The organism is Streptomyces sp. NPDC087901 (assembly GCF_044742205.1).
GTDB lineage: Bacteria > Actinomycetota > Actinomycetes > Streptomycetales > Streptomycetaceae > Streptomyces.
Genome location: NZ_JBIUUC010000011.1, coordinates 57,532 through 115,202, shown reverse-complemented (window position 1 = coordinate 115,202; position 57,671 = coordinate 57,532). Strand labels below are relative to the sequence as shown.

The 57,671-nt window shown below is 69.7% G+C and carries 43 protein-coding genes and 1 pseudogene (2 of these 44 only partly in view); 10 read left to right on the top strand and 34 right to left on the bottom strand.

Annotation, left to right across the window (positions count from 1 at the left end; translation table 11 throughout):
* From ACIOEW_RS29100 to ACIOEW_RS29065, 8 genes are all read right to left on the bottom strand, one after another.
* Nucleotides 1–953, bottom strand: the 5' portion of a protein-coding gene (locus ACIOEW_RS29100; protein ID WP_362549439.1) for an RNA polymerase sigma factor. It extends 589 nt beyond the left edge of the window; only the first 953 of its 1,542 coding nucleotides appear in the window; the start codon lies at nucleotides 951–953; its stop codon lies off the left edge, out of view.
* 323 nt (nucleotides 954–1,276) lie between these two features.
* Nucleotides 1,277–2,137 (bottom strand): FadR/GntR family transcriptional regulator, encoded by an 861-nt coding sequence (locus tag ACIOEW_RS29095; protein WP_362549537.1) that lies wholly within the window; start codon nucleotides 2,135–2,137, stop codon nucleotides 1,277–1,279.
* Nucleotides 2,138–2,318: 181 nt separating this feature from the next.
* Nucleotides 2,319–4,163: an ATP-binding cassette domain-containing protein gene (locus ACIOEW_RS29090; protein ID WP_401967223.1), complete on the bottom strand. Its 1,845-nt coding sequence runs from the start codon at nucleotides 4,161–4,163 to the stop codon at nucleotides 2,319–2,321.
* 316 nt (nucleotides 4,164–4,479) lie between these two features.
* Complete coding sequence (locus tag ACIOEW_RS29085) at nucleotides 4,480–5,244, bottom strand: NUDIX domain-containing protein (protein WP_401967221.1); 765 nt, start codon at nucleotides 5,242–5,244, stop codon at nucleotides 4,480–4,482.
* A gap of 115 nt (nucleotides 5,245–5,359) precedes the next feature.
* On the bottom strand, nucleotides 5,360–6,661 hold the full coding sequence (locus ACIOEW_RS29080) for a DUF4192 domain-containing protein (protein ID WP_401967218.1): 1,302 nt from the start codon (nucleotides 6,659–6,661) through the stop codon (nucleotides 5,360–5,362).
* 352 nt (nucleotides 6,662–7,013) lie between these two features.
* The gene (locus tag ACIOEW_RS29075) at nucleotides 7,014–7,820 is read right to left on the bottom strand and encodes an SDR family oxidoreductase (RefSeq protein WP_401967217.1); all 807 of its coding nucleotides are present in this window, start codon (nucleotides 7,818–7,820) and stop codon (nucleotides 7,014–7,016) included.
* Between the two features lie 223 nt (nucleotides 7,821–8,043).
* On the bottom strand, nucleotides 8,044–8,670 hold the full coding sequence (locus ACIOEW_RS29070) for a TetR/AcrR family transcriptional regulator (protein ID WP_401967215.1): 627 nt from the start codon (nucleotides 8,668–8,670) through the stop codon (nucleotides 8,044–8,046).
* 174 nt (nucleotides 8,671–8,844) lie between these two features.
* A complete protein-coding gene (locus ACIOEW_RS29065; RefSeq protein WP_401967212.1) occupies nucleotides 8,845–11,004 on the bottom strand; it encodes a RecQ family ATP-dependent DNA helicase in 2,160 nt (719 codons plus the stop codon).
* 586 nt (nucleotides 11,005–11,590) lie between these two features.
* Here ACIOEW_RS29065 and ACIOEW_RS29060 point away from each other — a divergent pair.
* Nucleotides 11,591–12,220 carry a hypothetical protein gene (locus ACIOEW_RS29060; protein WP_362549424.1) on the top strand — a complete coding sequence of 210 codons (630 nt, stop codon included), beginning with the start codon at nucleotides 11,591–11,593 and terminating at the stop codon, nucleotides 12,218–12,220.
* 184 nt (nucleotides 12,221–12,404) lie between these two features.
* On the opposite strand, the gene ACIOEW_RS29055 is transcribed toward ACIOEW_RS29060, so the two are convergent.
* Both ACIOEW_RS29055 and ACIOEW_RS29050 read right to left on the bottom strand, forming a co-directional pair.
* Nucleotides 12,405–13,025 carry a hypothetical protein gene (locus ACIOEW_RS29055; protein ID WP_401967210.1) on the bottom strand — a complete coding sequence of 207 codons (621 nt, stop codon included), beginning with the start codon at nucleotides 13,023–13,025 and terminating at the stop codon, nucleotides 12,405–12,407.
* Nucleotides 13,026–13,085: 60 nt separating this feature from the next.
* Nucleotides 13,086–13,796 carry a ribonuclease HII gene (locus tag ACIOEW_RS29050; RefSeq protein ID WP_401967208.1) on the bottom strand — a complete coding sequence of 237 codons (711 nt, stop codon included), beginning with the start codon at nucleotides 13,794–13,796 and terminating at the stop codon, nucleotides 13,086–13,088.
* A gap of 365 nt (nucleotides 13,797–14,161) precedes the next feature.
* On the opposite strand from ACIOEW_RS29050, the gene ACIOEW_RS29045 reads away from it, so the two are divergent.
* Nucleotides 14,162–15,034 (top strand): oxygenase MpaB family protein, encoded by an 873-nt coding sequence (locus ACIOEW_RS29045; protein ID WP_401967207.1) that lies wholly within the window; start codon nucleotides 14,162–14,164, stop codon nucleotides 15,032–15,034.
* Nucleotides 15,035–15,205: 171 nt separating this feature from the next.
* Here ACIOEW_RS29045 and ACIOEW_RS29040 read toward each other — a convergent pair whose 3' ends face one another.
* The 4 genes and pseudogenes from ACIOEW_RS29040 to ACIOEW_RS29025 all read right to left on the bottom strand — a co-directional run bounded on the left by ACIOEW_RS29040 (nucleotide 15,206) and on the right by ACIOEW_RS29025 (nucleotide 20,252).
* The gene (locus ACIOEW_RS29040; RefSeq protein WP_362549412.1) at nucleotides 15,206–15,709 is read right to left on the bottom strand and encodes a hypothetical protein; all 504 of its coding nucleotides are present in this window, start codon (nucleotides 15,707–15,709) and stop codon (nucleotides 15,206–15,208) included.
* Between the two features lie 26 nt (nucleotides 15,710–15,735).
* Nucleotides 15,736–16,872 carry a hemopexin repeat-containing protein gene (locus ACIOEW_RS29035; protein ID WP_401967206.1) on the bottom strand — a complete coding sequence of 379 codons (1,137 nt, stop codon included), beginning with the start codon at nucleotides 16,870–16,872 and terminating at the stop codon, nucleotides 15,736–15,738.
* A 40-nt stretch (nucleotides 16,873–16,912) separates the two neighbouring features.
* A pseudogene (locus ACIOEW_RS29030) lies at nucleotides 16,913–17,179 on the bottom strand (peptidoglycan-binding protein); the annotation flags it as partial.
* Between the two features lie 1,231 nt (nucleotides 17,180–18,410).
* Nucleotides 18,411–20,252 carry a hypothetical protein gene (locus ACIOEW_RS29025; RefSeq protein ID WP_401967204.1) on the bottom strand — a complete coding sequence of 614 codons (1,842 nt, stop codon included), beginning with the start codon at nucleotides 20,250–20,252 and terminating at the stop codon, nucleotides 18,411–18,413.
* A 196-nt stretch (nucleotides 20,253–20,448) separates the two neighbouring features.
* On the opposite strand from ACIOEW_RS29025, the gene ACIOEW_RS29020 reads away from it, so the two are divergent.
* Entirely contained in the window at nucleotides 20,449–21,171 is a 723-nt protein-coding gene (locus ACIOEW_RS29020; RefSeq protein ID WP_362549403.1) for a peptidoglycan-binding protein, read from the top strand.
* Nucleotides 21,172–21,226: 55 nt separating this feature from the next.
* Here the strand turns inward: ACIOEW_RS29020 and ACIOEW_RS29015 are convergent, their stop codons facing one another.
* From ACIOEW_RS29015 to ACIOEW_RS28995, 5 genes are all read right to left on the bottom strand, one after another.
* A complete protein-coding gene (locus tag ACIOEW_RS29015) occupies nucleotides 21,227–22,192 on the bottom strand; it encodes a hypothetical protein (protein ID WP_362549400.1) in 966 nt (321 codons plus the stop codon).
* A 182-nt stretch (nucleotides 22,193–22,374) separates the two neighbouring features.
* Nucleotides 22,375–23,061, bottom strand: a complete 687-nt coding sequence (locus ACIOEW_RS29010; RefSeq protein WP_362549397.1) for a peptidoglycan DD-metalloendopeptidase family protein — start codon at nucleotides 23,059–23,061, stop codon at nucleotides 22,375–22,377.
* A gap of 51 nt (nucleotides 23,062–23,112) precedes the next feature.
* Entirely contained in the window at nucleotides 23,113–23,796 is a 684-nt protein-coding gene (locus tag ACIOEW_RS29005; RefSeq protein ID WP_401967202.1) for a hypothetical protein, read from the bottom strand.
* A gap of 40 nt (nucleotides 23,797–23,836) precedes the next feature.
* Nucleotides 23,837–24,316 (bottom strand): hypothetical protein, encoded by a 480-nt coding sequence (locus ACIOEW_RS29000; RefSeq protein ID WP_401967200.1) that lies wholly within the window; start codon nucleotides 24,314–24,316, stop codon nucleotides 23,837–23,839.
* Between the two features lie 161 nt (nucleotides 24,317–24,477).
* Complete coding sequence (locus ACIOEW_RS28995; protein WP_401967198.1) at nucleotides 24,478–25,191, bottom strand: BTAD domain-containing putative transcriptional regulator; 714 nt, start codon at nucleotides 25,189–25,191, stop codon at nucleotides 24,478–24,480.
* Nucleotides 25,192–25,902: 711 nt separating this feature from the next.
* Here ACIOEW_RS28995 and ACIOEW_RS28990 point away from each other — a divergent pair.
* A complete protein-coding gene (locus ACIOEW_RS28990; protein ID WP_401967196.1) occupies nucleotides 25,903–27,555 on the top strand; it encodes a hypothetical protein in 1,653 nt (550 codons plus the stop codon).
* A gap of 213 nt (nucleotides 27,556–27,768) precedes the next feature.
* Here ACIOEW_RS28990 and ACIOEW_RS28985 read toward each other — a convergent pair whose 3' ends face one another.
* Nucleotides 27,769–28,395 carry a TetR/AcrR family transcriptional regulator gene (locus ACIOEW_RS28985; protein ID WP_401967194.1) on the bottom strand — a complete coding sequence of 209 codons (627 nt, stop codon included), beginning with the start codon at nucleotides 28,393–28,395 and terminating at the stop codon, nucleotides 27,769–27,771.
* A 252-nt stretch (nucleotides 28,396–28,647) separates the two neighbouring features.
* Here ACIOEW_RS28985 and ACIOEW_RS28980 point away from each other — a divergent pair, with 252 nt between their 5' ends.
* Nucleotides 28,648–30,201 (top strand): MFS transporter, encoded by a 1,554-nt coding sequence (locus tag ACIOEW_RS28980; RefSeq protein WP_401967191.1) that lies wholly within the window; start codon nucleotides 28,648–28,650, stop codon nucleotides 30,199–30,201.
* A gap of 148 nt (nucleotides 30,202–30,349) precedes the next feature.
* Here the strand turns inward: ACIOEW_RS28980 and ACIOEW_RS28975 are convergent, their stop codons facing one another.
* The 4 genes from ACIOEW_RS28975 to ACIOEW_RS28960 form a co-directional block, all read right to left on the bottom strand.
* A complete protein-coding gene (locus ACIOEW_RS28975) occupies nucleotides 30,350–32,257 on the bottom strand; it encodes a DUF4153 domain-containing protein (RefSeq protein WP_401967188.1) in 1,908 nt (635 codons plus the stop codon).
* 190 nt (nucleotides 32,258–32,447) lie between these two features.
* Nucleotides 32,448–33,344 carry an ADP-ribosylglycohydrolase family protein gene (locus ACIOEW_RS28970; RefSeq protein ID WP_362549372.1) on the bottom strand — a complete coding sequence of 299 codons (897 nt, stop codon included), beginning with the start codon at nucleotides 33,342–33,344 and terminating at the stop codon, nucleotides 32,448–32,450.
* A 10-nt stretch (nucleotides 33,345–33,354) separates the two neighbouring features.
* Nucleotides 33,355–34,014, bottom strand: coding sequence for a histidine phosphatase family protein (locus ACIOEW_RS28965; RefSeq protein WP_401967186.1), 660 nt, complete (start codon nucleotides 34,012–34,014; stop codon nucleotides 33,355–33,357).
* A gap of 92 nt (nucleotides 34,015–34,106) precedes the next feature.
* Nucleotides 34,107–34,712 (bottom strand): YdbC family protein, encoded by a 606-nt coding sequence (locus tag ACIOEW_RS28960; RefSeq protein ID WP_401967183.1) that lies wholly within the window; start codon nucleotides 34,710–34,712, stop codon nucleotides 34,107–34,109.
* A gap of 90 nt (nucleotides 34,713–34,802) precedes the next feature.
* Here ACIOEW_RS28960 and ACIOEW_RS28955 point away from each other — a divergent pair, with 90 nt between their 5' ends.
* Nucleotides 34,803–35,759, top strand: coding sequence for a DUF1152 domain-containing protein (locus tag ACIOEW_RS28955; protein WP_401967180.1), 957 nt, complete (start codon nucleotides 34,803–34,805; stop codon nucleotides 35,757–35,759).
* Nucleotides 35,760–35,885: 126 nt separating this feature from the next.
* Complete coding sequence (locus tag ACIOEW_RS28950; RefSeq protein WP_362549361.1) at nucleotides 35,886–36,422, top strand: TerD family protein; 537 nt, start codon at nucleotides 35,886–35,888, stop codon at nucleotides 36,420–36,422.
* 104 nt (nucleotides 36,423–36,526) lie between these two features.
* Here ACIOEW_RS28950 and ACIOEW_RS28945 read toward each other — a convergent pair whose 3' ends face one another.
* Both ACIOEW_RS28945 and nrdR read right to left on the bottom strand, forming a co-directional pair.
* Complete coding sequence (locus ACIOEW_RS28945; RefSeq protein WP_362549358.1) at nucleotides 36,527–39,430, bottom strand: vitamin B12-dependent ribonucleotide reductase; 2,904 nt, start codon at nucleotides 39,428–39,430, stop codon at nucleotides 36,527–36,529.
* A 158-nt stretch (nucleotides 39,431–39,588) separates the two neighbouring features.
* Entirely contained in the window at nucleotides 39,589–40,101 is a 513-nt protein-coding gene (nrdR, locus tag ACIOEW_RS28940; RefSeq protein ID WP_148021323.1) for a transcriptional regulator NrdR, read from the bottom strand.
* 554 nt (nucleotides 40,102–40,655) lie between these two features.
* Here nrdR and lexA point away from each other — a divergent pair.
* Nucleotides 40,656–41,450: a transcriptional repressor LexA gene (lexA, locus tag ACIOEW_RS28935; RefSeq protein WP_219573501.1), complete on the top strand. Its 795-nt coding sequence runs from the start codon at nucleotides 40,656–40,658 to the stop codon at nucleotides 41,448–41,450.
* Between the two features lie 87 nt (nucleotides 41,451–41,537).
* On the opposite strand, the gene ACIOEW_RS28930 is transcribed toward lexA, so the two are convergent.
* From ACIOEW_RS28930 to ACIOEW_RS28910, 5 genes are all read right to left on the bottom strand, one after another.
* Nucleotides 41,538–43,508 carry an ATP-dependent DNA helicase gene (locus ACIOEW_RS28930; protein ID WP_401967175.1) on the bottom strand — a complete coding sequence of 657 codons (1,971 nt, stop codon included), beginning with the start codon at nucleotides 43,506–43,508 and terminating at the stop codon, nucleotides 41,538–41,540.
* A 50-nt stretch (nucleotides 43,509–43,558) separates the two neighbouring features.
* Nucleotides 43,559–45,580 (bottom strand): IucA/IucC family protein, encoded by a 2,022-nt coding sequence (locus ACIOEW_RS28925; protein WP_401967172.1) that lies wholly within the window; start codon nucleotides 45,578–45,580, stop codon nucleotides 43,559–43,561.
* Nucleotides 45,581–45,640: 60 nt separating this feature from the next.
* Nucleotides 45,641–46,366 carry a GNAT family N-acetyltransferase gene (locus ACIOEW_RS28920; RefSeq protein ID WP_401967169.1) on the bottom strand — a complete coding sequence of 242 codons (726 nt, stop codon included), beginning with the start codon at nucleotides 46,364–46,366 and terminating at the stop codon, nucleotides 45,641–45,643.
* A gap of 85 nt (nucleotides 46,367–46,451) precedes the next feature.
* Entirely contained in the window at nucleotides 46,452–48,380 is a 1,929-nt protein-coding gene (locus ACIOEW_RS28915; RefSeq protein ID WP_401967166.1) for an IucA/IucC family protein, read from the bottom strand.
* A gap of 29 nt (nucleotides 48,381–48,409) precedes the next feature.
* Nucleotides 48,410–49,789 carry a diaminobutyrate--2-oxoglutarate transaminase family protein gene (locus tag ACIOEW_RS28910; RefSeq protein ID WP_362549342.1) on the bottom strand — a complete coding sequence of 460 codons (1,380 nt, stop codon included), beginning with the start codon at nucleotides 49,787–49,789 and terminating at the stop codon, nucleotides 48,410–48,412.
* Between the two features lie 362 nt (nucleotides 49,790–50,151).
* Between ACIOEW_RS28910 and ACIOEW_RS28905 the strand changes: the two genes are divergently transcribed.
* Nucleotides 50,152–51,381, top strand: a complete 1,230-nt coding sequence (locus ACIOEW_RS28905) for a hypothetical protein (RefSeq protein ID WP_362549339.1) — start codon at nucleotides 50,152–50,154, stop codon at nucleotides 51,379–51,381.
* 275 nt (nucleotides 51,382–51,656) lie between these two features.
* Complete coding sequence (locus tag ACIOEW_RS28900; protein WP_401967162.1) at nucleotides 51,657–52,829, top strand: trypsin-like serine peptidase; 1,173 nt, start codon at nucleotides 51,657–51,659, stop codon at nucleotides 52,827–52,829.
* A gap of 72 nt (nucleotides 52,830–52,901) precedes the next feature.
* Here ACIOEW_RS28900 and hflX read toward each other — a convergent pair whose 3' ends face one another.
* The 3 genes from hflX to ACIOEW_RS28885 all read right to left on the bottom strand — a co-directional run.
* On the bottom strand, nucleotides 52,902–54,425 hold the full coding sequence (gene hflX, locus ACIOEW_RS28895; protein WP_362549333.1) for a GTPase HflX: 1,524 nt from the start codon (nucleotides 54,423–54,425) through the stop codon (nucleotides 52,902–52,904).
* A 142-nt stretch (nucleotides 54,426–54,567) separates the two neighbouring features.
* Entirely contained in the window at nucleotides 54,568–56,022 is a 1,455-nt protein-coding gene (locus tag ACIOEW_RS28890; RefSeq protein WP_401967159.1) for a M1 family metallopeptidase, read from the bottom strand.
* Nucleotides 56,023–56,117: 95 nt separating this feature from the next.
* Nucleotides 56,118–57,671: the 3' portion of an HD domain-containing protein gene (locus tag ACIOEW_RS28885; RefSeq protein WP_362549327.1), read on the bottom strand. It continues 576 nt past the right edge of the window; the window shows 1,554 of its 2,130 coding nt (coding positions 577–2,130); the start codon falls outside the window, past its right edge; the stop codon is at nucleotides 56,118–56,120.

Below are 57,671 nucleotides of genomic sequence, written 5' to 3'. Positions count from 1 at the left end.
TCGACCGCACGGATCAGACCGAGGTTGCCCTCCTGGATCAGGTCCAGGAAGAGCATGCCGCGGCCGGTGTAACGCTTGGCCAGCGAGACCACGAGACGGAGGTTGGCCTCCAGCAGGTGGTTCTTGGCGCGGCGGCCGTCCTCGGCAATGATCTCCAGCTCGCGCTTGAGCTTGGGGGCGAGCTTGTCGGAATTCGCCAGCTTGTCCTCGGCGAACAGGCCCGCCTCGATGCGCTTGGCGAGCTCGACCTCCTGCTCGGCGTTGAGGAGCGGGACCTTGCCGATCTGCTTCAGGTAGTCCTTGACCGGGTCGGCCGTGGCGCCGGCGACGGCGACCTGCTGCGCAGGCGCGTCGTCCTCGTCGTCATCGGAAAGGACGAAGCCCTTGTTCTCGCCCTCGCCCTCCTCTTCCTCACCCTTGCCGGCCTTGACTTCCTCTGCGGCGTCGTCGCCGTCGAGGATCTCGTCGTCCTGCTTGCCGGCCTTCTTCGACGCGGTCTTCTTCGCCGCCGTCTTCTTCACGGCGGTCTTCTTGGCAGCCGTCTTCTTGGCAGCCGTCTTCTTCGCAGGCGCGGCAGCGTCATCGGCCACCGCGTCCACGGTCTCGGCCGACGGGGCGGCAGTGGCCGCGACGGTCCGTGTCACGGTCGTCTTGGCCGCGACGGTCTTGGTGGCGGTGCGCTTGACCGGGCTCTTCGCTGCGACGCTCTTGCGGGCGCGCTTGGACGGCTCCGCGGCACTGACCATCAGCGTCACACCCTCTTCCTCGAGGATCTGGTTGAGGCTGCGCAGAACGTTCTTCCACTGGGTTGGCGGAATCTGGTCAGCCTCGAAGGCCCGACGCACGTCATCGCCGGCGATCTGCCCATCAGCCTTTCCCCGCTCGATGAGCGCCATGACAGATTCGGACTCGGCGATCTCCGGCGGGAGCGTACGGGATGTGCTGGCCGACACGAACAACCTCTCGGAACGATGGAAACGGCTTCCGGCCCGGCCCTGAGAGGGCTGGAACCGACGACCGTCGGGCTGGGTATGTACCGACGGCGCGGGCTAGGCCTCAGAACTGCACAGCGCCCTCAATGGCTGCTGTATTCCTTCCGCGGCGGTCACCTCTTAAGTCATCGCGCTGTTTCGAGGAGTGTTACGCCCAATCCGCGTGGCCCGAGTCACACCTCATTTACGGCGAACCAGACCAGAGGTGACATCCCTCCACAATTGTGCCGCCGGACCGCAGGGGTCCGACGACACATGGTTCGTACACCCTGACCGCGCCGCGGTCAGTGCTCGCGCGGCGCCGGCACCACTCGATCGGGGTGGACCACGAGCAGCTGCCGCATGGCCGCCTCGGCGCCCGCGGAGTCACCTGTCGCCAAGGCTTCGACGATGCGCGCGTGGTGGCCGAGAGACGCCTCGTTGGGCCGGTCACAACCGGTGACGGGACCGCCCGAGACCTGAAGAGCGGCGGAAACGATGCCGGAAAGGTGTTCCAGCATGCGGTTGCCCGCGGCCTGGATGAGCAGGGAGTGGAATTCCGCATCGGCGCGCGCACAGGTGATCGCGTCACCCTGCCCCAGGGCGTGCCCCATGATCTCGACCATGTCACCGAGCCGCTGCTGAAGATCCTCACGCCCGTGACCGGCCGCCAGCCGGGCGGCCAGAGGTTCGATCGTCCACCGGAGCTCGCCCAGCTCACGACGCTGGTCGTCGCGCTGCGGGCCGAACGCGCGCCATTCGATGATGTCGGGATCGAGCAGATTCCAGTCACTGACCGGCCGGACCCGGGTGCCCACATTGGGCCGGGCACTGACCAGGCCCTTGGCCTCCAGCACACGCAGCGACTCCCGGACAACGGTGCGGGAGACCTCGAATCGCTGACCGATCTCCTCCGGAACCAGGGGCCGGTCGGCACCGAGGTCACCGGAAACGATCATCTGACCCAGCTGCTGAACAAGTTGGCCGTGCAGGCCGCGGCCCCGGCTGGCCGATCCCCGTCGGCTCATACGGCCGAGCTCGGTATCAGGGCCGCCCCAGGGCCGGACGGCGGCACGTTCGCCGGCCGGCGCCTCCGCATAGGTGTAACGGTCGAGTTCGCCCGGGCCGGCGACGCCGGTGTCGGCGGTGCGGGCGGCGGTCATCATGGTGTGCGCAAGGGTACTCACGCATCCTTTGTCGGCGCGACTCAGCCACCCCTTGAGGTCTTTGGTGAAAAGCACACGAAAGGGTGATCGGCACCCGCCTCACAATTGACGCCTTATTGGTATAAAAGGTGCATTTCCAATGGAGTTGTGGTTCCCGGTACGCCCTGAATCACTTCGGCGATCACCAACGTGCTCTGCTGCGGAGGCTCATGAACAGATACGCGCAGACAAGGACCGACAACGACAGGGTCAGCGCGGTTCCCACGGGGTGTGCCACGACCCTCACCACGGCCAGCACCCACCGGTCCACCTCGTGCGGCCACCGCAGCCATGAAAGTTCCCCGAGCCGGCCCGGAAGTCCGCTCATCGAACGGGCGGTCGGCACCTTCGGAATCGCCTGGATGAGCGGAACCATCAGCACGGGAACGGCAAGTACCGCGGCGACACCGGCCGCCGTCACACGGAAGATCCCGGCAGCCAGCAACCCGGCCCAGGCGCATCCGACTGTCAGGCCCGACCAACTCACGGCCAGTGGGACCACATTCGGAGGAACCCGGACCAAGTCCCCGCCGTACACGAGGCGGAGGGATTCGGCCGAGGCCAGCACGGCGAGCAGCGCCAGCAACAGCGCGACGCCCGCCGACACCGCCAGTTTGGCGAGTAGCAGCCCGAGCCGACGGGGGACGGTTCCGCGGCCGGCGGCAAGTGCGGGGTAGCGGAACTCGTCGCCGAAGGAGAGGGCGCCGAGCAGCCCGGCACCCAGGGCGGCGGGAGGCAGCGGCAACAACGGAGGCCAGGCGGCCAGTACGTTCGGCAGCGGGGTACGGCCGTTGCGGGCGAGCAGGACGGACAACGCGACCGAGGCGACGAGAGCGACGACGACGATCAGCGTCGTGGTCCTGACGCCGAAGAGGCGGCGCAGCTCATATCGGACCGGGCGGAGCGGGCCACGGGCCGGTCGGCGCCTGATCGGCGGCGGCAGGTGCGCCGCCGCGTTCGCGGCCGGGCGCGCGTCGGGCTCGGGAACGTCGGCAGCGACGAGGGGAGCGGGGCCGGCTCCCACTGCGGCGCCCGGACCGTCACGGAGGGGCCGGGACGAGACGACGGAGCCAGCGGGGCCGGGGCCGTCGCCGGGCCCGCTGTCGCCCGGCCCGGTGTCGCCGACCTCGTCTGCGAGCTGATGAACGGGAAGCCCGTGGCGGAACGCCGCGTCCCCGATCTCCGCGCAGCTGCTGCCGTAGACGGAGATGCGGCTGCTGCTCGCCTCGGTGACGACTTCGACGGAGCGCCGGCCGGCTCGCGCCTCGCGGGTGACGATCACAGCAAGGCGGGCGGCATGCGGGGAACGGACCGCGACGCGAGGACGCAGACGGGTGCGGGAGAAGTCTGTGACGGACTGATCGGCGACAAGACGTCCGGCGTCGACGGTCACCACATGGCCGGCCGACCGAGCGGCCTCCTTGGGATCCTGCGTGGTGTACAGAACCGTGCCGCCCCGATCCGCATGGGCCCTGAGCATCCCGTGCAGCCAGTCGGCCTCCCGTGTGGTGAGCCCTTTCACGGGGTCGTCGAGGATCAGCGCGTGCGGGTCGCCGAGCAGCGCGGAGGCGAGTGCCAGCCTGCGGTCCATACCCGGGGAGAGCATGCCGATGCGCTGGTCCCCCAGCTCGGCGAGACCGACGGCGTCGAGCAGGGCATCGGCCCGGGACGCGGGCACTCCGGCAGCGGCGCAGAGCATGCGGAGCTGTCCCCGGGCGGTGCGGGCGGGGTGCCCCGGCACGTTCCCGAGCAGTACGCCCACTTCCCGGGCCGGATGGGCCACGCGATGCAGCGGCCTGCCCCGGAAGTAGGTGATCCCGCGTCCCGGCTCGATTTCGAGCATCAGCCGCAGGGCCGAGGTCTTGCCGGAACCGGGTGGGCCCAGCAGTGCGGTGACACAGCCGGATCCCGCTTCGAACGTGAGGTCGTCCACGGCGGGCGGAAGTCCGCGGTGGGGGGCGCTGGTGAGTCCGATGGCCTGGAGCATCGCTTCTCTCGCAGGAGGTGAGGTCGCTCGACGGAGGAAGGTACGCAGCAAGATAACCCGACATATCAGACTTTTTGCGCACCACTGGGTTCACGGCGTTCCGGCGGACCCGCACGGCCCGAGTGAACCCGCACTACCCACGCCCCGGCGCCCCGGCGCGGTCTCGCGGCCCGCACGGTCTCGGCCCGGCGATCCGGCGATCCGGCGATCCGGCGATCCGGCGATCCGGCGGGAAAGTACGTCAAGGTCCCCCTCGGGCGCCAGGCCTCACGGGGCAGACATCAGGGGGCAGACTTCAGGGGTCAGACTTCAGGGGTCAGACTTCAGGCCGCAGCATCGGCGGATTCAGCACCGTGGCCGAACCCGACCGGAACAGTTGGGCAGGACGGCCCCCCTGCCTGGTGGTCGTGCCGCCGGCGGGCACCAGGAAGCCCGGCGTACCCGTCACCTTGCGATGGAAGTTCCTCGGATCGAGCACCACCCCCCACACCGCCTCGTACACCCTGCGCAGCTCGCCGACGGTGAACGCGGGCGGGCAGAACGCGGTGGCCAGCGAGGAGTACTCGATCTTGGAACGGGCCCGCTCCACGCCGTCGGCGAGAATCCGGGCGTGGTCGAAGGCCAGAGGCGCCTGACGCTCGCCGTCCCTCCCGTAGGCCCCCTCCGGCCCGAGCAGGTCCTCGACGGGTGCCCAGCGCGCGCTGTTCGCATCACCGCCCGCCCGCGGGGCGGGCAGATCAGGGGCCAGCGCGAGATGGGCGACGCTGACGACCCTCATACGAGGGTCGCGGGCGGGGTCCCCGTACGTGGCGAGCTGTTCGAGATGAGCTCCGTTGCCGACCGCGGGGGTAGCCGGATCGTGCGCACACAGTCCGGTCTCCTCGACGAGTTCGCGCGCCGCCGCGGCGCCGAGATCCTCATCGGCCCTGACGAAACCGCCGGGCAGTGCCCATCTGCCCTGGAACGGCGTCTCGCCTCGGCGTACCACCAGGGCACAGAGCGCGTGACGGCGCACCGTGAGCACGACCAGGTCGACGGTGACAGCGAAGGGCGGGAAGGTCGACGGGTCGTAGGGCGGCATGCCGTGATCATAGTCGTCTGCCTGACGATAAACACTCCCTTCGTGATGCTCGTCGTCGGTCACGGCACCCGGCTGGACCGACGGTGCGGTGCCGGGATCCGGCACCGCACCGCAGTCATCGCCCGGTCCTGGTCCCGCGACGGCCCTCGGCGCGTGGCTGTCCGCCGCGGCGCCGGCCGGACGCGGTGCCGGGCCGGGCGGAACCGGTCCGGGCCCGGCGCCGGCCCGCCGTCTGGACTCGTACCGAACGGGCCCCCGCGACCCGTCCCGTACCGTGACCGCGCCGCACCGTCCGGGTGCTGCGCTCACCGCGCAGGCAGCGTCGCAGCGTCTCCGGATCAAGACCCTGGTTGCAGGCCTCGTGCAGCAACTGGGCAAAGGTGTATCCAGGATCCAGCCGCAGAGCGAGGCCCAGCGCCACCCTGGCCGACGGCTCGTCACCGGTCGACCACGAGACCCAGCCCGCCAGGGTGAGCGGAGCCGCCGCATGCTCCTCGTACGGCGCGACGCAACGGCGCGCGAGCGCCCGCCACAGTCTCAGCGCGGACTCCGCCTCGGGCCCTTCCATCCACTCCGCGGCCCTGTCCCGGGTCTCGCGGTCCTGGAGGCCCAGGATCACCCCGGCGGCCTCCTCATGGCTGATCAGCCGGTCGTCGTTGAGGTCGGACAGTGAAGGCGTTGCCGCCGGGGCCCGGCCGAGGCGTTTCATGAGCCGCCGGGCCAGGGTCAGGGTGATGCCGCTGACCTCCCTACGGCTCTCCTCGTCGAGGAGTTTCGGCACCAGGGCGGCCCCGGCCGAATCCAGGGCGAGCTGCTGCTCCCGGCCTGCCACGCTCGATTGAGGCGCCAGCCTGGCTTCCATCTCGCGCAGCGACCCCCTTACCTGAACACCGGCATACGTCGCCGCTGCCGCCATCACGGAGGTGCCGGGCATCGCCAACGGATTTCCCTCGGCCGGGCAGCAGCGGGCGTCGGGGCAGACGTAGGACCAGAACCTGTTGCCGGAGATGCAGAGAGCTTCGAGCACGGGCACATCCAGCTCCCCGCAGGCGGTCCGCAGCCGTTGAGCCAAGGGCCGCAGCCGCTCCATGGTCTGATTGCCGGTCTCTCCTTCGGCCGGATCCTGGCAGAGGAAGACGACGATCGCGTCGGGCCGCCCGCGGCGCCGCTCGCTCCCCTTGACCAGACATTCGGCCAACTGCTCGGCCACCGATGGCCACTCGTGCGCGGACTGCGGAATACCGAGCCGCAGCCGCCCGCCGAAACGGCCCCGGCCGCCGTGCAGGGCGACCATGACCACGCTGTCGTTCGGATGGAATCCCATGAGATACGGGAGGGCGTCGGCCAGCTCTGCCGGCCCCCGCAAGGTGATCTGCTGCTCGTCGGACGGGCCGGTGGACTCGTGGTGCTTGTTCATGGGATGACCGTCCCGCGGCGGGGCGTTTTCCGCGACCCCCTGTGGATAACTTATCCACAGGCGCCGTGCGGTCGTTCGCGTTCTGTCGTACCCATCGGGTTGCATGGGCGGATGGCCAACCCAGACCGTGCAGCCCTCAGGACCTCGGCGCGAGAACGCTCTTCGCCGGAGACCCGGTCCGCGCCTCGCAGAGTCCCCGTCAATACCGTGCGGGCCGAGGGCATACCGCGAAGCCGAACGGGTCGGCCCTCGTGAAGGGAAGCCTGGTGGGCGGGCGGCGCCCGCAGCGGAATCGGTGTCGCGGGCACAACGCCACGGTCATGCTCACCGGGGCCTGAGGGCCCCTGTTCCGTCACGCTTCCGGCGTCCACACCCTGGGCCATTCCAGGCCACGCAGTTTGGCGTCCAGGCCACCGTCGCAGTACATCAACGTACCCACGCAGTAGCCGGACTTGGCGGACAGGAGGAAGAGCACCAGCTCCGCGACCTCGTCGGGGAGTCCCGCCCGGCCGGCCGGGACGGACTTGAGGAACGCCTCGATTCCCGCAGCGGTCTGCGGGTCCTTGCGGGCGGACTGGGTCATCGGGGTGTCGATGAAGCCCGGCGCGATGGCGTTGAGGCGGATGCCGTCGGCGACGTAGTCGGCGGCGCGAGTGCGGGTGTAGTAGGCAATGGCCGCCTTGGTGGCCGGATACGTGGAGATGCCGCCGGCGTCGCTCAGCGAATCGGCGAGAGTGCGTGCCGCATCCTCGTCACCCGCCAGGCAGGCCTCGGCCAGCTTCGGGTTCCAGCCGGGCTGCGTGGTCGTGGAGTTGGACGAGGCCAGCACCACCGAGGACTGCCCCGCTGCGGCCAGCGCCGGGCGCAGCCCCTCCAACAGCCCGATGGCACCGAAGTAGTTGACGGAGACGAGCAGGCTCGCGGGCCGACCGGCGCCGCCGGAGATCCCCGCGAACGGTACGAAGCCGTCGAGCCGCCCGTCGGCGAGGCCGGTGACCTCGGCTGCCGCAGCAGCCCGGCCCGCCGGGGTGCCGAGGTCGGCGTCCACGTCGGTGCCACGCAGATCGATGCCGATGACCCGGTGCCCTTGCTCGGTGAGTCGTGCGGCGATGGAGGCGCCCATGCCGGAGGCGGCTCCGGTGACAGCGATGGTCTTCATGATGATGTGCTCCTGGTGGTTCAGGGTGGGAGTGTTCGAGCCTCGGCCGTTGGGGCTCTCGGCGGAGACGGCCGACTTGATAACGCGGTCACGCAGGGGCCGAAGGACCGGGCCACGACCGACGGGCCGGGAACCGGGCGCGGGTCACCGCCGCGTCGGAATCCGCCGCATTTACGTGCGCGCAGCCCCGGCCGCATTCACGTGCGCGCGGCCCCGGCCGCATTCACGTGCGCGCGGGCCCGGCGCCGCCATCAGGCGAAGGGCTCGCGTTCAGCCCTGCTGCGACGAAGGAAACGACCGAGCCCACCGGCGGGCGCGGGGCACGGCCCAGATCGGCGTCATCGGCCTGCGGCTCTCCGTAGATCTGAAGCAGCAGATCGAACGTCATACGCAGGCGATCCGCGACCTCCGCCCGGGGCAGCTCCGGCCGCGCGGCACCCAGCAGCTCACCCCACGCCGCGGACCCGAGCCAGCGAGCGTCGAAGGGGAGCTCGCGGCGGCGCAGCACGAGGCGCGCGACCAGATGCATCAGCATCCTGCCCCTCGGCTGCCCGGTCAGCTTTTCCAGCGGCCTCACCAGCACGTCGACGAGCTCCTCGACGAGCGGTGGCCGCCCATCGGCCAGTCGCCGCTCCATCGCCGCGAGCGGCTCCGCCCACAGCGGGCCGAGGCCGCGTTCCAGCAGTGCCGCGGCCACGTCCTGCTTGGTACCGAAGTGATAGTTGACGGCGGCCGGGTTCATGCCCGCCGCCGCGTTGATCGCACGGACGGACACCTGGTCATAACCCTTCTCGAGGAAGAGTCGCTCCGCGGCGTCGAGCAATGCCGTTCGGGTGGAATCGGTGGCCATACCCCCACGAGAGCACTACTCATGAAATCTTTCAATCAGTGATTGAAAGCAGACACACCCCCTGCGGATGCGGGATGCGGACAATCCACAGGGCAGGCCATGCTCCCGGAGGTGTCTCCACCCCGGCTTGCACGGGGTGGAGACACCTCCGGGACACATCCGCAGCCGGGAAACTCAGCCTGCCGCGGCAAGGACCAGCGGGAGCACCTGTTCGCAGCCCGCCTGGCGAAGCAGGCGAGCTGCCACCGCGAGGGTCCAGCCGGAGTCCGTGCTGTCGTCCACGAGCAGGACGGGGCCCGGGGAGGCGACCAGGGCACCGGCCAGTTCCTCAGAGACCGTGAAGGCACCGGCCAGCGCCTTGAGGCGTTGGGCGGAGTTGCTGCGACGCGCCGCGTGCGCGCCACTCGGCCCCGTATGCGTCAGGGTTCCCAGGAGGGGTAGGCGGCCGATGGTCGCGATTCCCTCGGCCAGGGAGCCGACCAGCTGCGGGCGGGTCAGGGACGGTACGGCGACGACTCCCACCGGCCGGGCGATGGCGTCCGGGACATTCGGTGCCCAACCGCCCGAGGAGCGCGCCCAGTCTGCGAGGACGGCCACCGCGGCCTGAAGGACATCGTCGGGGACCGGCCCGTCGGGCGCGTTCTCCGCCAGCAGCGGGCGCAGCCGGTTGCCCCAGCCGATGTCCGAGAGCCGACCCAGCGCGCGCCCGGTGGCGCACTGGTCCTTGGCCGGGATGCGCCCCTTGAGCTCGATGCCCAATGCGGGCATCCCCGTCGGCCACATACGGCGCGGCTCGACCTCCACGCCAGGGCGGTCCAGTTCCTTCGTCGCCCCCGTCAACGCGTCCGTCGAGACGGAGGAATCGGCCCAGGCCCCCGCACAGTTGTCGCAACGGCCACAGGGGATCGCCCCCTCGTCGTCCAGTTGGCGGCGCAGGAACTCCATCCGGCACTGGGGCGTGCTCGCGTACTCGCGCATGGCCTGCTGCTCTGTCGCCCGCTGCTTGGCCACCCACGCGTAGCGTTCCGCCTCGTACACCCACTCGGCTCCCGTGGCTGTCCAGCCACCCTTCACCCGCTTGACCGCTCCGTCGACATCCAGCACCTTCAGCATCGACTCCAGCCGACTGCGCCGAAGGTCCACCGCCGCTTCCAGCGCCGGCACCGACAGCGGTCGTCCCGCGCCGGCGAGGGCCGAGAGAGTCTGGCGAACCTGCGCCTCGGGCGGGAACGCCGAATCGGCGAAGTAGCGCCAGATTGCCTCGTCCTCCTTGCCCGGCAGCAGCAGCACGTCGGCATGGGCCACACCACGCCCCGCACGCCCCACCTGCTGGTAGTAGGCGATGGGCGAGGAGGGCGAACCCAGGTGCACGACAAATCCGAGGTCCGGCTTGTCGTACCCCATACCCAGCGCCGAAGTCGCGACCAGCGCCTTCACCCGGTTCTCCTGCAGATCGACCTCGGCCTGCAGCCTGTCCGCGTTCTCCGTCTTCCCCGTGTACGAGGCCACGCGGAAGCCCCGCTGCCGCAGAAAGGCCGTGGCCTCCTCGGCCGCGGCAACAGTGAGGGTGTAGATGATCCCGGAGCCCTGCAGGTCGTCCAGGTGCTCGGCCAGCCAGGCCAGGCGATGGGCGGCGTCGGGCAGCTCGACCACGCCGAGCCGCAGGCTTTCCCTGTCCAGTGGGCCGCGCAGCACCAGAGCCTCACCCGCACCGGTGCCCAGCTGTTCGGCCACATCCGCCGTCACACGCGCGTTGGCTGTCGCCGTGGTGGCCAGCACCGGCACGCCGGCCGGCAGCTCGGCCAGCATCGCCCGCAACCGACGGTAGTCAGGGCGGAAGTCGTGACCCCAGTCGGAGATGCAGTGCGCCTCGTCGACCACCAGCAGACCGGTCGTAGCGGCAAGCTTCGGCAGCACCTGATCGCGGAAATCGACGGAATTGAGACGCTCCGGGCTCACCAGGAGAACGTCTGTCTCACCCCGTTCCACCTCCCCGTAGATCGTTTCCCACTCCTCCGGGTTGGCCGAGTTGATCGTGCGTGCCTGAATACCCGCCCGCGCCGCCGACTCGACCTGGTTTCGCATCAGCGCCAGCAGCGGCGAGATGATCACCGTGGGACCCGAGCCGCGTCGCCGCAACAGGGCGGTGGCCACGAAATAGACAGCCGACTTGCCCCACCCGGTCCGCTGCACCACCAGTGCACGACGGCGGTCCTGGACCAGAGCCGCGACCGCCTGCCACTGGTCCTCCCGCAGCCGCGCCGAGCCCCCGGGGTCACCGACGAGCTCAGCGAGAACGGCATCGGCTTCAGTGCGGAGCTCCAGGTTGTCCATGCCCCCATGCAACCCGATGGCTCGGACAATCGACGACTTCACCCCGCGTGACAACCGACTCACGAACGGCAGGCAGGGCACGCACCGATCACGAACAGAAGAGCCAAGGTCTCCGGAGCGACCACCCCGGACCTCACATTTACGCAGGTCAGAGCGGTGACGCAGCAGGAATTCGCACGGCTTCCCTGGTGCGTTGCCCAAGTGGCTCAACCATCTCGATCGCCGCGGCAGGGGCCGGCCCCGGGCTCACCGCGGTGGGCGTCGACCTCAGGACCGTCGGATTCCCGCGGGCGAACTGCCCGGCACCGGTTTCCGCGGCGGGCCGGAGCGGACAGGTGTTTCCGCTGGTCCTCGCTGTTCAGGCGTGACAGATGGCGTCATCCGGTGCAGGACTGGGCAGGGATATCCGCGTCATTCCGGCTGATTACCGTCAGCCGAGCCAATTGCTCGTTGCCGCCTGCCGATACGCCAGGAAGAATTGGACTCGCTCCCCGCACGGTCTCTTCGCGGGCCCGGAAGGGCCGTGCCGCGGCGCGCCCTCACCCGACCCTGCCCGCATCGTGGGCGCGTATGCGAAGGGAGGACCGTGACCTTCGGATTCGCTCCGTCCGCAGCCACTTCGATGTCGGCAGCCGCCGACTCCGCCAACCGTCTTGCCAGAATGCTCGAACCGGCCGAATGGGCGGCAGCGGGCATACCGCTGCTGCGCAGCCCCCGCGAGGTGGTCAGCGGCCTGCACGCCAGGCACCGGCCGACCCCGCAAACCGCAGTCGTCGCCGTGCTCGACCACGAGGAACGCCTGACGGCCAGCGCCTCCTTCGCCCGTCGTTCGGTGACGGCGGACGGCTGGGAATTCCGTAACTCGCTGCTGGCACACCTGCGCCGGGTCATCCCGCACGATCTCCGTCGCCGCACTCCGGTCCGTACCGCGGTACTGCTCTACTGCCGCGAGGGGGACGAGCGCTGGACGGAGGAGGACGGGGCCTGGATGTGGGGGCTGCGGGACGCCTGCACGCTGCACGGGCTGCGTTGCGGCGCGTACATCACGCTGACCAGCGGTGGATGGCAGGTGCTCGGAGAGGGCCGCGGCGGCCGTCGCCCCAGCTCCACCTCGCAGCCGCCCGCTCTCGCCGACACCGCAGTGGACCAGGATCCTGCCCCGCTGCGTACCGGCGGCGGTGCGGTCCAGGCGCTGCACCGCACCGCGGCTCGCTGACCCGGACCGTGGGCCCCGGCCGCCCTCACGGGCAGCCGGGCCACCACGGGCCGACAGGTAGTGCGACTCGAACGCCCACGCCGAGCACGGCGTTGATCGCCGCAGCTCAAACGCCCACGCCGAGCACGGCGTTGATCGCCGCAGCTCGGACGTTCACGCCGAGCACGGTGACAAAGGCCGCGGCTCAGACACCCGCGCCGAGCACGGCGTTGATCCGCTGCGGGTCGCCGCAGACGATGAGCAGCGCTCCGGCACGCCCCTGCGCCGCAGACAGCGCACGCGTGGCAGCGTCGTCGACGGCACCGTTGACCGCGACGATCACCACCGGACGTGATGCCACCCGGTCCGCGGCCGCGGCACCGGCGAAGAACACGTCGTCGCCCACTTCGTGCTGGGCCCAGTAGGCGGCTTCGCCGAAGGAGAGCTCGTGCGTCGCCCACGGGTGCTGCTCACCCGTGGTGAGCACCAGGATGTCGCCAGGCGCTCGACCGGAGTCGAGCAGCAGGTCCACCGCCTCGTCGGCGGCGTCAAGCGCACCGTCGGCCACGGCGGGGATCACCTGGAGCTGGGGTGCGGAACGATTCTCCGGCCGGGCCGCCTGGGGCTGGCCGGAGGTGGAGTGCGGGCGTGGCGCCGGGGGCGCGGGCCTCGCGGGGCCGGGGCCCGGACGACCGGGGCGCGGCATGGCCGCGGAACGCGGACCGGGTACGGGACGAGGGGTCGACGCGGTACGGCCGGTGGCCGGCGTGGCGCGGGGACCCTGGGCGCTCTCGTGAATCTGAGGCTCCTCGGGGATGAGAGGCATGGGTGGTTGTCTATCAAACGCCGACGCGCGAGGCATCAGCGGGTGGGCACATGTGCGCGATCAGAAGTCGAAGCCGAGCTGGCCCCCGCTTTCCAGTGTGGCCGCCTCGGCGGAGAAGCGGACTTTCTTGAGGTGCTGCCACCTGGGCAGCGCGTCGAGGTAGGACCACGAGAGGCGGTGGTGGGCCGTGGGGCCCCGCTCCTCCAGTGCGGCCCTGTGCACAGGGGACGGGTAGCCGGCGTTGGCACCGAACGCGAAGTCCGCGTACTCGCCGGAATCTGCGCCGAGTTCGGCCATCACGGCATCCCGGCGGACCTTCGCGATCACCGATGCCGCGGCAACCGCGATACAGGACTGATCGCCCTTGATGACCGTACGCACCTGCCAGGGCCTGCCCAGGTAGTCGTGCTTGCCGTCCAGGATCACCGCGTCGGGGCGCACCGGCAGCGCCTCCAGGGCCCGCACGGCGGCGAGCCGGAGCGCGGCGGTCATGCCGAGCTCGTCGATCTCCTGCGGCGAGGAGTCACCGAGGGCGTACGCGGTGACCCAGCTCTCCAGCAGCGGCGCGAGCAACGCGCGGCGCTTCGGGCTGATCAGCTTGGAGTCGGTGAGTCCGGCGGGAGGCTTGCGGAGACCGGTGACTGCGGCACACACGGTGACCGGTCCGGCCCACGCTCCGCGTCCGACCTCGTCGACACCGGCGACGGTCCTGGCACCGGTGGTGGCGCGCAGTGAGCGCTCGACGGTGTGCGTGGGTGGTTCATACGGCATGGCGCCAGTAAGCGTACGCCGATGGGCGCGTCCAGAACACCCCGGGGCGCACCTGAGCCGTCTCCACCGAGACCAAGCCCTCCCACACCGAACACCGCGTCGTCGGCCTCCTCGCGGTGGCCGACCACACCTTAGGCGCAGGCCGCCCCGACCAAATCGAAGCCGACCTCGAAGCCCTGCTCCAGGTACCGCTCCCGTCCTCGTCCATGACCCCGACCGGGCACGCCAGGGCTTGCTGTCCTTCCAAGAGGAGATGTCCCGCCTCGGAGCCGCGCGACGTTCTGGCAGACGCCACCGCTCCTACCGCGACCGAGCCGGCCGCGTGACGCTCGCCCGGGCAGGATCCTCGGGCGCATACTGGCCCCATGGACTCGCCCGCACGTGCTTTGGCGCACCTGCGCGAGCGGTTGGGCAGCGCCGTTTTCGCGCGGGTCGCCGGACCCGCGGGGCCGGCGAACCGCACACGTATCCACGAGACGCCCGGCCCGCGATGGTTCGGCCCCGACCGGCCGATTCGCACGGTCCACGGCGATGCGTCCATGTTCATCGGCGGACTCAGGGCCCTTCTCCTTCAGTCCCTGCACCCATTGGCCATGGCTGCCGTGGACGCCCACTCCGGCTTCCGCGGCGATCCCTGGGGGCGGCTGCAGCGCACCAGCACCTTCCTCGCCGTCACCACGTACGGAACCGCGGAGCACGCACAGCAGGCGGTCGACCGAGTGCGGGCGGTGCACAGCCAGGTGAGCGGCACGACCTCGTCGGGAGAGCGCTACGAAGCCGCCGACCCGCATCTTCTCGGCTGGGTGCACGCCGCCGAGGCCGACAGCTTCCTCAGCGCCCACCAGCGCTTCGGAGCCGAGCCGCTCGACGCCGCCGGTTGCGACGGCTACGTCGCCGACATGGCACGAGTCGGTGAAGCGCTGGGCGTCGTCGACCCTCCGCGCAATCGCAAGGAACTCGACGCCCGACTCGCCGCCTACCGTGGCGAACTGCGCCGGACGAAAGAAGCGCGCGAGGCAGCCCACTTCATCCTGCTGCACCCGCCACTGCCCTGGGCCGCCCGCGCACCATATGTGCTCCTCGCCGCGAACGCGGTCGCCTCACTTCCCACCTGGGCCCGCAGCTCGTTGGGGCTGCCCCTGCTGCCGGGCCTCGCGGAAGCCTGCGTGCCACCGACCGGGCGCGCACTGACTGCAGCAATTCGCTGGGTCATGGCCTCACCGGGCCCGGCGGCGTGACCCGCGCTCGCCCTTCGTGAACTCACGCCCGTCGTGAACTCACGTTTATGCCGGGCGGCGGCTTCACCACCACCCGGGCTCTGTCCGGCACATATGACGGTGCACCCGGAGGGCTTGGATCGCCCGGCTGCTCCTTCCGGGCCGTGCAGTCCTGCCCGGCCCGGCCGCGGATCAGTCGAAGGCGACGCTGCGGTGGGCGACCGCGCCCCCTGCCGGGGTCCACGTCACATGGCCGTGGTCGAAACGGCTCGCCCGGTTGTCCGGCGGGCCCGCCTCGTCGCTGACCGGGTAACCCAGGAAACCGTTCTCCCAGCCCGTGCTCGCCCACAGCTCGCGGATCGCGCCATGCACCTCGTGCGGGCCGGTGCGCGGAGTCCAGTAGATGGAGCCACCCTCGAAGTGGTTGTAGCGGCCCACGCCGTCGGGAGTACCCAGCTCGTCCGTCACCGGATATCCGAGAAAGCCGCCGGAGCCCCCTTGTCTCGCGTACAGGACACGGATGTCCCCGTGCACCTCGTGTGCACCCGACTGCGGTGACCAGTAGATCGAACCGTTCTGGTAGTCGCGGGCAGTGCCGCGGCCGTCGGGCAGCGGGCCTTCCCCGCTTCCCGCTCCCGCGTCGACGGGTGCCCCCAGCCACGAAACCTGGGCCCACTTGTCGTCGATGAGCGTCATGACCGCCTCCTCGTGCTGTCGTCCGGTCAGTGGCTTGCCTCGATCTGGTGCATGCGCGCCGCGAGAACGTCGGAGTAGTGCGGATCCGTGGCGTACCCGGCCGCCGCCACGGCACGCGCGAAGGCGTAGGGGTCGTCGCTGTGGTCGAAGGCGGCAGCGTAGCGGGCGTTGTCGCGCAGGAAGTGGGCGTGGTGCGTGAAGGACTCCTCCGGGGAGGCGTACCGCCGGAACCAGTCCCGCACGATGTACTCGAACGTGCCGTCGGGCCGGGGCGTCACGGAGATGACCTCGGGGAAGGTGGCGTCCGAACGGCGCAGGACCTCGCGGGTACGCAGCAGCTGGCGCGTGTCCTCGGGGTCGGCCGCCTTCGCCTTGATGCCGAAGAAGTTGTTGCCGGGCGCACTGCGCCCCCAGTCCGACTCCAGCGCCGCCTGGCCCAGGGTCGTCAGGGCGGGTACACCGAGCTGCGCTGCTCCGGGCTCGGCGAAGGCGTGGTAGCGGTCGTAGAAGTCGGCCGCCCCGGTCGTGGCTGTGCCCCCTGCGGGCGGACCGGCGGCGAGGGACCATGCCGCTTCGACGGGCACGACGACTCCGGGCCACTGGTCGGCCACCGCCAGCGGATAGCCGGGCACCTGCGACTTGGTGTTCCAGTCGAGGGCCACGTACTCGCCGCCCTTGAACAGATAGGCGCGCCCGGACCCGGTGTTGACCGCGCCGTCGACACCACCCGCGACCCAGCCGGGATCAACACCCTGCCAGCCCGCGGACACCTCCTTGGGATAGCCGGGGTCCTGTCGGTCCGTGGCGATGTCGTACCGGGCGTACTGGGAACCGCGGAAGAAGTACAGCTTGCCGTCCCCCCAGTTCATGGCCGCGTCGATCGCATCGAAGCCGACACCGGGCCACATGCCGGCGAACGGCAGCGGATATCCCTCGTCCACCTGTCCCCCGGCGATCGGTATGCGGACGTAGAAAGGGCCGCGGAACACGTACAGCAGGCCCGTTCCCAGGTCGACCGCGGCATCGATGCCGGCGGCGAACTCGGACGGCAGTCCACCCCAGAAGCCGCCGAGGGGCCGGCTCTCGGTGACGGTGTTCGACGGCCAGTCGAAGACGGCGACCTGTCCGGCGGAAGCGAAGTACGACGTGTTCAAGGGTTCCATCACAGTCTCCTGTCGGGTGCCTGATCACGGTGGTCGACGGTCACGCCCCACTGGGCACGCGCAGGGCCTTCCAGGAGGCCGGGCCCGGAAGACCGTCCGCCTCCGCCCCGCGGTACCCGAGCTTGCGCTGCCATTTGGCGAACGAGTCCCGGTCCGCCTGGGTCCACTGCGGCCCGGGCTCCTTCGTGTAGGCCGAGCAGCCCTCCTCCATCAGCCGTCGGCCCATCGCGAGGATGACCGGGCTCTTGGGCGCGCCCTTGAACCATGGCGCACCGGGGAAGGGCGCATACGCGGGCGGCGGAGGCCGGCCGGGGTCGTCCATCGGCGGCAACTCGGGCATCGGTGTGCCGAGGATGCCGATGACCTGGGTGCCCAGGCCCAGGACGGTCGTCGCGCTTGAGCTGCCGGCGGCCTGTGCGGAGCCCGACCGCAGCAGGAACGGGCCGAACGCGGGTGCCGCCGCGCCGAGAGCGGCATACGCCTCGGCCGTCCAACCGCCCGTTATACGGACGTTCCGCACCAGCAGGAGAGCCTGCGGAAGGCAGTGCGCGGTGCCGTCCTCGGGTGGGGACGGCACGAGCTGGCCGCGGCGCATCCCGGGCACGTACCAGGCGGGTTCCGCGAACAGCTCGGGATGCCACCACGGTTCTCCGGCGAGCCGGCGTACCAGGCGCACCAGGGTGTGCTCGAAGTGGATGTGCAAGTCACCGCCGTCGGTCGGAGTACTTGTGGTCGCGACCTCCGGCACCGGGTCAACGGTCTCGTGGGCTTCCTGAGCGGCGGACGGACGCAGAGAGGGCAGCAGCCTGAGCTTCGAGCTGCTCAACGCCGCGTGCTCCCGGGCGCTGACCACCTCGGAGGGGGCCAGCACATCGGCCTCCCCCGAGTCCATCGCGGTCCGCAGAAGGTCGACGCGGTCGGCGTCGAGCGCCAGCAGCTTGATCCGCGGGGTCTCCGGCACGGCTTCCGTCCAGTGCTCGGCACGGAGCCGCCAGAGTCCGGGATTGGCATCCGGGAGGGAAGCTTCCCCGGCCGACGGCAGAGGCTGCGAGGCGCTGACGGTGGCGTCGAAGGTCTGCCAGTGCGCCGCCCCGCTGGGCGCTGCCCAGTCGTCCGGTTCGAGACTCAGGGGCAGCGCACCAGGGTTGGGGCCCAGGCCCTGCTTCGCGGCGTTGAGCAGGTCCCGTACCCGTACCCAGGCGTCTGTGTCCGGGGCGGCCGCGGGGCGGCTGTACTGGGCGATCAGCGTGTAGACGGAGGAGGCGGAGATCCCGCTTCCGAGTGCGGCCGGGATCGGCGTACAGTCGCTCAGCCGCAGCAGCAGCGGGAAGTCGTAATCGGCCCGCAGCCATTCGGAGACGAGCAACGGATTGACCACGCCGTCCTGCACCATGTCGTCGTCGACTGCCTGGCCCGGCAGCACGGCGAGCGCGAACTTCCCCGCGCCGGCCGTGACATACGTCCGCAGCAACTGGTCAAGCACCTGCTGACCGAGGGCGACAGGCAGGTCCTCATGGGTGGCCATGACGGCACCTTCCTCAAGCGGTCGGAGCGGAAGGCGTCGAGGTTGCCCCGGCCGGAGGGGGAGTTGTCGCGTCGGCCTTGGGCTTGGCGTTCTCGTCCTTCTTGGCCTCGTCCTTCTTGGCCTCCTCGTTCTTGGCCTCCTCGTTCTTGGCCTCTTCGTTCTTGGCCTCGTCCTTGGGCGCGTCCACCATCGGCGACGGAGGGGTGATCTCGCCGACCCAGCCCACGATCTGCGAGCCATGGATCTCCAGCGTGCCCCGCTGGCCCTCTGCGTGGAAGTTCCAGCCGTAGTCGCTGCCGCTGCTGGACTCGAAGACGCCGTGGGACTCGTCTTCGCTGTGCTGCACCGAGCCGCCGATGCCCAGGTAGCCGGCGGATCCGCCGAAGCTGGTGGAGCTGGTGCTGGTGTTGCCGCTCGCGTCGGCGACGGCCTTCTGGAACGCGTCCCCCGCCGCGCCCCAGTTGTCGGCCGAGATCTTCACGTTGCGGACGACCACGAAACCCTTGGGAACCATCGGCAGCATCTTGTCGGTCTTCCCTGATTGGCCGTCGACCGTGCCGTCACTGATGCAGCCCTTCGGCTTGCCGACGATGTGCCAGCCGTCCATGTGGAAAAGGTCACCGAGCATCCATGGGCGCCGGATGGTCGCCATGAACCACTCGAAGTCCACGGTGGCGTTGGAGGTCTCGTCGTGGAAGCTCGACCATGTGGCGCTGTCCGTGTGCATGCCCGAGGAGGCGCTGCTCTCGGAGTGGGATGCGTCGGCAGAGGCGCCGAAGAAGCCGATGCTGTAGCCGACGCTGCCGGAGGTGGAAGAGGAACTGCTGTCGTAGTAGCTCCTCCCGAAGGATTTGCTGCCGCCTGCGGCAGCCTTGCTGACGCTGCTGGAATCGGAGTGCACCCCGACCACGCCGAAGTCCTTGTTCTTCCGGTCCCACCAGGAGATGGGGTCGATGTAGGAGTACGGCACGTTGACCGCGACAGCGCCGGCCAGCCCCAGCTGGTAGGAGTCGAACATCGTGCGGGCCTGCGCGATGAACGACGCCGCGGCACTGCCTCCGATGGACTGGGTCGTAGCGATGGCGTCCTCCACCTCCTGACCGCCCATCGCGACGAGGTCAGCCCTGGCCTTGTCCACAGCGCCCTTGTACTTCGTGCTGGTGACGGGCCAGACCTGGCCCTGCGCAGGGTCGGCGGTGGCGGCGGCGAAGGCACTCGCGAACGCGCTGACCGCGTCCTCGTACGACTTCCTGTTCTGGTTGTAGATCTCGTGCTTGCGGGAGTACCCGGTCATGTTGCCGTCGGCGTCGAGCGTGAAGAGCGTCTTCCTGGCGGCGTCTATCCGGGCCTGCACCTCGGGACTGGGCGGCGGCACCGGCTCGGCCTGCATACCGACCAGCGCGGACTTGTACGCGAAGCTGACCTTGCGGTCCGGCCAGGAGACGGCGATGCCGTCCTTGGTGATCATCAGCATCTCGTCGACGAGGTTCGAGGTGAAGGCCGCGGCCTGGAGCGAGTGCTGGAGCTGTGGGTCGGGCGTGGGCGGGGTCGCCGCCAACGCGGCCGCAGGGGTGGTGGCTTCGGGTGCCGCGGGCGCGGCCGGAGCGGCCGGAGCGAAGCGGCCGTCACTCGACACGGCGGCCGATGTGGCACCACCGGCCGGTGTCCACGCGAAGGAGTACATGGTGGGGTCGACGGGATAGCCCACCGGCAGGTGCATGTAGATGGCGGACCCGGACGGCTTCCCGTCGGGCCCCACCATGCGTGCCGTGACGGAGTCGTGGATCTGGTCCAGCGCGTCGATGAGCGCCTGCGTGACGCCCCCGCTCACCTGGAGTTGGGAATCGACTGACATGGCGACTTTCCTTCCCTCTGGTCCACATGGGGACGTTCTGGACATAACTGGATAAAATCAGTATCACCCTCTCGGGGGCGCTGTGCACCTTCGAATGCAGCCGACTCCTCCTCAAGTCACCGTTCAAAAATGCCCGTTGCATACCAGTAAAAGATGACTATGGTCATATAGGGGGGAGTTGCTAGGAGTGTGCATCATGGTGGTACTCGCCAATGTTCAATTCGGCTCTTCCGACGAGGACGTGCTCACAGTCCAGCGCGCTCTGATCTCCCGTGGCCGGAACATCCCTGACGGGGCGACCGGCTACTTCGGGGCGCAGACCCGCACTGCCTACGCCGCGGAACAGCGAGCCCAGGGATACAAGGACACCGACGCCGACGGCATACCCGGGTGCACGTCCCTCACCGAACTCGGCCGCCGGTGCGGCTTCTCCGTCGACTGCGCCACCCCTGCGGTGGGCGCCCCGGCCGGCGGCAGGCTCACCCTCCCGCAGGTGACGTACAACGATCCTGGCGACGCCGAGGGGCAGTCCGCGATGGAGCGGTACGCCACGACGGCGTGCCGGCTCACCGGGACGGACCCGCAGTTCGGCGTCCCGGCGCTGGTGACCATCACGAAGCGGGAGTCTTCGTACAACGCCCGGCAGTGGCGCGTGAACAGAACGGACGTCAACGCCCATGGCCGCCTGATGCCCGACGGGCACCCGCAGAACTGCTCCCGTGGCGCGACCCAGTGCATCCCGTCGACGTTCGCCGCCCATCACCAGTCCGGCACCGCCACGACGCCGTACGACGTGGTGGCCTGCATGTGCGCCACCATCAACTATGTGCGGAGCCGGTACGGCGTGAACCGGGCCGGTTCGAACTTCGCCGCCCGTGTTCAGCAGGCGGATCTCAGTCGTCCCCCGCGCGGCTACTGACGTGTGAACGCTGCGGCCACGAACCGGATCCCGGGTCGTGGCCGCAACACCGGATTCAGATGCCGGCCGGATCGGACGCGGTCGGCGGGCCTCCGGATTCCGTCTTTACGGACTGCGGGCTCGTCGGCCCGCGCACGGAGTCCAGGACCATTTGGCCGCGCCGGTCCACGAACTTGGTGAGCAGTTCCTGCGAGTAGCCGAACACAACCGCCCAGGCGATGATCTGCGCGGACGAATCGAGGGCGCTGAGCCCGGGCACGAAGTTGCCACGCATCAGGAGCAGCCCCAGGACGGCGGTGAGTGCCCCGGCGGGGAGTTTCAGCAGTGCCGCGGCGACCGGGATCGGATACGGGGTCGATGTTCCTCTGATCTTCCGCAGGGCTGAGGCCGCCGCGACTCCGGCGGCGACGAGCCCGATCACCTCGATCACCACGTAGTCGCCCCAGGAGGTGACGGCGTCGAAGTTCTCGTCGAGATCATCGAAGGCGGGTGAGTCGTCGCTTCCGGTGGCACAGACCACCCGGTAGGGCACCGGCGACCGGGTGCCGACGGCGTCGATCGACCGGTCCGGGTTGAAGCACATGGGCACTGCCTGCGGCCAGATGGATGTGAGCACGGCCACCGCTGCCGCCAGGAGCAGCAAAAACCCGGCCACGCAGTACACGATGCGCACGAAGCTGGCGGCGCGCAGCCTCTCGCGCAGGGCGACCGACTGGGCGGCTTCGACGGCTTCCGTGAGCCGGACCAGGTCCTCGCCGGCGGTGATGTTCTGAAGTCGCTCAACGGACTTTCTGCGGACGTCACCGGCGGACAGATGGTCGCTGACCACCGCTTTCAGACTGGCCACATAGGGTGACATCTCCTGGGGCGACATGGCGAACGACTTGACCCACAGCAACCGGGCCGCGTTGACGTGGATGTGAGCAGCCGTAATATGCGATCCGAGCGGGGCCCGGTGGTGCTCGTCGAATACGAGCACCTTGTCGGCCGACGCCAACTCCTCGTTTGCCAGCTCAAGCATCGTGCGGGCTTCGTCCGTCAGTGAGGGAAGGCCCATTCTCACCGTCACGAGGGCCCGGAATTTCCGGACGTTCGCACGGGCCTCCTCGGTGAGTTCCCAGGACCGTCGCTCGCGCCACCACTCCCGCAATCGGCCAGGAGTGACCCGATGCGTCCAGTTGCCCTCCATGTCACGCACTCCCTTCACCAGTTGGGCTTTGTGACGTTCCCGTAGGACCAGTTGGAGCCCTTCGACATCTCGAAGTGGAGATGCGGCCCGGTGGAGTTGCCCGTGGTGCCGACCTTGCCGAGCTGCTGCCCCCCGGCCACCTTCTGACCGGCCTTGACCTGGCGCTGCGAGAGATGGCAGTAGGTGTAGACGTGGCCGTTGTCCGCCGCCAGCCCGATCCACTGGCCGTAGGCTCCGCCTCCACCGTTCGACCAGGCGATCGTGCCGCTGCGGACGGCGACCACGGGCGCGCCGGAGCGGGCAGCGAAGTCCTGCCCCGTGTGCCGGCCGACGCCGTCCGGCTTCCACGCGTACGGGCCGCGGGAGAAGAATTCGAATGTGACCTTGTGGCCGGGCACGGGCGATGGCACATGACCTCGGCCGGGACCGCTCCCGCCTGCGGCCGGGGCGCCGGCGCAGTCGACGGTGAAGCCGGCGCTGCGCCCGAGCGCGGTGAGGGAGGTGCAGCCGGGGATGCCGTCGGCGTCGGCTCCCTTGTAGCCCTGCGCACCTTGCTCGGCCCGGTAGGCGGCTGCGGTCTGTTTGCCGAACAGGCCGGTGGCGCCGTCCGGGATGGCATGCCCCCGGGCGATCAGGGCCTTCTGCACGGTGCGCACATCGTCGTTGTCCGCACCGAACCGGACGTTGGACAGGGTCACCATGGCCAAACCCCTTCCTCTCGGTACTGCCTGCCGGTCCGGACCTCGCGGGCGTCAGCAGTCGGCGACGCCCGGAAGCCAGGGGGCCGGGTGGTCGATGAAGATGTTGGAGAGATAGCCGCCGAGGTCGGGGACGTACGACCATGCGTCATTACGGTGACCCGCGGTGTCGACCGTGTCGCCCCTGGTCTGACAGCTCACCTTCACTCGGGTCGGCCCCGACAGCACGGTGACGACCGGAGCGCCGAGACGCGGCTGTGCACGTACGTTGACGCTCGTGCCCCAGGTGACGAAGTCGCCGTCAACGGCAGTGTCGCCCCCGCCGTCCGGCGTTTCGCTCAGAAGGGGCACGTTCCAGCTCTGCGGCTCGTCACAGCGCGGATCGGCCACCACGGACAGATGGAAGTGCGCCTCGTGCGGATTGGCCCCCTCGTACGGCGCCCACTGCCAGTCCCGGTTTGTCGCGATCCGGCGGTTGGCGATGACGTATTTGATCCGCGGATCACGGCTGTCGAGCAGTTGGTCCGCGACCTGTTGGATGTCGAGACCATGGGCCGGGTCATGGGTGAAGTCGCGGGCGGTGACGATCCCGGGTCCGTACCAGGGGTTGTGGTCGCTGTCGCGCGTCTGGTGGGCCGCGTCGCCGATGCCGCCGTCGGCGGCGATACTGCGGCCGGGAAAGCGGGTGTCGAGCTGCTTCCGCAGCGTTTCCAGACTGGTTGCGACTCTCCACGGCATGGTGACCTCCTCATCGGGACAGCTGCACGGATCGCCGTACTCAGTCGACGTGGTAGTTGACGTAGTAGTACGAGTTCTCCTCCTCGGAGTGGGCGAGCTTCGACAGCGTGCCTTGTCCCTGCTCGGCCTCGCTGATGGTGATCGATCCCAGCAGATCGTCGGAACTCGCGTCCCTGTCCCAGAGGAAAATGTCCTGGGAGCCGTCGACCGGCAGAGTGATCCCCACGGGAAAACGATTCCCGGCGCCGGCCTCGACCGTCGTCTCGCCGGACGGCCACACCGCGTGATCCACCCCGGAAGCCGGCACGCTCGTGGCGTAGAGATCATCCGGGGCCTCGTCCAGAGCGTCCTGGATCATCTGGCCGACGTCTCCGATGCCGCTGACATGACGGACGAGTTCGGCACCGGGCAACTGGTAGACGGGCTGGAGAAGGCCGTTGACCACGGAGGCGAGGTCGAAATCCGTAGACGTCGCCGGTCGCAGACATACGACTTCATCAATGGTTGCTGTGGCGGTCATGCCGTCCTCCGAATGATCTGGGTCCGCTTGAAGGTGCGTGCCAAGGGACTCCGCCGGATACCCATGCCCTCTGTTGTGTCTGCGACGCTACGGTCCTGTCGTCACCCCGGCGTCACTCTGCCGTCATCGCCATGCGGGAAGGAGCACCGTCGCGGACGGTTTCAGACGCACGGACCGGTCCTGTGCACGGGAAGCATCCCTGAGAACAGGGGAGTCGGCTCGACGCCCAGCTCCTCCCGCAACAGGCGGCGGAACGCCTCATAGTGGCGGATCGCCTCGTGCAGATTGCCCTCCGCGAGATGCGCCGACACCACCGCCCTGTGCGCACTCTCCCGCAGCGGCTCTCTCCGGACGCTCGCCCAGGCCGCTTCCAGGGCCAGGGCCGTCTGCCCCTGTCGTGTCAGGACGTCGGCCAGCGCGTCGAGCGCGTGGAGCCGCAGCTGACGTACGCGTTCACGCTCGACCAGCACCCAGTCCTCGTCCCAGCCGGGCAGCAGTTCATCGCCCGTGAGATCTCCCAGGTTGGGTTGCTCGTGGACCGACGCCTCGCGTCCCTTGAGAACTCCGAGCGCGGTGCTGGTGAGCTCATGGACATCCACCCGGAGCGCGGGGCTGACCACCAGGGTCTCCCCGCAGCGCCGGACCAGGGCCGGCTCGGTGCGCGGAAGCTTCCACAAGGCGGTGCGCAGGCTGCCCCGGGCGTGTTCCTCGGTGGCCTCGGGCCAGAGGGTGCCGGCGAGGACCGTGCGGCACACCCGGCCGCGAAGCCCCATGAATGCCAGCAGCCGCTGGCCGCTGTGACACAGCTCGACGGGCTCGGCACCGAGTTCCAGCCTGCACTGGCCGAGTAGCCGCAACCGGGGAGGAAGGGGCATCAACATGATCGCCTCGCTCACAGCGCATAGCAGGAGCACCCCATGCAATCCTCAGTCTCAGTCCCTCCTCCCCGCGGTGCAACTCCGTTGCGGTGACCGTGCGGTTGACGGGCAACGACTGACATCAGACCGCCTCGCGCGCCACGTCACCCAGGGCGGATTCGGTACGAGCTGACCTAATGGCCCACGCGCTCGATTCATTGCGACTACTGGCTCGTGCAGCTGATCCCGGGCGGCCATTGAAGGAAAAACAACATACGGCGAGTGGTGAGGAGTTGGGACCAGATCTAGAGTGTCCGTGGGCGGCATCCACCCTTGAATTCCGCTGCGATGAGTGGGACCGCGAGTAGTTGCTCGTTCACCAGTCCAGAGAGGTCCTTCCCGGGGCGGTTGCGCACGGCCGGAAAGACAGTGACTCATTCGTCGCACCCGTGAAACAGGGTTCTCCGTGCGGCCGTCAGCACCCGAAGTGGTGACGCTGCACCCTGCCTGAGCGAAAGGCCGGTGTCGTCCACGATCAGGACCGCACCAGGATCGCCGAGATGAGCCCGGCACATTGCTCACCGCTGACTTGCTGCCACCACACGAGTAGCGCACCCCATTCGTCAGGTGTGCAATGGAACAGGGAACTTTCCGTCAAAGAGTCTTGCAGTCAAGGGATTCCGGGCCGGAAGCACAACTGGATCGCCTCTCTCGACCGAGGAGTCAGCGATGGTACTGCAGCAAATTACCGTCCCGCATGTAGGCACCTACAACTTCGGAGTCGGAGTGGACCGACTCTCCGGAACGGCCATGAACCTTGTGGTGAATCCGACGACCGCGCCGCCGACCGATGCCAGCGGTTCGAGTCAGTCCTTCGAGGTATCCCGTGTCGCCTCGACGCACGACCTGCTGGAGAAGCTGGGAGTCGACGTCAAAGCCTCCTACGGCTGTGCCGCGTTCGGTGCCGGAATCTCCGCGCGCTTCTCCTTCGCCCAGAGCAGTGAGGTGCACTCGGCTTCGCTGTTCATGGCAATCACCGCCACTATCCATCTGGCTGACCTGAGCATCCCTGAGTGCGCTCTGACTGCGCCCGCCGCGGCCATGGTGGACCGACCGGACGTGTTCGTCCAGAGATACGGCGACATGTTCGCCCGATCCTGCCGCCGCGGCGGTCTCTTCGTGGGGCTGATCCGGGTGGAGACGTTCGACGAATCGGAGTCGACCGCCATAGAGGCCGAACTGGGTGGCTCCTACGGGTTCTTCTCGGGTGAGGCCGCGACGAAATTCACGAAGGTCACCCAGGACCACAAGGTGAACGTCTATTGCAAGATGTATTCGGAGGGCGGCCCCGCTCTTCAGCTCACGGATCCGGCGGATCCCGCGGGCCTGCTGAACGCGGCGAACACGTGGATGCAGGCGATGCATGACGACCCCAGCAAGTACTCTCAGCCGTACGAGTGGACGTTGGCGCCCATTTCCATCACCGAGGGCCCGACGCCGCCGAATCCGGAGCAGATCGCCAACGCCCAGGAAATCCTGAAGTTCTGCGCCCAGGAACGCACGGCGCTGCTCGACCAGTACAACCTGCTCAACTGGTGGGTCAAACATCCGGACCGTTACGACTGGGATGGAGCGACCCCTCTGCCCGAGGTGGTAGTGGCCGCGAGCGGGACCCAGAAAGACCTGGACACGGTGGCGGCATGCGCCAGCGAGGCCATCGAACATCCGGCAACGGCGAAGAGGCCGGCCAGTTACGCCGCCGAGAAAGGAACGGTATACCCGGCCGGACTGATGCCCGCCACACCTCCCGAGCCACGTCCCGGGCCCGTCACCGTCTATGACCAGGTGTCGTTCGCCGGTCATTCCCAGACCCTGGCACCCGGCAAGTACGACAACGCCGAGGGCAACATCACCATCGGAAACGACTCGATCCGCTCCCTTCAACTGCCCGCGGGCATGGTGGTGAGGCTGTACGAGCACTTCCACTTTCAAGGTCAGTTCATCGACATCAGGGAGACCACTGCTGACCTGAACCAGTGGGCGGCGAAAGCGAGCTCCCTCGCGATCTACCGGGACGGCGAGGAACCGCCCAGGACCACGGAGGTCATACTGATCCAGTTGCCGAACCTGGACACTTGGGACGGTCCCTTCTGGGTGCTCTCCGCCGCTGACGGCGTGCAGAACGCGCCCACCATGGCTATCCGGTCCGCGCACATCCCCGAGGGAATGGCCCTCACCCTGTTCACGGGGCCCGACTTCACCGGCACAGCTGTTGACTTCACCCAGGACACGGCCGAGCTCGGCGAACATGCTCCGGGTGCCTACTCGTTCGCTGTCTGGGACCGCGTGTCGGGCGAGAGGCCCGTCCTGCCTCCTGCCTGACACCGGCGCCGCCTCCGGCCACCCCGCCGTCATGGCGAATCTGCTCGGCGACGGTTTCGTCAGCCGGCACCAGCCGATGGCGGTACCCACTGGATCACCGAGGACGACTTGCAAAGCCCCGTCCGGCGCCGGGTCGCCGGACGGAGACAAGTCACCGGACGGAGACGGGGAGGCCCCTCGTGCGGGGACGTGGAGCGAGGGCGCCGCGAAGCCTCAGCGGGGGTCGGCGCGGAAGAACGGGACCGCCACCTGATCGATCAGTTCGGCGATGTCCCCATCGGTCCATTCACTCCCGCACACCTTGCTGCGATACATCATCATCGCGGGGATGACGTCGAAGGCCAGCCCGCGCAGCGCGTCGGCGCGCACCTCACCGCGGCCGATCCCCCTGCTCACCACCTCTCTGATGAGAGCGGTCGTCGGCCCGATCACACCGCTGAGGATCACCGACTGGAACCGTTCAGCCGTGTCCGCGTCACATTCGTGAAGGACCGCACGCAGCGCGGAGCCCGACTTGGAGAGCATGGCGTCACGGAGCCCGCAGCACAGCTGGTAGAGGTCCTCACGGATGTTCCCGTAGTCCGGCGCATCGCCGATCGCCGGCAGGGCGCTGCGCAGCGCGTCTGCCACCAGGTCCTCCTTGGAGGGCCATCGCCGGTAGATCGCGGCCTTGCCGGTCTGGGCGCCGGCCGCGACGCCCTCCATCGTCAGCCCGCTCCAGCCGACCGTACTCAGCCGTTCCAGCGCGGCTTCGAGGATCGCGCGTTCCAGCACGGGTCCGCGGCGACGCAGGGACACCACCGGCTGCCGGGCGGCGGCTGCCGATCGCGAAGTAACCATGAGCTTCTCTCCATCGGAACAGGTCGGTACGCCCACGCCGGCCGGCCGGCGCTCGGGACCGGGCGGTCAGTGGCAGAGGGGCGCCGCAACGGATCGGCGCGGGACTGAGCAGGTCCCGGCCGGGACGGTGGATCCGGACGCGGCGCGACAACGAAGGATTCAGTGAACGCTTGCGTTCACTGAAGGGGACTCACTAACGTTGACGCAACAGTGAACGGATCCGTTCACTAATTCACTTGTGGGGGACCCATAGTGACAACCTCTCAGTTAGAAGCACAGAGCGCACCGGGCGCGGCACGACGCCAGGGCCGCCCGGGGATCGCCCTGGCCGTCATCGCCGCCTGTCAGTTGATGGTTGTGCTCGACTCGACGATCGTCAACATCGCCCTCCCGCACATCCAGGATGCGCTCAGCTTCTCGACCACCGATCTCTCCTGGGTCCTCAGCGCCTACACGCTCACCTTCGGCGGTCTGCTGCTGCTCGGCGGCCGGGCCGGGGACATCCTCGGCCGCCGCCGCGTCTTCATGACGGGCATCCTGGTCTTCACGCTGGCCTCGCTGCTGGGCGGATTCGCCCAGGAACCCTGGCAGTTGCTCGCGGCGCGTGCCCTCCAGGGCATCGGCGGTGCCATCGCCTCACCGACCTCGCTGGCACTGATCACGACCACATTCCCGGAGGGCCCCGAGCGCAACCGCGCGTTCGGTGTCTTCGCCGCGGTGTCCGCGGGCGGCGGGGCGATCGGCCTGCTGGCCGGCGGGCTGCTCACCGAATGGCTCGACTGGCGCTGGGTCTTCTTCGTCAACGTGCCGATCGGCGTGCTGATCGCCGTCCTGGCACCGCTGTACATCAACGAGTCCGAGAAGCATCCCGGCCGCTTCGACATCTCGGGTGCACTGACCTCGACCCTCGGCATGGCCTCACTCGTGTACGGGTTCATCCGGGCCTCCGAGGAGGGCTGGCGGGACTCCGTGACCCTGGGGTCGTTCGGCGCCGCGGTGATCCTGCTCGGCTCGTTCGTCCTCATCGAGATGCGTGCCAGGGAGCCGATCACTCCACTGCGGATGTTCGCCGACCGCAACCGTTCCGGAACGTACGTGATCATGCTCAGCCTGGCAGCGGCCATGTTCGGCATGTTCTTCTTCATCGTCCTGTTCGTGCAGAACGTGCTGGCGTACAGCCCCATCGAGTCGGGCCTGGCGTTCCTGCCCGTGACCGTCGCGATCATCGTGGGAGCGGGGCTCTCGCAGCGGTTCCTTCCGGTGCTCGGGCCGAAGCCGTTCATGGTCACGGGCTCGGCGTTCACCGGTGTGGGTCTGGTCTGGCTCACGTTCATCTCCCCCGACAGCTCCTACCTGTCCGGGGTCCTGGGCCCGATGCTCGTGTTCGGCTTCGGCATGGGGCTGAACTTCGTGACCCTCACACTGACGGCGGTCTCCGGAGTCGCCCAGCACGAGGCGGGGGCCGCCTCCAGCCTGCTCAACGCGAGCCAGCAGGTCGGTGGTTCGCTGGGACTCTCCATCCTGGTCACGGTCTTCGGTACGGCGAGCCGCACCGAGGCGGAGAAGCAGGTTCCGCAGTTCCTGGCGCAGGCGTCACCGGAGCAGAAGGCGGAATTCGCCAAGACGCAGGAACTGCCCGGGAGCTGGGGCCACGCGGTGCTCTCCCAGGGCATCTCGACCGCGTTCCTCGCCGCGGTGGCCATGGCAGGCCTCGCCCTGCTGACGGCGCTGCTGGTGATCCGGGTGCGCAAGAGCGATCTGGAGGCGCTGAGCGGAAAGGCGTCGGCGGGAGGACCGGCCGCTTAGCGCGCGGACGGCCGCCTTGCAGAGGCTTGCGGGTGCGGACGAGTCCCCGCGCGACCGGAATCAGCAGCGACGGAAGCAGTACGTACGAACGGAAGCGGGCCGCCCCAGAGGGGACGACCCGCTTCCGGTTCGATGCGTGCTTCGGCGATCAGTACGGATCGTAGGGGTCGTAAGGATCGTCCACGTCGCCGCGTTCGTTCCCGTTCTCCCCCGACCCGAGACCGCGGCAGTCGCTCGTACGGTAGCCGGGGTCCCAGTCGCCGAGGATGTCCCGAGCCTTCGCCTCGCCCCAACTCGTTGCGTACCAGGGCTCGTCCGAGTTCCGCAGCGACCGCTGGATCTCCTCCAGGGCGCAGGAGCGCAGGGGCTCCGGGAGAGTGTCGAGGGCCGGTACCGCATCGGCCGAGAGGCCACGCAGGTACTCGATGTCGATCGAGTGGTGGCGGCTGTAGCGCTCGACGTTCTGTTGCGCGATCAGACCGTCGGGCGAGATGAGTCCGAATGCCAGGACGCCGACGGCCGCGCTCGCCGCGACGGCGCGCGGCAGCAGCTTCGCACCGAAGGCCCCGGCCGCCATGATCAGCACGAGGACCACCCCGAGCCACAGCTCGACCGCTGCCACGGAGATCCGCAGCCTGGTCAGGCCGTACGCATCGACGTAAAGGTCCATGCGTCGCAACGCGGAGGCGACGACGACGAGCGTGAGCAGACACAGCGTGCCGAGTACGCCGCGTACGAGCGTACGGTCGCGTGCTCCGCCGCGCGGCGCCCAGCGGAGCGCGAGCGCGATGACCAGCAGGGTGAGCAGCGTGGCCCAGAGCAGCTGCCAGAATCCCTGGCGGGCGTACTGGGAGTAGCTGAGATCGGTCTCGGCCATCACCTTGTCGTACCCGCCGAGCAGCACCGTGAGCTGAATGGCGAGGAAGGCGGCGAACAGCAGGTTCAGCACGACCAGCGGCAGCGCCCATTCCAGTCGCCCACGCGCCTTGCCCGGGCGGACCGTCAGTCCGTCCCAGCGCACGGGGGCGGCGGCGGTGTACGCGGCGGCGAGCGCGCCGACGAGACCGAGCACGCCGAGGAAGAACCGCCACGGACTGTCACCGACGGACACATCGGGCATCAGGCTGCCGAGTACGTCGGCGAACGCTGCGTCGGCGCTCGCGAAGAGCGCCCCGAACACGATGAGCAGGATGACTGCCACGACCGTGGACCGGAAGGCCACACCCCAACGGCCCCGGGAGCCCGCCATCCGGTCGCGTACACCGCGGGCGCCCCAGCCCAGCGACTCGGCGACGGAGGTGAGCAGGCCCAGCGAACCGAGGAACATCCCGAGCCAGCTGCGGCTGCCGTGCAGCGCGAGAGACCCGAGCGCGAAGGCGGAAACGATGGCGAGGAAGCTCGGCCAGCCGGCGTCGCGGAGTGCCGGAACGGCGAGCAGGGCCAGCCCGCCGACCGCCCAGACGGCGGTCCAGGGACGCAGCCGGCGGGCCGCGGAACGGGCGGCGAAGTAGGCCGCGAGTGCTGCGGGGACCGTCACGAGCAGCAGGTTCAGGCCGATGCCGTCGCCGAGCAGCAGGGCGCTGAGCAGTCCGGTCGCGAGTACGGCCCATAGCGTTGCACCCGGGATGGTTCCCGGCTTGACCGGGCGCAGCCGCGAGAGATCCGAAGGTGTCCGCTGGGGCTGCCCCCACGGGTTGGGCTGCGGGGGCCGCGCCTGCTGCGCGTAGGCCGGAACCTTAGGCGGCTGCGGTCCGGTGTCGCGCGGCTGCGGGACCGCGGTCGTCCCGGGCCCCTGAACGTGACCCTGCGGCTGGGCGTCGGCGGGCGGGCTCGCCGTACCGGACGGCGATGCCCCGGCGGCGTTCTCCGGCCGGGACGTACCGGCCCGCTCGGTCGACGCCTCCGGCGCCCGGGCTCCTCCGGATGCCGGAGCCTCCCCGGATGCCGGAGCCTCTGCGGGCTCCGGCGCCGGCTCGAAGGCTCCCGGCGGCTCCGCCGCGCCGGGTGTCCCCGGCGCACGCTCCGGCCGGGATGATTCTGACGTGTGATCTGACACGGGACCCCTCCCCACCGAGGTCCGCTCACGCGGCCCTGGGCAGCGCGGCCCCCGGCGTCTCAGTCGGTGCACACCCGTCGTGATGATCATCGAGGGCGGCGTGGCCGAAAGAGTAAACCCGCCGCGACGGCCGTCAGCCGTACGGGGCAACGCTGTGGCAGTTCCGTGACAGTCGGGCGCCGGAGGCGGTCTACCCCGTCATCCAGTCGGGCAGCTCTTCCGTCTGCGCCGTCCACTCCGCCGGTGGTTCGCCCGCCGTGCCCGCCGCGACCACCCCTCCGACGATCGCGCACGTCGTGTCGACGTCACCGCCGGCCTGTGCGGTCACCCAGAAGGCCTGCTCGAAATCGCCGAGACTGCGCGCCGCGGACCAGAGAGCGAAGGGGACGGTGTCGTGCGCGCTCGTACGGCGCCCGTTGCCGAGAACCGCGGCGACCGTGCCCGCGTCCTTGTAGTCCAGCATGTCGCGGGCCCTGCGCAGTCCGGCGCCGACCGCACTGCGCGGCACGAGCGCGATCACGCCGTCCAGGAGGTCCGCCGGCGTCGGCGGACCGGTGGGCGAGGCCGCGAGTGAGGCGGCCGCAGCGACCGCCATCGCTCCGACGACGGCTTCCCGGTGCTGGTGCGTGGTGTACGAGGAGATCTCGGCCTGGTGCGTGGCCTGCTCGGGGTCGTCCGCGTACCAGGCACCGAGCGGTGCGATGCGCATCGACGAGCCGTTGCCCCACGAACCCTGGCCCTGGAAGAGCGAGGAGGCCAGCTCACGCCAGTCCCCGCCCTCCCGGACCAGCCTGAGCAGACGGTTCACGGCGGGGCCGTATCCCCGGTCGAAGTCGTGGTGCACCGCGAAGGAGCGGGCGAGTGCGTCCTGGTCGATACGGCCGTGCTTCCGCAGCACGGCCAGGACCGAGGCGGCCATCTCGGTGTCGTCGGTCCACTGCCAGGGCCCGGGGGGCAGGGCCCGGTCCTTCAGGAGCGGATAGTTGGCGGGCACAAAGAACTGGGAGCCCAGGGCGTCTCCCACGGAGAGGCCACGCAGGCTGGCAAGGGCGCGTTCGAAGCGCTGGTCGGAAGCGGATTCGGTCATCGCTTCCACTCTATCCGGTGATGCCGTACGGCTCAGGAGTGCGCCAGCGCTCGAACGGCCTGTCCAGCGTGTAGCGGCCGTCCTTGCCCAGTACCAGCGACCGGGTTTCTCCGTTGCACGGGTTGGAGAGCGATTCGAATTCGGCCACGGACCAGTGGAACCAGCGCATGCAGAAGAGCCGCATGGTCAGCCCGTGCGTGACCAGCAGGACGTTCTGCGGGTGGTCGGGATCCTCGAAGCTCCGGTACAGGCTCTCCAGGAAGGCACCCACCCGGTCGTACACGTCCGCACCGGACTCGCCCTGCGCGAAGCGGTAGAAGAAGTGCCCGTAGGCGTCCCGGTACGCCTTCTGGAGGCGCACGTCGTCCCGGTCCTGCCAGTTCCCCCAGTCCTGCTCGCGCAGCCGGGGCTCCTCACGCACCCGGACGCGTTCGAGATCCAGGCCGAAGGAGCTGAACGTCTCGTGCGTACGGCGGTAGGGCGAGACATACACGCTCACACGCTCACCGTCGAACAGCTCGCGCAGCCGCGCCCCCGTCTCGCGGGACTGCCGCAGGCCGGCCGGGGTGAGCCTCAGTGCGTGGTCGGGCTCGCGCTCGTACACGGTGTCGTCGGCGTTGCCCTCGGACTCGCCGTGCCTGACGAGGACAATGCGTTGCGGTCTTGCCATGTACCGACCCTAGATCGAGTCGAGGGCGTTCGAGCAATTGTCCGGAACCCGATGGTGCATGTCGCCGGTGAAACCTCGGCCGCCCCGGCCGGTCACACCGTCCATGCCGGTTCGAGCTGGACGACGTCGCCGGCGAGCGAGGCCACGTCGTCCTCGGTCTGCGCCCGCTGCGAGAGCCGTTCGACACTCGCCGGCCGGTACTTGCCCCGCTCGGCGCTCGACTGCCACATCGACAGGACCAGGAACTCGTGCCCGGGCGCCTCACCGAACACGCCTCGCAGCATCCCGGGCGATCCGGCCATCGCCGGATTCCAGACCCGCTGCTGCATCAGCGCGAAGTGCTCGACACGGTCCTCGTGCACCCTGCTGTGCGCCACCCTGACCACATCCGCGTCCGTGAAGTGCGGTTCGAAGCCGGTCTTCACATCGAAGCGGTACTCGAACAACTTGACCTGGATGTCGCTGCACGTACCGGCCTGCGCAGCGGCCAGGGCGTCGTGCCCGCGCGCCATGAACGAGTCGTAGAAGACCCTGTTCTCCCAGAACGCGAAGACATGGGCCACCTCCGGCCGGCTGCGGCTCCAGCCACCGCCCTGCCCCCTGAACCCCTGCTCACCCAGCAGCCCCGCCCACTTCCGCTGCCCCCGCTCGAAACCGCGACGGTCCCCCACACTGCAGCGAATCCACTTGACCAGCACCGCATCATCGTACGGGTGATGGACGTGGCGTGGGTCACGCTCCGACGGAGTGCATCAGAACCGGTCACGGGTGATCGCACAATGATCGCCATGACCTCGCTGCACACCAATCCGCTGTTCGACCGCCTGGATTCGGCGGAACGGATCCTCGTCGCCGGTGCGGGCGGGGGCTTCGACATCTATGCCGGGCTCCCCCTCGCGCTCTCCTTGATCCACCGGGACAAGCAGGTGCAGTTCGCCAATCTGTCCTTCAGCGCGCTCGAAGGGCTCCCCCTCGACTCCTGGCTCGCACCCGGCCTCGCCGTCATCACCCCCGAGACGTCGCTCCACCAGTCGTACTTCCCGGAACGGACCCTCGCGCAGTGGCTCGCTCTGCACGGCTACCCGGGCCGCGTCCACGCCCTGGCCCGTACGGGCGTCCAGCCGCTCCGCGACGCCTATCGTGCGCTGATCGAGCAGTACGGCATCGACGCCGTCGTTCTCGTCGACGGCGGTACGGACATTCTGATGCGGGGCGACGAATCCGGCCTGGGCACCCCGGAGGAGGATCTGACCAGTGTCGCGGCACTCGCCGCGATCGAGGGACCGGACCGCCTGGTCGTCTCCATCGGCTTCGGCGTCGACGCCTACCACGGCGTGAGCCACGGCCTCGTCCTGGAGAACATCGCCGCGCTCGATCGCGACGGCGCGTATCTGGGAGCGTTCTCCGTGCCTCGCACGACCCGCGAGGGCGCTCTGTTCGTCGACGCGGTGGCCCACGCCCAGGAGCACACTCCTGATCATCCGAGCATCGTCAACGGATCCATCGCCGCGGCGGTCCGGGGAGAGTTCGGGGATGTCCGGTTCACCTCGCGCACCAGCGACAGCGAACTCTTCATCAATCCGCTGATGTCGCTGTACTTCGCCTTCGAGCTGGAGGGGATCGCCCGCAACTGCCTCTATCTGGACCGCATCGAGCACACCCACCTCATACGTCAGGTCAGCAGCGCGATCGAGGCGTTCCGGGACGGGGTGCGCCAACGCCCACCACGTCGGATCCCGCATTGAGACACCTGGCCCCGCGGTGGCCCGATTACGCCCCTCGTCCCCAAGCCGGTTGGTTCCACGGGCCGTTACGGACACGATCGGGTGATAGAACCGGACCGACGGCCCCGCGCGAAGGAGCGAAGTCCGATGAGCACTCCCAACAAGGACATCGAGAAGATCGAGGTCAGGGTCAAGTGGGATCCCAGCCCTCACGGCGAGCCCCCCAACGACCTCGACATCATCGCGGCGACCTACCCGGCCGAGGAGCCGTACGGCAGCCCCGGGTATCTCGTGCACTTCGACAGCCGCGCGCCCGACGGCACCATCACGCTCAATCGCGACAGCAGGACCGGCCAGGGCCTGGGGTACGACGAGGTCATGACGCTGGAGCTGGACAGGCTCTCGGAGACGTACTCCCGGGTCGTCGTCGGTGTCGCCATTCAGCAGCGCGACGGCCACAAGCCGTTCGGGTCGATAGAGAACACCGCCGTACAGATCCGTGAGGGGTACACCGTCCTCTCCGAGGACGACTTCTCGGCGGTCGGTGCGGCGACCGCGGCCGTCGTCGCCGAGTTCGTGCGGGACTCCTCCGGGGTCTGGAACTTCCACGACACGGTGCGGGGATTCGACGGGGACGCCGACTCGTTCGCCGCGGCCATGGGAAGCCGTCCGCCCGGAGCGTGACGCACCGGCCGGACAGCCGAAGGGGGCGGGCAGGAACTCCATGATCGGAGTCCTGCCCGCCCCCTTCGGCAAGGCCGTCGCCCCTCTCGGGGCACCCGGTCCGGTCAGCTGCAGCCGCTGGTGGAGCCGCAGCCCTCGCAGATGTAGCAGGAACCGGCGCGCTGCATCTTCGTACCGCAGGAGAAGCAGAGCGGGGCGTCGGCGCTGATGCCGAGCTGCATCTCGACGAGCTCGGCCGAGGTGTGAGCCGTCTTCGGTTCGGCCTTCTCGGCCGCCTGGACGGGGGCGACCGCCTTCAGCGGCTCCGTCCGCACGGGAGCGGACTGGGCCAGGCTCTCGGCCTCCAGCTGCTCCTCCTCGAACGACGGCTCGTAGGAGCCGGTGTCGAGGTGGCGCTGACGCTCGTCGGCGGAGTGGATGCCGAGGGCCGAGCGGGTCTCGAAGGGCAGGAAGTCCAGCGCCAGGCGGCGGAAGATGTAGTCGACGATCGACTGCGCCATCCGCACGTCCGGGTCGTCCGTCATGCCGGCCGGCTCGAAGCGCATGTTGGTGAACTTCGAGACGTACGTCTCCAGCGGAACGCCGTACTGCAGACCCACCGAGACGGCGATGGAGAAGGCGTCCATCATGCCCGCGAGGGTCGAGCCCTGCTTGGACATCTTCAGGAAGACCTCGCCGAGACCGTCGTCCGGGTAGGAGTTGGCGGTCATGTAACCCTCGGCGCCGCCCACCGTGAAGGAGGTGGTGATACCGGGACGGCCCTTGGGCAGACGCTTGCGGACCGGGCGGTACTCGACGACCTTCTCGACCGCGGTACGGATGGTGTCCTCGGCCTTGGCGGTGACCGCCTCCTTCTCCTTCTCCTTGGTCTTCGCGGAGAGGGGCTGGCCGACCTTGCAGTTGTCGCGGTAGATCGCGAGCGCCTTGACGCCCATCTTCCACGCCTCGAAGTAGACCTCTTCGACGTCCTCGACGGTGGCCGTCTCCGGCAGGTTCACCGTCTTGGAGAGCGCGCCGGAGATCCACGGCTGGATGGCCGCCATCATGCGGACGTGGCCCATCGCGGAGATGGAACGCTCGCCCATCGCGCAGTCGAAGACCTCGTAGTGCTCGGTCTTCAGGCCGGGGGCGTCGATCACGTTGCCGTTCTCGGCGATGTGGGCGACGACCGCCTCGATCTGCTCCTCCTGGTAGCCCAGGCGGCGCAGGGCCTGCGGGACGGTGCCGTTGACGATCTGCATCGAGCCGCCGCCGACCAGCTTCTTGAACTTGACCAGGGCGAGGTCGGGCTCAAGACCGGTGGTGTCGCAGGACATCGCGAGACCGATGGTGCCGGTGGGCGCGATGACCGAGGCCTGCGCGTTACGGAAACCGTTCTTCGCGCCGAGGCGGATGACGTCCTGCCAGGCCTCCGTCGCGGCGGCCCAGATCGTGCTGTCCAGGTCGTCGGCGTGCACGGCCACGGCGTTGGCGTCGGCGTGCTGCTTCATGACGCGCTGGTGCGGCTCGGCGTTGCGGGCGTAGCCGTCGTACGGGCCGACGACGGCGGCCAGCTCGGCGGAGCGCCTGTACGAGGTGCCGGTCATCAGCGAGGTGATGGCGCCGGCGAGCGCGCGGCCACCGTCACTGTCGTACGCGTGGCCGGTCGCCATCAGCAGGGCGCCGAGGTTGGCGTAACCGATGCCCAGCTGGCGGAAGGCGCGGGTGTTCTCGCCGATCTTCTCGGTCGGGAAGTCGGCGAAGCAGATGGAGATGTCCATCGCGGTGATGACCAGCTCGACGACCTTGGCGAAGCGCTCGGACTCGAAGGACTGCTTGCCCTTGCCGTCGTCCTTGAGGAACTTCATCAGGTTCAGCGAGGCGAGGTTGCACGAGGTGTTGTCCAGGTGCATGTACTCGCTGCACGGGTTCGAGCCGTTGATCCGGCCGGACTCCGGGCAGGTGTGCCAGGCGTTGATGGTGTCGTCGTACTGGATACCCGGGTCGGCACAGGCCCAGGCCGCCTCGGCCATCTTGCGGAAGAGGGACTTGGCCTCGACCTCTTCGATGACGTCGCCGGTCATCCGGGCACGCAGCCCGAACTTCCCGCCGGACTCGACGGCTTTCATGAACTCGTCGTTCACGCGGACCGAGTTGTTGGCGTTCTGGTACTGGACGGACGTGATGTCGTCGCCGCCCAGGTCCATGTCGAAGCCCGCGTCACGCAGGGCGCGGATCTTCTCCTCCTCCTTCACCTTGGTCTCGATGAAGTTCTCGATGTCGGGGTGGTCGACGTCGAGAATGACCATCTTGGCCGCACGGCGGGTGGCGCCACCGGACTTGATCGTTCCGGCGGACGCGTCGGCGCCACGCATGAAGGAGACCGGTCCGGAGGCGTTTCCGCCGGAGGAGAGGAGCTCCTTGGAGGAGCGGATACGGGAGAGGTTCAGGCCGGCACCGGAGCCGCCCTTGAAGATCATCCCCTCTTCCTTGTACCAGTCGAGGATCGACTCCATGGAGTCGTCGACAGCCAGGATGAAGCAGGCGGAGACCTGCTGCGGCTGGGGAGTGCCGACGTTGAACCAGACCGGCGAGTTGAAGCTGAAGATCTGGTGCAGGAGGGCGTACGCCAGCTCGTGCTCGAAGATCTCGGCGTCCGCGGGAGAGGCGAAGTAGCTGTAGTCCTCGCCGGCCTTCCGGTACGTCTTCACGATCCGGTCGATCAGCTGTCGCAGACCGGTCTCGCGCTGGGGGGTGCCGACAGCCCCGCGGAAGTACTTGCTGGTGACGATGTTGACCGCGTTCACCGACCAGAAGTCGGGGAACTCGACGCCACGCTGCTCGAAGTTGATCGAGCCGTCGCGCCAGTTGGTCATGACGACGTCACGGCGCTCCCACGCCACCTCGTCGTACGGATGCACGCCGGGGGTGGTGTGGATGCGCTCGATACGCAGGCCCTGCTTGGTCGCAGTCGACTTGGTCCCCTTGGTGCGGGAACCTCGTGCCGGGCCGCTCGCCGTCTCTGTCATGCCGCCTCCCATATGTGGGCAAAAACGCCCTGAAGTGCCGAGAACTTCCCCGGGCACAGTGTGTGTCTGACACTCCGGACGCCGCGTACACCGTCCGGAGCAGGTCTTGGTGCCGGCCCGCAGCCGATCTTGGGATCAGCGGGGCCGACGAGTGCCGCTCAGTCGGCGGCGACGGCGGGAACGGGGACCTCAAGGGTCTCGCCGGTCCCGCATCCTTGTACGGGAGGCCGCCGCTCGCGGAGTTCCACGATGGCGGCCTCGAAGTCTTCGAGGCTGTCGAACGCCCGGTAGACGGACGCGAACCGCAGGTACGCGACGAGGTCGAGTTCCTGCAGGGGGCCGAGGATGGCCAGACCCACGTCGTGAGTGGTCAGCTCGGCGCTGCCGGTGGCACGCACCGCCTCCTCGACCCGCTGGCCGAGTTTGGCGAGGGCGTCCTCGGTGACCGGCCGCCCCTGACACGCCTTGCGCACGCCGGAGATGACCTTGGTACGGCTGAAGGGCTCGGTGACACCGCTGCGCTTGACCACCATGAGCGAGCAGGTCTCCACCGTCGTGAAACGGCGGGAGCAGTCGGGGCACTGGCGACGCCTGCGGATCGAGGTCCCGTCGTCGGTGGTGCGACTGTCGACGACCCGGCTGTCGGGGTGCCTGCAGAAGGGGCAGTGCATGGCTCCCAACCCTCCTTCACAGCACGACTGAATAGCCTCTTCAGGCCCGGTGAGGGGCCTTCGAAGCGGTCTCAAGCATAGGCGATGACCACACCCCCGATCGACGGGGACCACAACTTCTGGGTGGCTGTAGCAATCCAACCACTAGATCTTGGGTTTGGCCGCGCATTTGGCCCTAGCGCGTGTCGCGCGCTCCGGGCGGCCGGAAGGCAGCGTACGGCCGACCACGAGGGTACGGGAAGCGGGCGGCGCCCCCGAGTGCGGGGGCGGCCGCCCCGGGGTCGCGCGGACGACCGGACGGCGCACGCAAGGCGACCCCGCGCACCGGCGCCGCGGGCACGGACGCTACCGTAATGGTCCGAAATGCCGCTCGGTTCGCGCGCGAGGCGAGAGCCCGGCCCGGCGACGGAATACCCCTCCCGGCGTCGCTCATACACCCGGCGCTGAGCACTCAACAGACTTTTATTCGTTTTTCACTCGAACGTGTGTTTGGCGCAACCTTTCGAAAGCTACTACCGTTGTCCAGCTAGGGAGACCATTCGAGAGGGGCCGACGTGACCACCACCGCAGACAGTGCCATCATCACTGCCCAGGACCGCTCCCAGAGCCGACTCGAGCCGGTGCATGCCATGAATGACTCAGTCACGAACACGGAGGGGCCGGAGCCCGCGCGTCCAGCGCGCTCGCTTCCCGGACGACCTCCTGGAATCCGGGCGGACAGCTCGGGGCTCACGGACCGGCAGCGGCGAGTGATCGAGGTCATCCGGGACTCCGTACAGCGGCGGGGATACCCCCCGTCGATGCGGGAGATCGGTCAGGCGGTGGGCCTTTCCAGCACGTCCTCCGTCGCACATCAGCTGATGGCCCTGGAGCGCAAGGGCTTCCTGCGCCGCGACCCCCATCGCCCGCGGGCGTACGAGGTGCGCGGCTCGGACCAGCCCAGCACACAGCCCACGGACACCACCGGCAAGCCCGCGGCGTCGTACGTGCCGCTGGTCGGCCGGATCGCCGCCGGTGGTCCGATCCTCGCCGAGGAATCGGTCGAGGACGTGTTCCCCCTCCCCCGCCAGTTGGTCGGGGACGGAGAGCTCTTCGTGCTGAAGGTCGTCGGTGACTCGATGATCGAAGCGGCGATCTGTGATGGGGACTGGGTCACCGTGCGACGCCAGCCCGTGGCGGAGAACGGCGACATCGTGGCCGCGATGCTGGACGGCGAGGCCACGGTCAAGCGCTTCAAGCGCGAGGACGGCCACGTGTGGCTGCTCCCGCACAACTCCGCGTACCAGCCGATCCCCGGTGACGAGGCGACGATCCTCGGCAAGGTCGTGGCGGTGCTCCGGCGGGTGTGAAGCACCGCTCGGTCCGACGCACAGGGCCCCTGGTATCCCCGGTACGGATACCAGGGGCCCTGCCGTTTCCCGGAGGCCTGCTCGGGACTACTTCGCGTCGGCCTTGGCCGCCGCGTCGATCGCGGCGAGCGAGCGGCGTGCCTGGTTCGGGTCGGTCGTGTACCAGAAGTCGGGGAGCGAGGCGCGCAGATAGCTGCCGTACCGGGCATTGGCCAGGCGCGGGTCGAGCACGGCGACGACGCCCTTGTCCCCGGTGGCGCGGACGAGACGGCCGGCTCCCTGGGCCATCAGCAGGGCCGCGTGCGTGGCGGCCACGGCCATGAAGCCGTTGCCCCCGGCCTCCTCGACCGCCTTCTGGCGTGCGCTCATCAATGGATCGTCGGGCCGCGGGAACGGAATCCGGTCCATGATCACCAGTTGGCAGCTCGCGCCCGGAACGTCGACACCCTGCCAGAGCGAAAGCGTGCCGAAGAGACAGGTCTCCGGGTCGGCCGAGAAATTCTTGATCAGTTCCCCCAGGGTCTCCTCGCCCTGGAGCAGGATCGGCTTCTCCAGCCGGCCCCGCAGCTCCTCGGCGGCGGCCTGGGCCGCCCGCATGGAGGAGAACAGTCCGAGCGTGCGCCCGCCCGCGGCCTCCACCAGCTCGGCGAGCTCGTCCAGCATGTCGGTGCGGGAGCCCTCCCGGCCGGGGGTCGCCAGATGCCGGGCGACGTACAGGATCCCCTGCTTCGGGTAGTCGAAGGGCGAGCCGACGTCGAGGCCCTTCCACTGCGGGACGTCATCGCCCGCGGTGCCCTCCGGGGAGAGCCCGAGGGAGGCCCCCACTCCGTTGAAGTCCCCCCCGAGCTTGAGCGTCGCCGAAGTGAGGACCACGGAGCGGTCGGCGAAGAGCTTCTCGCGCAGCAGCCCGGAGACCGAGAGCGGGGCGACCCGCACGGAGGCGCCGAAGCGGTCGTGGCGCTCGTACCAGACGACGTCGTACTCGGAGCCCTGCGTGATGCGCTCGGCGACGCCGTGGATGGCCTCGATCGAGGCCATCGCCTGCTTACGGACCGCGTCCTCGTCCTGGACGGACTTGTCGCGGGTGGAGCCGAGTGCGCTGATCACCGTACGGGCGGCGTCGCGCAGCGCCATCAGCGCGTAGCCGAGGTCCTCCGGGACCTCCTCCAGCCGGCCCGGTGGCGCCAGCTCCATCACCCGCTCGAACCCCTCCGACGCGGTCTGCAGGGCGTCGGCGGCCTTCTCGTTGACCAGCTTCGCCGCGCGGCGCACCGCACGGTTGACCTGGCCGGGAGTGAGCTCGCCGGTGGCCACTCCGGTGACCCGGGAGACCAGCTCGTGCGCCTCGTCGACGATGAGTACCTCGTGCTGCGGGAGCACCGGGGCGCCCTCGATGGCGTCGATGGCCAGGAGTGCGTGGTTCGTCACCACCACGTCGGCGAGCTTTGCGCGCTCCCGGGCCTGCTCGGCGAAGCACTCGGCCCCGTACGCGCATTTGGTGGCGCCCAGGCACTCCCGGGAGGAGACGGAGATCTGTGCCCAGGCCCGGTCCGAGACACCGGGGGTGAGGTCGTCCCGGTCGCCCGTCTCCGTCTCGTCCGCCCAGTCCCGCATGCGCAGCAGATCCTGGCCGAGCTTGCTCGACGGAGCGGCCGCCTCGAACTGGTCGAAGAGCCCCTCTTCCTCCTCCTGCGGCACACCTTCGTGGAGGCGGTGCAGACAGAGGTAGTTCGACCGGCCCTTGAGCATGGCGAACTGCGGGCGGCGGCGCAGCAGCGGATGCAGGGAGTCGACCGTACGCGGAAGGTCGCGCTCCACGAGCTGGCGCTGGAGGGCCAGGGTCGCCGTGGCCACCACGACGCGCTCGCCGTGCGCCAGGGCGGGCACCAGATAGCCGAGCGATTTGCCCGTGCCGGTGCCCGCCTGGACGAGCAGGTGGGAGTGGTCGTCTACCGCCTCGGCGACGGCGTCGGCCATGGCGGCCTGGCCGGGGCGCTCCGCACCGCCGATGGCGGTCACGGCGGCGTGCAGGAGCTCGGGGAGAGATGGCTTCGTCATAGCCCGACCAGCCTACGGGGCGCCGCTGACAACGACGGTCACACCCGGACTCAGGCGGAGGCGTGGAGCGGATTGGCCACTGTGCCGTGGACCGCCGCGTGCGGGCGTTCGGGCCGGTCGCGATAGCCGTCCAGGTGCAGACGGTTGCGGTTCAGACAGAGACGTTCGATGCGGGGCGTCAGCATGTCGAACATCTCGAACCGCTCCTTCAGCTCCGGGAACCGGGCGTGGTGGCGCAGGATCTCCGCCCGGACGAGTGACCAGAATTCACCCTCGGGGACCCCGAGCTGTTCCTCGCAGAGCGGGGACAGGAAGCGGAAGACTCCGGTGAAGAGACCGGAGTGGATGAACTGGGTGAGGAAGGCGGGTTCCTCCGTGAGCAGGACGCTCCGCACGTCCTGCGGCATCGTGTCGTGCTCGGGCAGCGGGCGGGCGCTGACGTTCACGTCGTCGACGAAGTCCTTGATCGCCAGGCGTACCGGGACGTCCTGGTCGTCGAAGACGACGATGGCGTTCTCGCCGTGCGGCGAGAAGACGGTGCCGTAGCGGTACAGGAAGTGCAGCAGCGGCGGGAGCAGGGCGGCGAAGAGCCGCGTGAGCCAGGCGGTGGGCGTCAGACCCGAGCGGGCGACCAGTTCGGCGGTGAAGGCGCGGCCCTGCGGATCGGTGTGCAGGAGCGAGGCGAGGGTGCGGGCCCGCTCGCCGGGCGCGAGGCGCGGCAGAAGGGGCTCGCGCCAGATCGCGCCGAGGATCTCCTTGAACTGGTACGGGGTCTCCGGCAGGTGGTCGTAGAGCGGATGCTCGACCGTGACCGAGGCGACCTCGCCGAGGAGGATGACGCCGCAGGTGTCCCGCAGGAACGGGTCGTCGTCGCGCATCCTCTGCACCCAGCCGGTGACGGCGGGCGCGGCGAGGGTGCGTTCGGTCGGCAGGCCACGCCAGACCAGCGTGTTGAGGATGGACAGCGGGAGCTTGACCGTGTGCCGGTCGGGCCGTGCCAGGTTGGCGAAGGTGCGGATGGACTGCTGCGGCAGCCGCAGGTCCGGGTCGGCGTGCAGGGGGACGATGTCGTCTGCGGCGATGGCCGGGGCGAACAGGGGCACGATCCACTCGTCCCACTGCCAGGGGTGGACGGGCAGGCAGTAGTAGCCGTCCGGGTCGAGGCCCCGGCCGCGCAGAGTGGCGGCGAAGGAGGCGCGGACCGAGGGGTCCAGTTCCTGGGCGTAGAGCCGGCCGGCGTCGGCGAGCGCACCCACACCCCGGTAGGCGGCGATCCGGGAGGACACCGCGATCCACGGCAGCGTGACCGGTGTGCGGGCCTCCGGGGTGAAGCGGGCCGCGTCGGTGGCGGAGAAGCCGAGCCTCCCCTTGTTGGCGACGATCCAGGGGTGCCCCGTCTGGTGGCCCTCGAGTTCGGCGTAGTCGAGGTCGGCCAGTTCGGCGGCGGTGAGCGCGCCGTGATCGAGGCGGGCGTCGGCGGTGAGCGTGGCGGTGAGCTCGCGGACGAGATGGCCGAGGGTGGCACCGTCCAGTCCGAGAAGGCGGCGGGCCCGGGCGAGGAACAGCAGCGGATCACGGAAGGGGACGCTGCCGGCGACCCGGTCCGGTGCCGGCGCCGCTGTCCCCGCCCCGCTGCCGGTCACGACGGCCGCGTCGGCCTCCGTCACCGCGCTGCTCGTATCGCGGGCAGTCGCATCCGTCGCCCCGCTGCCTGTCTCACGGGCGGTCGCACGCACATGCGCCGCCGCGCTGTCCGCGTCACGGGCGACGGCATCGGCCTCCGTCGCCGCGCTGCTCGCCTCGCGGATCGAGTCGGGGGCGACACGCCAGCTGCCGTAGACCCCACGCCGGGCGGTGAAGCTCAGGCTGCCGCCGTCGTCGAGCACGAGGATGTACGTATCACCCCCGGCGGATCGCGGAACGGGCTGAACCACTTCCTCGTAGGCGAATTCGCCGAGCATCTTGGCGAGCAGCCGGGCAGCGGCCCGGTCCCAGACCGCGCGGTTCAGTTCCGGGGTGCTGAGCAGCGCGGGCGACTGGGTTGCCTCACTGCTCGCGGGATATTTCGGCACGGGGACTCCTCGGGAGGGAACCGACGGGGTTCGAGCGGCGGGGGCAGGACAGCGGATCGTTCACAGCTGGGCACGGTGGGTTCGGTCGCGGACCATCAGCGCGGCCCGCTTCTCCGGGAGTTCGACCTCGGCGGAGTAGCGGAATCCGGCGCTCAGGAAGGCGGAGACGGATGGGGTGTTACGGAGGTCGGGCTCGGCGACGACGCGCGTACACCGAGGGCGGCTGTCGAGGACGAGGTCGGCGACGGCCCGGAGCAGGGTGGTGCCGATCCCATGACCCCGCTGCTCCACTTCGCCGATGAGGAGGTGGATCCCGGTGTCGTGCGGCCGTAGCCGGCAGTGACGGGCCAGGGGGTCGAGGTCGGCCCGGTAGATCTCCCAGTAGCTCATCGGGACGCCGGAGAGCACGCCCAGGCAGGGGATGCTGCGCCCGTCGCCGTCGAGCTGGGGCGTCAGGTGCCCGGCGGTGACGGTCTCGGCTCCGGCGAGCTCCCAGAAGGCCGCGACGGCGGGGTCGTTCATCCAGCGACTGATCACCGTGAGGTCGCGCTCCAGCCGCACGGGGACGAGCTGGAACACCCCGGCCCGGGTCGTGACGGGCTTCCACTCCGCCGGCCGGTCGAGCAGACCGGAGTCCTCCGGTCCGTACCCGTGCACGGGGGCCTCCTCCGCCAGGAGCGCGAGCAGTTCGGCGGTGAGCCGCAGATCCAGCGTGTCCTCGGCGTCCGGCCCGGCCCGGGAAGCAGGGCCGGGCCCGGGGCCGGTGGGCGCATCGGCGGGAGGCACGGTGACGCTCTCCTCTCTCGTCGGTCGGCGTCCCGGCCGGGACAGGCTCGACGGTTGGCGTCCCGGCTGGGACGGGGTGGGTTCCTCAGCCGCACAGGGGGTTGGTGATGGTGACGTAGACGGACTGGGTGTCCACCGGCCCGACGAGTTCGTCGAGGCCGCGCAGCCGCGTCAGCATGTTGGCCTTGCAGCGCAGGCGGGGGGCTTCCAGCAGCTGCGCCGGGAGCGGGGATCCCAGTGCGGTGGCCGATCCCAGGAACCGCCGGAAGGCGGCGAGGAGCACCTGTTCGTCGGCGAGCTGCTGGGCGCCGAACGCCCCGATCAGTCCGAACACGTTGTTGATGCCGAGGTAGTACGCGAAGCGTTCGTCGGTGACGGCGTCGGAGACGAAGGTGTCGCTGACCGATCCGATGCCGGGGAGCCTGCGGTCGAGAGCGGCGCGGTGGGACTCACGGAAGTAGTAGCCCTGATTGTCGCGGTAGCGGCCGCCGACCGGCCAGCCCTCGGCGTCGAGCAGGACCAGGGTGTTCTGCTGATGGGCTTCGAGGGCGACCCCCGCGTTGCCGTCGAGCCAGAGGATGGGCTGCACCACACGGTCCAGATAGCGCAGGAACCACTCGGCCGCGACGGCGGTCGTGGTCCGGCCGGTGGCAGCACCGAGGCGGCGGACGATGTCGGTGAGGCGGGACCGCATGCCCGCCCGGTCGGGCCAGGGGCGCGGCGCGGTGAGCCCGGCGATGCAGACCGCGTCGTCGTACCGGTCGAACGGGTTGTGGCGCAGCATGACGTCGAGGCCGGGGATGTGTTCGCCCTCGGGGGTGTCGACCGCGAGCCATGCGGGGTCCCGGACGATGTCGAATCCGGGGTGGACCGCGTGCCACTGCCGGGCGAGGCCGCTGCGCATCAGCCGGTGGACCTCCACGCCCCGGTGAAGCTCCTTGCGGAGGTTCTCCCGGCGGGAGTTGGTGATGCGTACGCCGAGGGAGAGCTTCAGCATGAGGTCGACGCCGGGCCGTTGCACGGTGCGCACCGAGGAGGTGGGGTGCCAGCGCTCCCCGTACGGACCGAGGTCGTGCAGCAGGCCGGAGTCGGCCAGGGCTGCGACTTCGGGCCGCATCGCCAGTTCGCGGGCCTGCCAGGGGTGGAGCGGGATCGGCGCGGTGTGCGCGGGCAGCCGCAGGCCCGCGGCGTGACGGGCCACCAGTTCCGTGGCCGGGACGGGTCGGCCGTGGTCGGTCCAGGCGGAGTCGGTGGCCAGTACCGACCGGTCCACGGCCATCCAGTGGAGCGGGAAGGAGCCGTGCGACTCGGGTGAGTAGAGGCGGGACTCGGAGTCGGAGAGGCCTTCCCGGCTCTTGGGCGAGGGATGGAGCGGGTGGCCGAGGAGGAGTGACTGTTCCGCGGTGAGGAACAGGTCCGCCTCGGCGGGCGCGGTGGGCCGACGTCGTTGTTCGTCGATGAACCCGGCGGTCCGCCGTACCGAGTCGGCCACCCTGGCGACCATGTCGGCACCCTCGTGGTGGTCGGCCTCGCGGCCCAGGAGGGCGGCGACGGTGACGGCGTCGGCGGCCGGCGCGCCCTCGGGTGCCTGTTCCAGGAGGGGTGGCCCGAAACGGTGCCAGCCGGTGGCGGACCAGTGGCGGACGGGGACGAGCAGGGCGGTGCCGCTCGCGGGAAGCGGGACGCGGAGGGTCTCCCCCTCAGGGCGGGGCAGGTCGCATTCGCGGACCCAGCAGCGCAGCAGGTTCTCGATGCCCGCCATGTCGGCGGCGCGGAGCGGGTCGGGGTGGCCCAGGGGATCGGAGTGGTCAAGGAGTTCGAGGTGGTCCAGCGGGTCGGGTGCCGGTGCGGGACAGGCGGTCGCCGTCCGGTGGGCGTGCCACTGACCGTGCGGCACCTCCTTCTGGCGCGGCACGGTCGACGCCTCGACGGCGAGGTGGCCGGAGGTCCCGGCCTCTCCCCGGTGGTGGATGGAGGGAGGGCCGTCGGCCTCGGGCGCGGGAGTGGGGTTCACGGCGGTCTTTCCTGTGATGGTTTCCGGGGTCAGCGGATCGACCCGGTCGCGGTCCGTCGGTGCGGTGAACGCTCGGCGGCTGCCAGGGCGTCGGCGAGGCGGTCGACGACCGCTGTCGCCTGTTCGTCGGTGAGCGTGAGGGGTGGGAGCAGACGTACGACCGTGGAGTGACGGCCGCCGAGTTCGACGATGAGCCCGCGGCGCAGACACTCCTGCTGGACGACCGTGGCGAGGAAGGGGTCCGGTGGCGCCTCGCCGCCCGCGCCCACCGGAGCGGCCTCGGGGTCGACGAGTTCCACGCCGATCATCAGGCCCCGCCCGCGGACGTCGCCGATGCTCGGGTGGTGGGCGGCCAGTCCCCGCAGGCTCGCGAGCATCCGGGCGCCGAGGTCGGCGGCCCGGTCGGCGAGCCGGTTCTCCCGCACGTAGGCGAGGGTGGCGGTGCCGGCGGCCATGGCGAGCTGGTTGCCGCGGAAGGTGCCGGCGTGGGCACCTGGCTGCCAGGTGTCGAGTTCGGAGCGGTAGACGATCACTGCGAGCGGCAGGGAGCCCCCGATGGCCTTGGACAGCACCATCACGTCGGGCACGATGCCGCTGTGCTCGACGGCCCAGAAGGCACCGGTCCGGCCGACACCGGTCTGCACCTCGTCGGCGATCAGGGGGACGGACCGGGCTGTGGTGATCTCCCGCATGCGGCGCATCCAGGCGTCCGGGGCGGGGTTGACCCCGCCTTCGCCCTGGACGGGTTCGAGGATCATGCCGGCCGGTGCTGGGGTTCCGCTCTTGGGGTCGTCCAGCACGCTCTCGGTCCAGCGCGCAGCGAGTTCCGCCCCGTGCTCGCCGCCGGTACCGAAGGGGCAGCGGTAGTCCTGCGGGAACGGAAGCCGGGTCACCCGCACGTCCTCGGCACCCCCCGAAGCGGCGAGGGCGCCCGCCGTCATGCCGTGGTACGCGCCGGTGAAGGCGAGCAGACCGCTGCGTCCGGTGGCGGCGCGGACCAGGGTGAACGCCGCCTCGACCGCATCGGTGCCGGCCGGCCCGCAGAACTGGATCCGGGCGTTGTCGGCGAACTCCCGCGGCAGGGTGGCGAACAGCTCCGTGGTGAAGGCGTCCTTGACCGGCGTGGCCAGATCGAGCACGTGCAGTGGTGCACCCGAGTCGATGACCTTCTTGATCGCCTCCAGGACGACCGGATGGTTGTGCCCGAGAGCCAGGGTCCCGGCTCCGGACAGGCAGTCGAGATAGCGCCGCCCGTCCGCTCCCTCGATGGTCAGTCCCCGTGCCCGTACCGGCACGATCGGCAGCGAACGCGCATAGGTACGGGCGGCCGATTCACGCAACGACTGGCGGCGCAGGATGCCTTCGTGCGGCGCGAGTGGTGGTGCCGGAGCTGGTTCGGTCACGGCCACGGCTGTTGATCCTCCTGCTGTAACAGTTGCGTTGCACGTCAGCACGATCCCGCAAGGACGGACTGCGGGGGTGAACGCTGTCTCGGTGTCCCCCGTATGTACCAACGACGGCGGACGCGGAGGATCACGGGTAAATCCGAAGATCCTTGCGGGCCGGAACCGGGCCCCTGCCGCACGCCGTCCACAGCCACACCGGCATAGTGGGGGACCGTGCCGTGGCTCCGGGACAACTTCCCGGCCACTGCGGCATGCCCGGAGAGGCGCACGAACCGCCATCCGGCGGAGCCGGCCCGTATGCCGTACAGCAGTGCAGAAGTGCAGTACAGAAGCGTTGAGTTACGAAGTCCCAGGGGGATCACCAGATGCGACTCATTCGACCAGGATTCACCGCACGCCGTGGGGGGAGCGCTCGCCGCTTCCCCTCCCCCGTGCTTGCCGCCGCGGCGGTCACCGCCGTTCTCGCCCTCACCGCGACGGCCTGCGGGCCGAGTGAGGACGACGCGAGCACCGAGCCGAGCAGCAGTTCCGCGGGCCAGACGTCGGACGGCAAGATCACCATTCCGGATGATCTGAAGGACCGGCTCAAGGAACACGGGATCGACCTCGACCAGTGGAAGAGCGGCGAGTGGAAGAACTGGGACAAGGACAAGTGGCTGCGTGAGGCCAAGGACTACATCAACCCCATCATCGAGGGCCTCTGGGACCCGGACCGGATGCGGGACGCCGACAAGGCGCCGGAGCAGCCGGTCGACAACGACATCTCCGGCGACGAGGGCGTGACGGACCCGACACCCGTCCCGGTCCGGGCCGTTGCTGCCCAGACGCCGTACCACGACAGCGCGGCCGAGTCGGGGAAGCTGTTCTTCGACGGCCCCGAGGGCTCGATGGTCTGCTCGGCGACCGTGGTGAAGGACCCGGCGCACCCCGGCAAGTCCAACATGGTGTGGACCGCGGGCCACTGCGTGCACGCGGGCAAGAAGGGCGGCTGGTACCGCAACATCGCCTTCGTGCCCTCGTACAACAACAGCGGTCTGTCGACCGACGAACTCCGGAACAACCCGCCCAAGGAGAAGGTCGCTCCGTACGGCGTGTGGTGGGGCTCGTGGGCGCAGACCTCCGAGCAGTGGATCGACCAGGGTGCCTCGGTCGGCGGTCTGGGCGCTCCGTACGACTTCGCCGTGCTGCACGTGACGCCGGAGAAGGGCTCGACCGGGAAGTCCCTGGAGGAGACGGTCGGTTCGGCACTGCCGGTCGATTTCAACGCCCCGGCGGTACCCAAGATCGCCGATATGACGGCCACCGGCTTCCCGGCCGCTCCGCCGTACGACGGCCAGAAGCTCTTCCAGTGCAAGGACAAGCCGGGCCGGCTCTCGCTCACCAAGGACGACCCGACGATGTACCGCATCGGCTGCACGATGACCGGCGGTTCCTCCGGTGGCGGCTGGGTCGCGGCGGGTCAGGACGGCAAGCCCGCGCTGGTCTCCAACACCTCCATCGGCCCGGTGGCGGCCGGCTGGCTGGCCGGACCCCGCCTCGGCAAGGAGGCCAAGGGCGTCTACGACTCGGTCAGCAAGAAGTACGCGGGACAGTAGGAACGATCCACCGCCCGGGCCAGGACAGATCACCGTCCGCCCGGGCCAGGATGACGGCACATCAGGGGCCTTCGACGGGGCATCTTCCGTCGAAGGCCCCTGCACCGCACGGCGGTGCTCGCGGTCCGCTGCCCTGCGGCCCTGCGGCCCTCCGGTTGCGACAGCCACCGTCCGGGCCGTCATAGGGTGGTCCCCGCGCATCGCCGACAGCCGGCCCGTCCGGCACTTGGCATGACACGCTCATGCCAAATCAAGCTTCAGGGGGAATCTTTTCCATGCGATCCATACGTCCACTGCTCAGCGCGACCGGCCTCGCCGCCGTCCTCGCCCTGACGGCGACGGCCTGCGGGCCGAGCGATGACCAGGCGGCCGACAAGCCCGCCGCCACCGCGTCCGCCGAGGGCAACGACTCCGGCGGCGGCATATCCGCCGACCTGGCCGACACCCTGAAGAAGCACGGTGTCGACCCGGACAAGTGGAAGAGCGGCGAGTGGAAGAACTGGGACAAGGACAAGTGGCTGAGTGAGGCCAAGGACTTCGTCAACCCGGTCATCGACGGACTGTGGAAGCCCGACCGGATGAAGTCGGCGAAGGACCCGGCCAAGACCATGTCGGCCGGGGACCTCTCCGGCGACCAGGGTGTCAGCGACCCGGAGCCGAAGCCGGTCACCGCCGAGCGCGAGAAGACGCCCTACCACAACTACGCGGCCCCGGTCGGCAAGGTCTTCTTCGACTCCCCCGAGGGCTCCATGGTCTGCTCGGGCACCGTCGTCAAGGACCCGGAGAACCCGGGCCGGTCCAACCTGGTGTGGACGGCCGGTCACTGCGTCCACGCCGGTGCGAAGGGTGGCTGGTACCGCAACATCGTCTTCGTGCCTGCCTACAACGACCAGGGCAAGAACGCCGCGGCGCTGAAGAACGCGCAGCCCCAGGAGATCGCCCCGTACGGCGCCTACTGGGCGGACTGGGCCAGCACCTCCGGCGAGTGGCTGGCCGACGGCGGCCCCACCGGCGGTGAGGGCGCCCCGTACGACTACGCCGTCCTGCACGTGAAGCCGGAGCGCGGCACCAAGTCCCTCGAGGAGACCGTGGGCAACGCGCTGCCGGTCAACTTCGACGCCCCGGAGGTCGCGCAGATCAGCGCGATGGGCGCCTGGGGATATCCCGCAGCCCCGCCGTACGACGGTCTGATCATGCACAAGTGCGTCGACCGTCCCGGCCGGCTCTCCATCAGCCCCGGCACCCCCACGATGTACCGCATCGGCTGCACGATGACCGGTGGTTCCTCCGGCGGTGGCTGGTTCAGTGAGGGCGACGACGGCAAGCTCGCGCTGGTCTCCAACACTTCCATCGGCCCGGTGACGGCCGGCTGGCTGGCCGGACCCCACCTGGGCGAGGGCGCCGAGCAGATCTTCACGATGATGAGCGACAAGTTCGGCAGCCGGTAGCACCGGCGTCCGGACACGGACGGAGGGCCCGCACCCCATGGGGTGCGGGCCCTCCGTCCGTGATTGCCGCGGTCAGTGCACCGCGGGTACGAACGCGGCGAGGTCCGAAGCAAGCTCCTCGTGCACCCGTGCCTTGAGCAGCGTGCCCTCCGCCGTGTGCTCCTCGGAGATCACCTCGCCCTCGGCGTGCACCCGGGAGACGAGCCCGCCCTGGGTATAGGGCACGAGTGCCTCGATCTCGACCGACGGCCTCGGCAGCTCACTGTCGATGAGCGCGAGCAGCTCGTCGATACCGGCGCCGGTCCGTGCCGACACCACGATCGCGTGCTTCTCGTTGCGCAGCAGCCGCTGGAGGACCAGCGGGTCGGCCGCGTCGGCCTTGTTGATCACCACGATCTCGGGCACGTCCACCGCACCCACCTCGCGGATCACCTCACGCACCGCGGCGAGCTGCTCCTCCGGCACCGGGTGCGAGCCGTCCACCACGTGGAGAATGAGATCGGACTCGCCGACCTCCTCCATGGTGGAGCGGAACGCCTCGACCAGGTGGTGCGGCAGGTGCCGTACGAACCCGACGGTGTCGGCCAGCGTGTAGATCCGCCCGCTGGGTGTCTCGGCCCGGCGCACGGTCGGGTCGAGGGTGGCGAACAGTGCGTTCTCCACCAGCACACCCGCACCGGTCAGCCGGTTGAGCAGCGAGGACTTGCCCGCGTTGGTGTAGCCCGCGATGGCGACGGAAGGCACCTTGTTGCGCTTGCGCTCCTGGCGCTTGATCTCGCGGCCGGTCTTCATCTCCGCGATCTCCCGGCGCATCTTCGCCATCTTCTCGCGGATCCGTCGCCGGTCGGTCTCGATCTTGGTCTCACCGGGACCACGGGTCGCCATGCCGCCACCGCCGCTGGAACCGCCGCCACCCATCTGCCGGGAGAGCGACTGACCCCAGCCGCGCAGGCGCGGCAGCATGTACTGCATCTGTGCCAGCGACACCTGCGCCTTGCCCTCTCGGGACTTGGCGTGCTGGGCGAAGATGTCGAGGATCAGCGCGGTCCTGTCGACCACCTTGACCTTCACGACGTCTTCCAGGTGGATCAGCTGGCCGGGGCTGAGCTCACCGTCGCACACGACGGTGTCCGCCCCTGTTTCGAGAACGATGTCGCGCAGCTCGAGCGCCTTGCCGGAACCGATGTAGGTGGCCGGGTCGGGCTTGTCGCGACGCTGGAAGACGGCGTCGAGCACCTGTGCTCCGGCCGTCTCTGCGAGTGCGGCGAGCTCTGCGAGGGAAATCTCCGCGTCGTGCACCGTGCCCGAGGTCCAGACACCGACCAGCACGACGCGCTCCAGGCGCAGCTGCCGGTACTCGACCTCGGTGACGTCCTCGAGCTCGGTGGAGAGTCCGGCCACACGCCGCAGGGCGGCACGGTCGGAACGGTCCAGCTGTTCACCGTCCCGCGCTCCGTCGATCTCGTGGCTCCAGGCGACGTCCTCTTCCATCAGGGCGTCGGCCCGAAGGGGGCTCTCGGTGAGGCTCTCGGTGGCGTTCTCCGTGGCACTCTGCGCGTCCTGCGCGTCCTGGGGAAGGGAAGAAGAGGAGGTCATTGGATCCTTACGTCGATAGAAGTCGGTTGCATCAGTCACAACGCGTAACCTCCCGGGATGATTCCCTGAGGGGAATTCTCCGGTCCGGCCGCCGTGGCGACTCGTCGATAGTGGCACGGCGGGCCCGGCCCGTCACGCGGGTTTACCCTTGCCGCGCCGGTGTCGTGCTCCGCCAGTCCGGGTGCCCCGGCATGGGCGGCGTCTTCGTCCCGTACAGCCAGCCGTCGAAGAACGTGGTCAGGTCGCGTCCGGCCACCCGGGACGCCAGAGCGGAGAAGTCCGCCGTGGCGGCGTCGGAGTCGCGGTGCTTCCTCACCCAGAGCCTCTCCAGCCGGTCGAAGGCGCCACTGCCGATCTCCTGGCGGAGCGCGTACAGGACCAGGGCGCTTCCGTCGTACACCACGGGCCGGAACAGGCTGAGCTTCTCGCCCGCCGCCGGCGCGGCGGGCCGGGCCGGCGGGCCGCCCCCGGCGCGCCAGCCGTCCGAGCGGGTGTAGGCGTCGCGCATCCGTCGCTCCAGCGGCTTGTCCGCGTGCTCGTCGGCGTAGCGCGCCTCGTACCAGCTGGCATGCCCCTCGTTGAGCCAGAGATCGGACCAGGTCCGCGGGGAGACGCTGTCGCCGAACCACTGGTGGGCCAGTTCGTGGACCATGACCGAGTCGACGTACCACTCGGGGAAGCCGCCGTCGGTGAACAGGCGCCGCTCGAAGAGGGAGAGGGTCTGGGTCTCCAGCTCGAACCCGGTCTCGGTGTCGGCGACCAGGACGCCGTAGTTCTCGAAGGGATAGCGGCCGACCTGCTGTTCCATCCATTCCAGCTGGCCCGGGGTCTTCTTCAGCCAGGGTTCGAGCCTCTCCCGGTCGGCGGCCGGCACGACGTCGCGCACGGGCAGCCCGTGCGGACCTGTGCGCTCGACGACGGTGGACCGGCCGATGCTGACCTGGGCCAGTTCGGTGGCCATGGGGTGTTCGGTGCGGTAGGTCCAGGTGGTGCGGTCGCCATGGCTGGTCCGCCCGGTGCGCAGGCCGTTGGCCACCACCGTCAGATCCTGCGGGGCCGTGACGCGGAAGGTGAAGTACGCCTTGTCGGCGGGGTGGTCGTTGCTGGGGAAGACCCGGTGTCCGGCGTCGGCCTGGTTCGCCATGGCGAGCCCGTCGGCGGTCCGCACCCAGCCCCCGCTGTCCTGCTCGCCCGAGGGGTCGCTGGTGTGGTGGACCGTGATGCGCAGGGGTACTCCTGCCGGGAGGCTGCCCGCCGGCTCGATGATCAGGTCCTCGTCCTCGGTCGCGAAGCCGGCGCGCAGACCGTTGATCTCGACGGAGCGCACGGTGCCGCGGGTGAAGTCGAGGTTGATCCGCTCCAGCGGCTCGGTCGTCCGCGCGTCGATCGTGGTGACGGCGTCCAGCGGTTCGCTGTTACGGCCTTCGTAGCTGAGGCCGATGTCGTAGGCGAGTACGTCGTATCCGGGATTGCCGAGATGCGGGAAGAGCGGGTCCCCGATGCCGAGGGGCACCGGTGCGGGCAGGGTGGCGGCGACGAGGGTGGCCGATGCGGTGGCCAGCAGGGCGGCCCGCAGGCGGCGGGAGAGGAACGGCATGGACTACGGCTACCAGCGCCGCCCCGCCATAGCAGGACGGCGCGCGCCGCGCCACCCGAACGAGATCCGCCGTGGCGGACGGTGCCGTCCCCCGGTCAGAGTGCGGCGGCCGGATGCTGGGCGCGGCTCACGTCGTACACCCCCGGTACGTCACGCATGGCGCGCATCAGCGCGGGCAGCCCTGCGGCATCGGGGAGTTGCAGGGTGTACGTGTGGCGTACGCGCTGTTCGCTGGGGGGTTCGACGGTGGCGGAGATGACCGCCGCGTCCGCTCCGGCGATCGCCTCGGTGAGGTCGGCGAACAGCCGGGGCCTTCCGAAGGACTCCGCGACCAGGGTCACCCGGCATTCGGCCGCGTCGCCCCAGCTCACGACGACCGGCACCCGGCCGACGGCCTCCATCCTGGCCACGACGGGACACTCCAGCCGGTGCACGGTGACGGCGCCTCCGCGCACCGTGAATCCGGTGACGTCGTCGGGGGGTACGGGAGTGCAGCAGCCCGCGAGCCGCACGGTGGTGTCGGGCCGCTCGACGACCGCGCTCACGGTGCGGCCGCCCGCCCCGGCGGATCCCGGTCGCGCGGGCCGGGAGGACCTGGCCGGTTGCGGGCCGGGCCTGCGGCCGTCGGGCGGGGTTGCGGCGGCCTCCGGGTCCTGCGGATGGGCGTCGAGCCAGCCGGTGATGGCGATGCGGGCGGTGGGCGTCCGTGCGTGGTCGAGCCAGGCGGGCGAGGGCCCGGACGCGGCGTCCTCGGCGAGGAGCGGCTGGACCGTGTCACCGTCGCCGAGCACAGTGCTGAGCGTGGCCAGCCGGCCGTTGACCCGGGCGCCGATACAGCTGTGTGCGGCGTCCCCGTACTGCGCGTAGGCGGCGTCGACGCAGGTGGCGCCCGCGGGCAGGCCGAGCGTGCCGCCGTCGGTGCGGAAGACGGTGATCTCGCGGTCCTGGGCGAGGTCGGCGCGCAGCGTGGTCCAGAAGGTGTCGGGGTCGGGGGCGGACTGCTGCCACTGGAGGAGGCGGGAGAGCCAGCCGGGGCGGGTCGGGTCGGCCCGTTCGCCGTCGGCGGGTTCGGTGCTCGGTGCCGTGCCGTCCGCGGTGTACGGATTACCGAGCGCGATGACGCCGGCCTCGGCGACCTTGTGCATGCGGTGGGTGCGGATGAGGACTTCGGCGACCTCGCCGTCCGGGCCCACCACCGCGGTGTGCAGCGACTGGTACAGGTTGAACTTGGGGGAGGCGATGAAGTCCTTGAACTCGGAGATGACCGGGGTGAAACAGGTGTGGAGCTCGCCGAGTACCGCGTAGCAGTCGGCGTCCTCGCCCACGAGAACCAGCAGGCGTCCGAAGTCGCTGCCGCGCAGTTCGCCGCGTTTGATCCGGACGCGGTGCACGGAGACGAAGTGGCGTGGTCTGAAGACCACTTCGGCGGTGATGCCGGCATCCCGGAGCACCGCGGCCACGTTGTCCGCGACGGCGGTGAGCGGATCCCCCTCGGCAGTCGCGGCGGAGATCACGGCGCGGGTGTGCACGTACTCCTCGGGGTGGAGGATGGCGAAGACGAGGTCCTCCAGCTCGGTCTTGAGCGCCTGGACACCGAGCCGTTCGGCGAGGGGGATCAGTACGTCGCGGGTGACCTTGGCGATCCTGGC

Bases quoted from the DNA above. Each gene is read 5' to 3' on its own strand.
- ACIOEW_RS29020 (WP_362549403.1), top strand. From the start codon at position 20,449: ATGGTGGTACTCGCCAATGTTCAATTCGGCTCTTCCGACGAGGACGTG.
- ACIOEW_RS28890 (WP_401967159.1), bottom strand. From the start codon at position 56,022: ATGCCGTTCCTCTCCCGCCGCCTGCGGGCCGCCCTGCTGGCCACCGCA.
- ACIOEW_RS28905 (WP_362549339.1), top strand. From the start codon at position 50,152: ATGCGACTCATTCGACCAGGATTCACCGCACGCCGTGGGGGGAGCGCT.
- ACIOEW_RS29095 (WP_362549537.1), bottom strand. From the start codon at position 2,137: ATGATGACCGCCGCCCGCACCGCCGACACCGGCGTCGCCGGCCCGGGC.
- ACIOEW_RS29075 (WP_401967217.1), bottom strand. From the start codon at position 7,820: ATGAAGACCATCGCTGTCACCGGAGCCGCCTCCGGCATGGGCGCCTCC.
- ACIOEW_RS29050 (WP_401967208.1), bottom strand. From the start codon at position 13,796: ATGCCGTATGAACCACCCACGCACACCGTCGAGCGCTCACTGCGCGCC.
- ACIOEW_RS29015 (WP_362549400.1), bottom strand. From the start codon at position 22,192: ATGCTTGAGCTGGCAAACGAGGAGTTGGCGTCGGCCGACAAGGTGCTC.
- ACIOEW_RS29080 (WP_401967218.1), bottom strand. From the start codon at position 6,661: ATGAACAAGCACCACGAGTCCACCGGCCCGTCCGACGAGCAGCAGATC.
- ACIOEW_RS29035 (WP_401967206.1), bottom strand. From the start codon at position 16,872: ATGGAACCCTTGAACACGTCGTACTTCGCTTCCGCCGGACAGGTCGCC.
- ACIOEW_RS29025 (WP_401967204.1), bottom strand. From the start codon at position 20,252: ATGTCAGTCGATTCCCAACTCCAGGTGAGCGGGGGCGTCACGCAGGCG.
- nrdR (WP_148021323.1), bottom strand. From the start codon at position 40,101: ATGCACTGCCCCTTCTGCAGGCACCCCGACAGCCGGGTCGTCGACAGT.
- ACIOEW_RS29090 (WP_401967223.1), bottom strand. From the start codon at position 4,163: ATGCTCCAGGCCATCGGACTCACCAGCGCCCCCCACCGCGGACTTCCG.
- hflX (WP_362549333.1), bottom strand. From the start codon at position 54,425: ATGACCTCCTCTTCTTCCCTTCCCCAGGACGCGCAGGACGCGCAGAGT.
- ACIOEW_RS28995 (WP_401967198.1), bottom strand. From the start codon at position 25,191: ATGCCCCTTCCTCCCCGGTTGCGGCTACTCGGCCAGTGCAGGCTGGAA.
- ACIOEW_RS29000 (WP_401967200.1), bottom strand. From the start codon at position 24,316: ATGACCGCCACAGCAACCATTGATGAAGTCGTATGTCTGCGACCGGCG.
- ACIOEW_RS29010 (WP_362549397.1), bottom strand. From the start codon at position 23,061: ATGGTGACCCTGTCCAACGTCCGGTTCGGTGCGGACAACGACGATGTG.
- ACIOEW_RS29055 (WP_401967210.1), bottom strand. From the start codon at position 13,025: ATGCCTCTCATCCCCGAGGAGCCTCAGATTCACGAGAGCGCCCAGGGT.
- ACIOEW_RS28985 (WP_401967194.1), bottom strand. From the start codon at position 28,395: ATGGTTACTTCGCGATCGGCAGCCGCCGCCCGGCAGCCGGTGGTGTCC.
- ACIOEW_RS29070 (WP_401967215.1), bottom strand. From the start codon at position 8,670: ATGGCCACCGATTCCACCCGAACGGCATTGCTCGACGCCGCGGAGCGA.
- ACIOEW_RS29065 (WP_401967212.1), bottom strand. From the start codon at position 11,004: ATGGACAACCTGGAGCTCCGCACTGAAGCCGATGCCGTTCTCGCTGAG.
- ACIOEW_RS29005 (WP_401967202.1), bottom strand. From the start codon at position 23,796: ATGCCGTGGAGAGTCGCAACCAGTCTGGAAACGCTGCGGAAGCAGCTC.
- ACIOEW_RS28955 (WP_401967180.1), top strand. From the start codon at position 34,803: ATGACCTCGCTGCACACCAATCCGCTGTTCGACCGCCTGGATTCGGCG.
- ACIOEW_RS28945 (WP_362549358.1), bottom strand. From the start codon at position 39,430: ATGACAGAGACGGCGAGCGGCCCGGCACGAGGTTCCCGCACCAAGGGG.
- ACIOEW_RS28900 (WP_401967162.1), top strand. From the start codon at position 51,657: ATGCGATCCATACGTCCACTGCTCAGCGCGACCGGCCTCGCCGCCGTC.
- ACIOEW_RS29040 (WP_362549412.1), bottom strand. From the start codon at position 15,709: ATGACGCTCATCGACGACAAGTGGGCCCAGGTTTCGTGGCTGGGGGCA.
- ACIOEW_RS28950 (WP_362549361.1), top strand. From the start codon at position 35,886: ATGAGCACTCCCAACAAGGACATCGAGAAGATCGAGGTCAGGGTCAAG.
- ACIOEW_RS28970 (WP_362549372.1), bottom strand. From the start codon at position 33,344: ATGACCGAATCCGCTTCCGACCAGCGCTTCGAACGCGCCCTTGCCAGC.
- ACIOEW_RS29045 (WP_401967207.1), top strand. From the start codon at position 14,162: ATGGACTCGCCCGCACGTGCTTTGGCGCACCTGCGCGAGCGGTTGGGC.
- ACIOEW_RS28990 (WP_401967196.1), top strand. From the start codon at position 25,903: ATGGTACTGCAGCAAATTACCGTCCCGCATGTAGGCACCTACAACTTC.
- ACIOEW_RS28930 (WP_401967175.1), bottom strand. From the start codon at position 43,508: ATGACGAAGCCATCTCTCCCCGAGCTCCTGCACGCCGCCGTGACCGCC.
- ACIOEW_RS28965 (WP_401967186.1), bottom strand. From the start codon at position 34,014: ATGGCAAGACCGCAACGCATTGTCCTCGTCAGGCACGGCGAGTCCGAG.
- ACIOEW_RS29085 (WP_401967221.1), bottom strand. From the start codon at position 5,244: ATGCCGCCCTACGACCCGTCGACCTTCCCGCCCTTCGCTGTCACCGTC.